49 protein-coding genes, 1 pseudogene, 1 CRISPR repeat array, 1 riboswitch and 1 other annotated feature (2 of these 53 only partly in view) are annotated in these 57,671 nt (G+C 52.4%); of the genes and pseudogenes, 19 read left to right on the forward strand and 31 right to left on the reverse strand.

The window, feature by feature from the left end; all coding sequences use genetic code 11:
• Positions 1–823, forward strand: the 3' portion of a protein-coding gene (xerS, locus tag LKE23_RS02210) for a tyrosine recombinase XerS (protein ID WP_291977879.1). The gene continues 245 nt to the left of window position 1, outside the view; only the last 823 of its 1,068 coding nucleotides appear in the window; its start codon lies off the left edge, out of view; its stop codon occupies positions 821–823.
• Between the two features lie 135 nt (positions 824–958).
• On the opposite strand, the gene LKE23_RS02215 is transcribed toward xerS, so the two are convergent.
• Positions 959–1,771, reverse strand: coding sequence for a hypothetical protein (locus tag LKE23_RS02215; RefSeq protein WP_291977880.1), 813 nt, complete (start codon positions 1,769–1,771; stop codon positions 959–961).
• 123 nt (positions 1,772–1,894) lie between these two features.
• Between LKE23_RS02215 and LKE23_RS02220 the strand changes: the two are divergent.
• From LKE23_RS02220 to LKE23_RS02240, 5 genes and pseudogenes are all read left to right on the forward strand, one after another.
• A pseudogene (locus LKE23_RS02220) lies at positions 1,895–2,756 on the forward strand (patatin-like phospholipase family protein).
• A gap of 52 nt (positions 2,757–2,808) precedes the next feature.
• Positions 2,809–2,915: riboswitch (TPP riboswitch) on the forward strand.
• Between the two features lie 95 nt (positions 2,916–3,010).
• Positions 3,011–3,808: a hydroxyethylthiazole kinase gene (gene thiM, locus LKE23_RS02225; protein ID WP_434737624.1), complete on the forward strand. Its 798-nt coding sequence runs from the start codon at positions 3,011–3,013 to the stop codon at positions 3,806–3,808.
• A complete protein-coding gene (gene thiD / locus LKE23_RS02230) occupies positions 3,801–4,610 on the forward strand; it encodes a bifunctional hydroxymethylpyrimidine kinase/phosphomethylpyrimidine kinase (protein ID WP_291977882.1) in 810 nt (269 codons plus the stop codon). The genes thiM and thiD overlap by 8 nt, the downstream gene beginning before the upstream one ends.
• Before the next feature lie 2 nt (positions 4,611–4,612).
• Positions 4,613–5,260 (forward strand): thiamine phosphate synthase, encoded by a 648-nt coding sequence (thiE, locus tag LKE23_RS02235; RefSeq protein ID WP_291977883.1) that lies wholly within the window; start codon positions 4,613–4,615, stop codon positions 5,258–5,260.
• Positions 5,261–5,598: 338 nt separating this feature from the next.
• Positions 5,599–5,952, forward strand: a complete 354-nt coding sequence (locus tag LKE23_RS02240; protein ID WP_291977884.1) for a hypothetical protein — start codon at positions 5,599–5,601, stop codon at positions 5,950–5,952.
• Positions 5,953–5,994: 42 nt separating this feature from the next.
• On the opposite strand, the gene LKE23_RS02245 is transcribed toward LKE23_RS02240, so the two are convergent.
• Positions 5,995–7,251, reverse strand: coding sequence for a chloride channel protein (locus LKE23_RS02245; protein WP_291977885.1), 1,257 nt, complete (start codon positions 7,249–7,251; stop codon positions 5,995–5,997).
• A gap of 118 nt (positions 7,252–7,369) precedes the next feature.
• Here LKE23_RS02245 and LKE23_RS02250 point away from each other — a divergent pair, with 118 nt between their 5' ends.
• The 3 genes from LKE23_RS02250 (at position 7,370) to LKE23_RS02260 (ending at position 10,518) form a co-directional block, all read left to right on the forward strand.
• Entirely contained in the window at positions 7,370–7,987 is a 618-nt protein-coding gene (locus LKE23_RS02250; protein ID WP_291977886.1) for a phosphatase PAP2 family protein, read from the forward strand.
• 64 nt (positions 7,988–8,051) lie between these two features.
• Positions 8,052–8,678: a hypothetical protein gene (locus LKE23_RS02255; RefSeq protein ID WP_291977887.1), complete on the forward strand. Its 627-nt coding sequence runs from the start codon at positions 8,052–8,054 to the stop codon at positions 8,676–8,678.
• A gap of 367 nt (positions 8,679–9,045) precedes the next feature.
• Entirely contained in the window at positions 9,046–10,518 is a 1,473-nt protein-coding gene (locus tag LKE23_RS02260) for an amino acid permease (RefSeq protein ID WP_291977888.1), read from the forward strand.
• A gap of 243 nt (positions 10,519–10,761) precedes the next feature.
• On the opposite strand, the gene LKE23_RS02265 is transcribed toward LKE23_RS02260, so the two are convergent.
• The gene (locus tag LKE23_RS02265; RefSeq protein WP_291977889.1) at positions 10,762–11,859 is read right to left on the reverse strand and encodes an NAD(P)-dependent alcohol dehydrogenase; all 1,098 of its coding nucleotides are present in this window, start codon (positions 11,857–11,859) and stop codon (positions 10,762–10,764) included.
• Positions 11,860–11,993: 134 nt separating this feature from the next.
• On the opposite strand from LKE23_RS02265, the gene LKE23_RS02270 reads away from it, so the two are divergent.
• Positions 11,994–12,902: a LysR family transcriptional regulator gene (locus LKE23_RS02270; protein ID WP_291977890.1), complete on the forward strand. Its 909-nt coding sequence runs from the start codon at positions 11,994–11,996 to the stop codon at positions 12,900–12,902.
• An 84-nt stretch (positions 12,903–12,986) separates the two neighbouring features.
• Positions 12,987–13,808: a hypothetical protein gene (locus tag LKE23_RS02275; protein ID WP_291977891.1), complete on the forward strand. Its 822-nt coding sequence runs from the start codon at positions 12,987–12,989 to the stop codon at positions 13,806–13,808.
• A 50-nt stretch (positions 13,809–13,858) separates the two neighbouring features.
• On the opposite strand, the gene LKE23_RS02280 is transcribed toward LKE23_RS02275, so the two are convergent.
• The 5 genes from LKE23_RS02280 to LKE23_RS02300 form a co-directional block, all read right to left on the reverse strand.
• Positions 13,859–15,256 (reverse strand): C69 family dipeptidase, encoded by a 1,398-nt coding sequence (locus LKE23_RS02280; protein ID WP_291977892.1) that lies wholly within the window; start codon positions 15,254–15,256, stop codon positions 13,859–13,861.
• Positions 15,257–15,426: 170 nt separating this feature from the next.
• Positions 15,427–17,436: a beta-galactosidase gene (locus tag LKE23_RS02285; protein ID WP_291977893.1), complete on the reverse strand. Its 2,010-nt coding sequence runs from the start codon at positions 17,434–17,436 to the stop codon at positions 15,427–15,429.
• 17 nt (positions 17,437–17,453) lie between these two features.
• Positions 17,454–19,403 (reverse strand): PTS sugar transporter subunit IIA, encoded by a 1,950-nt coding sequence (locus LKE23_RS02290; protein WP_291977894.1) that lies wholly within the window; start codon positions 19,401–19,403, stop codon positions 17,454–17,456.
• Positions 19,404–19,696: 293 nt separating this feature from the next.
• Positions 19,697–20,704, reverse strand: coding sequence for a LacI family DNA-binding transcriptional regulator (locus tag LKE23_RS02295; RefSeq protein WP_291978308.1), 1,008 nt, complete (start codon positions 20,702–20,704; stop codon positions 19,697–19,699).
• 140 nt (positions 20,705–20,844) lie between these two features.
• Positions 20,845–22,395 carry a YfcC family protein gene (locus tag LKE23_RS02300; protein ID WP_291977895.1) on the reverse strand — a complete coding sequence of 517 codons (1,551 nt, stop codon included), beginning with the start codon at positions 22,393–22,395 and terminating at the stop codon, positions 20,845–20,847.
• 193 nt (positions 22,396–22,588) lie between these two features.
• On the opposite strand from LKE23_RS02300, the gene LKE23_RS02305 reads away from it, so the two are divergent.
• Positions 22,589–23,899, forward strand: coding sequence for a sensor histidine kinase (locus LKE23_RS02305; RefSeq protein ID WP_291977896.1), 1,311 nt, complete (start codon positions 22,589–22,591; stop codon positions 23,897–23,899).
• Entirely contained in the window at positions 23,880–24,713 is an 834-nt protein-coding gene (locus LKE23_RS02310) for a DNA-binding domain-containing protein (RefSeq protein ID WP_291977897.1), read from the forward strand. Before LKE23_RS02305 ends, LKE23_RS02310 begins: the two co-directional genes overlap by 20 nt.
• Positions 24,714–24,821: 108 nt before the next feature.
• On the opposite strand, the gene LKE23_RS02315 is transcribed toward LKE23_RS02310, so the two are convergent.
• The 3 genes from LKE23_RS02315 to LKE23_RS02325 form a co-directional block, all read right to left on the reverse strand.
• On the reverse strand, positions 24,822–26,978 hold the full coding sequence (locus LKE23_RS02315; RefSeq protein ID WP_291977898.1) for a L,D-transpeptidase family protein: 2,157 nt from the start codon (positions 26,976–26,978) through the stop codon (positions 24,822–24,824).
• Between the two features lie 125 nt (positions 26,979–27,103).
• Positions 27,104–28,054, reverse strand: coding sequence for a ketopantoate reductase family protein (locus LKE23_RS02320; protein WP_291977899.1), 951 nt, complete (start codon positions 28,052–28,054; stop codon positions 27,104–27,106).
• Between the two features lie 75 nt (positions 28,055–28,129).
• Positions 28,130–28,367: a binding site (T-box leader), on the reverse strand.
• Positions 28,368–28,436: 69 nt separating this feature from the next.
• Entirely contained in the window at positions 28,437–29,774 is a 1,338-nt protein-coding gene (locus LKE23_RS02325; RefSeq protein WP_291977900.1) for an MFS transporter, read from the reverse strand.
• Between the two features lie 91 nt (positions 29,775–29,865).
• Here LKE23_RS02325 and LKE23_RS02330 point away from each other — a divergent pair, with 91 nt between their 5' ends.
• On the forward strand, positions 29,866–30,417 hold the full coding sequence (locus LKE23_RS02330; protein ID WP_291977901.1) for a TetR/AcrR family transcriptional regulator: 552 nt from the start codon (positions 29,866–29,868) through the stop codon (positions 30,415–30,417).
• A 69-nt stretch (positions 30,418–30,486) separates the two neighbouring features.
• Here the strand turns inward: LKE23_RS02330 and LKE23_RS02335 are convergent, their stop codons facing one another.
• The 14 genes from LKE23_RS02335 to fabZ (LKE23_RS02400) form a co-directional block, all read right to left on the reverse strand.
• Positions 30,487–31,275 (reverse strand): biotin--[acetyl-CoA-carboxylase] ligase, encoded by a 789-nt coding sequence (locus LKE23_RS02335; protein WP_291977902.1) that lies wholly within the window; start codon positions 31,273–31,275, stop codon positions 30,487–30,489.
• A complete protein-coding gene (gene fabI / locus LKE23_RS02340) occupies positions 31,275–32,039 on the reverse strand; it encodes an enoyl-ACP reductase FabI (protein ID WP_291977903.1) in 765 nt (254 codons plus the stop codon). Before fabI ends, LKE23_RS02335 begins: the two co-directional genes overlap by 1 nt.
• 11 nt (positions 32,040–32,050) lie before the next feature.
• Positions 32,051–32,836: a carboxyltransferase subunit alpha gene (gene accA / locus LKE23_RS02345; RefSeq protein ID WP_291977904.1), complete on the reverse strand. Its 786-nt coding sequence runs from the start codon at positions 32,834–32,836 to the stop codon at positions 32,051–32,053.
• Positions 32,829–33,665, reverse strand: coding sequence for an acetyl-CoA carboxylase, carboxyltransferase subunit beta (gene accD, locus LKE23_RS02350; RefSeq protein WP_291977905.1), 837 nt, complete (start codon positions 33,663–33,665; stop codon positions 32,829–32,831). The genes accA and accD overlap by 8 nt, the downstream gene beginning before the upstream one ends.
• Complete coding sequence (gene accC / locus LKE23_RS02355) at positions 33,652–35,034, reverse strand: acetyl-CoA carboxylase biotin carboxylase subunit (protein WP_291977906.1); 1,383 nt, start codon at positions 35,032–35,034, stop codon at positions 33,652–33,654. The genes accD and accC overlap by 14 nt, the downstream gene beginning before the upstream one ends.
• Positions 35,035–35,045: 11 nt before the next feature.
• Positions 35,046–35,480 (reverse strand): 3-hydroxyacyl-ACP dehydratase FabZ, encoded by a 435-nt coding sequence (fabZ, locus tag LKE23_RS02360; RefSeq protein ID WP_291977907.1) that lies wholly within the window; start codon positions 35,478–35,480, stop codon positions 35,046–35,048.
• Between the two features lies 1 nt (position 35,481).
• Positions 35,482–35,913 (reverse strand): acetyl-CoA carboxylase biotin carboxyl carrier protein, encoded by a 432-nt coding sequence (locus LKE23_RS02365; protein ID WP_291977908.1) that lies wholly within the window; start codon positions 35,911–35,913, stop codon positions 35,482–35,484.
• The gene (fabF, locus tag LKE23_RS02370; protein ID WP_291977909.1) at positions 35,914–37,149 is read right to left on the reverse strand and encodes a beta-ketoacyl-ACP synthase II; all 1,236 of its coding nucleotides are present in this window, start codon (positions 37,147–37,149) and stop codon (positions 35,914–35,916) included.
• A 15-nt stretch (positions 37,150–37,164) separates the two neighbouring features.
• Positions 37,165–37,896, reverse strand: a complete 732-nt coding sequence (locus LKE23_RS02375; RefSeq protein WP_291977910.1) for an SDR family oxidoreductase — start codon at positions 37,894–37,896, stop codon at positions 37,165–37,167.
• Positions 37,887–38,819: an ACP S-malonyltransferase gene (locus LKE23_RS02380; RefSeq protein WP_291977911.1), complete on the reverse strand. Its 933-nt coding sequence runs from the start codon at positions 38,817–38,819 to the stop codon at positions 37,887–37,889. The genes LKE23_RS02375 and LKE23_RS02380 overlap by 10 nt, the downstream gene beginning before the upstream one ends.
• Complete coding sequence (locus LKE23_RS02385) at positions 38,819–39,067, reverse strand: acyl carrier protein (protein WP_291977912.1); 249 nt, start codon at positions 39,065–39,067, stop codon at positions 38,819–38,821. Before LKE23_RS02385 ends, LKE23_RS02380 begins: the two co-directional genes overlap by 1 nt.
• Before the next feature lie 19 nt (positions 39,068–39,086).
• On the reverse strand, positions 39,087–40,058 hold the full coding sequence (locus LKE23_RS02390; protein ID WP_291977913.1) for a beta-ketoacyl-ACP synthase III: 972 nt from the start codon (positions 40,056–40,058) through the stop codon (positions 39,087–39,089).
• Positions 40,059–40,080: 22 nt separating this feature from the next.
• The gene (locus LKE23_RS02395; RefSeq protein WP_291977914.1) at positions 40,081–40,521 is read right to left on the reverse strand and encodes a MarR family winged helix-turn-helix transcriptional regulator; all 441 of its coding nucleotides are present in this window, start codon (positions 40,519–40,521) and stop codon (positions 40,081–40,083) included.
• 77 nt (positions 40,522–40,598) lie between these two features.
• A complete protein-coding gene (gene fabZ, locus LKE23_RS02400) occupies positions 40,599–41,036 on the reverse strand; it encodes a 3-hydroxyacyl-ACP dehydratase FabZ (protein WP_434737625.1) in 438 nt (145 codons plus the stop codon).
• A 319-nt stretch (positions 41,037–41,355) separates the two neighbouring features.
• On the opposite strand from fabZ (LKE23_RS02400), the gene LKE23_RS02405 reads away from it, so the two are divergent.
• On the forward strand, positions 41,356–41,934 hold the full coding sequence (locus LKE23_RS02405) for a DUF7679 family protein (RefSeq protein ID WP_291977916.1): 579 nt from the start codon (positions 41,356–41,358) through the stop codon (positions 41,932–41,934).
• Positions 41,935–41,981: 47 nt separating this feature from the next.
• Here the strand turns inward: LKE23_RS02405 and LKE23_RS02410 are convergent, their stop codons facing one another.
• Both LKE23_RS02410 and LKE23_RS02415 read right to left on the reverse strand, forming a co-directional pair.
• On the reverse strand, positions 41,982–42,482 hold the full coding sequence (locus tag LKE23_RS02410) for a GNAT family N-acetyltransferase (RefSeq protein WP_291977917.1): 501 nt from the start codon (positions 42,480–42,482) through the stop codon (positions 41,982–41,984).
• A gap of 84 nt (positions 42,483–42,566) precedes the next feature.
• Positions 42,567–44,015: a DUF4767 domain-containing protein gene (locus tag LKE23_RS02415; RefSeq protein WP_291977918.1), complete on the reverse strand. Its 1,449-nt coding sequence runs from the start codon at positions 44,013–44,015 to the stop codon at positions 42,567–42,569.
• A 196-nt stretch (positions 44,016–44,211) separates the two neighbouring features.
• Between LKE23_RS02415 and LKE23_RS02420 the strand changes: the two genes are divergently transcribed.
• The 4 genes from LKE23_RS02420 to LKE23_RS02435 all read left to right on the forward strand — a co-directional run bounded on the left by LKE23_RS02420 (position 44,212) and on the right by LKE23_RS02435 (position 48,641).
• Positions 44,212–44,892 (forward strand): response regulator transcription factor, encoded by a 681-nt coding sequence (locus LKE23_RS02420; RefSeq protein WP_291977919.1) that lies wholly within the window; start codon positions 44,212–44,214, stop codon positions 44,890–44,892.
• Entirely contained in the window at positions 44,885–45,862 is a 978-nt protein-coding gene (locus tag LKE23_RS02425) for a sensor histidine kinase (protein ID WP_291977920.1), read from the forward strand. Before LKE23_RS02420 ends, LKE23_RS02425 begins: the two co-directional genes overlap by 8 nt.
• 97 nt (positions 45,863–45,959) lie before the next feature.
• Positions 45,960–46,715 (forward strand): ABC transporter ATP-binding protein, encoded by a 756-nt coding sequence (locus LKE23_RS02430; protein WP_291977921.1) that lies wholly within the window; start codon positions 45,960–45,962, stop codon positions 46,713–46,715.
• A gap of 3 nt (positions 46,716–46,718) precedes the next feature.
• A complete protein-coding gene (locus tag LKE23_RS02435) occupies positions 46,719–48,641 on the forward strand; it encodes an FtsX-like permease family protein (RefSeq protein WP_291977922.1) in 1,923 nt (640 codons plus the stop codon).
• 64 nt (positions 48,642–48,705) lie between these two features.
• A CRISPR array of direct repeats spans positions 48,706–51,777; the repeat unit is 36 nt; unit sequence GTTCTAAACATCATTGATCTGAAGTACATCTAAAAC.
• A 31-nt stretch (positions 51,778–51,808) separates the two neighbouring features.
• Here the strand turns inward: LKE23_RS02435 and csn2 are convergent.
• The 4 genes from csn2 to cas9 all read right to left on the reverse strand — a co-directional run.
• Positions 51,809–52,480, reverse strand: coding sequence for a type II-A CRISPR-associated protein Csn2 (csn2, locus tag LKE23_RS02440; RefSeq protein ID WP_291977923.1), 672 nt, complete (start codon positions 52,478–52,480; stop codon positions 51,809–51,811).
• The gene (cas2, locus tag LKE23_RS02445) at positions 52,477–52,782 is read right to left on the reverse strand and encodes a CRISPR-associated endonuclease Cas2 (RefSeq protein WP_291977924.1); all 306 of its coding nucleotides are present in this window, start codon (positions 52,780–52,782) and stop codon (positions 52,477–52,479) included. Before cas2 ends, csn2 begins: the two co-directional genes overlap by 4 nt.
• The gene (cas1, locus tag LKE23_RS02450; RefSeq protein ID WP_291977925.1) at positions 52,760–53,668 is read right to left on the reverse strand and encodes a type II CRISPR-associated endonuclease Cas1; all 909 of its coding nucleotides are present in this window, start codon (positions 53,666–53,668) and stop codon (positions 52,760–52,762) included. Before cas1 ends, cas2 begins: the two co-directional genes overlap by 23 nt.
• A gap of 199 nt (positions 53,669–53,867) precedes the next feature.
• A protein-coding gene (gene cas9 / locus LKE23_RS02455) for a type II CRISPR RNA-guided endonuclease Cas9 (RefSeq protein ID WP_291977926.1) crosses the window boundary here: on the reverse strand, positions 53,868–57,671 show its 3' portion. It continues 315 nt past the right edge of the window; the window shows 3,804 of its 4,119 coding nt (coding positions 316–4,119); its start codon lies off the right edge, out of view; the stop codon is at positions 53,868–53,870.

Here is a 57,671-nt window from a genome sequence, read left to right on the forward strand (position 1 = left end):
CCTCAGGCACAGCACCAATGCCCAGGGGCACCTCAATTCGCCGACCTCAATCAACCGGTCAATTAACGCTCTGCGTTCGCTGTTCAAATTCTTGACGGTCACCGCCGACGTCAAGGACGGTGAGCCATACTTTTACCGCAACGTCATGTTGAAGATCGACTCGCTCAACGATACCAAGACCCTGAACTACCGGGCCCACAACCTTGCCTCCCACATGTACCGGGGACAGATGAAGTTCGACTTCATTAACTTCATCGAAAACGAATATCCTCAGAAGTGTGATAAGCGTGCCCGTCCCGCCTTCATGCGCAACAAGGAGCGTGACATCGCCATCATCACTCTGATTCTGGGCACCGGCGTTCGGGTTTCGGAGGCCGCCAACGTCAACCTGGCCGACCTCAACCTCAAGCAAAAGCTGCTCGACGTCACTCGGAAAGGTGGGCAGCGGGATGCCGTCCCAATTGCTCCCTGGGCCCTGCCCTACATCCAGGCCTACCTGGCAATTCGCGCCCAGCGTTACCACGCCTTGAAGAAGGATACGGCCTGTTTCTTAACGGTCTACCATGGTGAAACGCGCCGGATGACGGCCAACTCGATTGAGCGAATGGTTAAGAAGTATTCCACGGCCTTTGGGCATCCGCTGACCCCCCACAAGCTTCGTCACACCCTGGCCTCGGAACTCTACAACGTCACCAAGGACCAGGTGTTGGTCGCCCAGCAATTAGGACAGAAGGGCACTTCGGCAACCGACCTCTATACCCACGTCGACCAAAAGCAGCAGCGCGCTGCCCTGGAAGAAATCAGCGAACATCCAGAAAAGTAAAAAAGAGGCTGAGAATTAACTCAGCCTCTTTGCTGTTATGTAGCTATAAATGCAACAGCGCGGTAGATGCCTAGCCAGCCTCGCGGGGGTGGGAAGACGAACTCGCAAGCGAGTTCTGTCCCACCGCCTTTTTGATTATAGAAATTGTTCATCCAATTCTTGATTCAGCAATGAGCGATAGCGCTGCAGGCGCTGGACCCGATCGATCACCTGTTGATCGAGCTGGGCGCGGCGGTGCGGTCCCCAGGAATCCGCCAGCTGCAATTTGCCACGGCTATCGAAACGGTAGCCACCCCACATGTGCTGACTGATCGGTGCCATCAAAAGCGAGTCGACCACCCGCAGGAGGCCAATCGTGTGCTGGTCATCAAGGTAGCCAAGCGCCACGACGTCCCGGGGGTCAATGTAGTTAAAGATCTGACAGCGCAGGTCCAGGGCTATCTGGCGCTGAGAATCGCCAAGCAGCCAGTAGAGATTGGGGCCTTCATAGAGCCAGGCCCCCGCCACCTGGTCGGGTGCAGCACAGTTTGCCAGGGCAAATTGGCCGTTGATCGAGCCGAGGGAATGACCATAGACATAAAAGCGGCAGGTGGGGTGCTGGTGGAGCAGCTTATTAAATTGTTGGGCGGCGGTCCACATCTCCTGGGGGATGGTCGGCACCTGATTCAAAATGGCCCCGCCAATCGGCAGGTTTACCCGCAGCCATTCGTTCGTCCAGGTGGTCGGGTCACCCTTGCGAATCCCGGACGAGCCACGCAGAAGGACGGTGACTTCATGGGGACCACTAATGACCACGGTGGCGCGAAAGCCATTCTCCGTCTGTATCAGTTGGCCGACCTGGCCAATGATGAGCCCATCCACTTGGACCGTTTCTCCCACCTGCCAGTCATGGTATTCGAGCTGGGCCAGTTGAACCCGCTGCTGATCCGTCAGTTTATCATTGATCATTGGTCATCCCTCCCTTATCTCTATTATCGACGATCCACCCAACTAGTGCAATCCCGTTGACATTCCCCGCTGCGGGTGTTGTATAATTTTGGGTAACACAAAATTTAAGGGAGCGTGGAGTGAATGCTATACAATGCAGCTTTGGTCTTGGAGGGTGGCGCCTTTCGTGGTCAGTACACGGCTGGGGTCGTGGATACTTTTTTAGCCCACCACATCGAGTTTGACAACGTCATCGGCGTTTCGGCCGGATCGCTGTGCGGGGCGAACTTTGTCTCCAAGCAGTACGGCCGGGCAGCGATGATCAACATCAATCATCGCCACGATCGCGACTACATTTCATTCTCGCACCTCCTTCACCGCCAAACGATCATCAACCTCGACTACCTATTCGAGGATCATGGTTGGCGCTGGGAAAACTTTAACGAACGGGCCTACGAGCGTTCGGCTTCTAACTTTACCGCCGTTGCCACCAGCATGGTCACCGGCAAGGCCGTCAAGCTTTACCAACCCGGTCGGCGAAGACCTCACCCGGGCCCTCAAGGCTTCTTCGTCGATGCCGATCATCGCGAAGCCGCAGCGGACGAGCAAGGGCCTGTGCCTGGACGGCGGGGTGGCTGACTCCATTCCTTACGACCTGGCCCAGCAGCAGGGCTACGATAAGATCGTGGTCATCCGGACCCGGGACATCACCTACCGTAAGGAGCCAACCAGCCGCACCCTTGCCAGCCTTTACGAGCGTTACTACGGCCGGGACTACCCACTCTTCGTCCGAGCCGCCATTAATCGGCCAACCGTCTACAATCAACAGGTCGAGGAAATCAACCGACTGACCAGGGAGAAAAAGCTCTTCACCATCGCTCCCCAACAGCCAGTCAGGGTTAGCCGGATTGAGGGAAACGTTAAAAAATTACGTCAGCTGTACGAAACCGGCCAGCACGAGGCCGGCATGATCCTGCCGCAAATGATTAAATACTTGGAGCGGTAACCTTTTCCCGCGAAAAGTGCTATACTGAATGATAGTTAGAAAATAAATAAACATTTTGCATTAGGAGTGTCCGTCTGCCGGACTGAGATGCGCTCAAAAGCGTGGATCCTATGAACCTGTCAAGCCAGTACTTGCGGAGGGAAATGCGGACGAAAGAAATAATCCCCATCAGACCAACGTAAGTCTGGTGGGGATTTTCTAATAATGTGCCCAAAGTGTGCCCGGAAGGAGTGAATATTTTGAATTGTAATAATTTGCCATACGCATTAATTGATCGTTTACGGCAAGCCAATCCAGTCGTCCTGACGGTGGCCAACAGCGTCACCATTGATAAGGTGGCAGACGGGCTGAGTGCAATCGGCGCTTCACCAATCATGTCCAAGGAGCCTGCCGAGGCCGCGGCAATGGTCCAACTGGCCAACGCGATTACCATCAACCTCGGAACGATTACCGAAGCCCAGCTGAAACAAATTCGGGCGGTTCTGGACGCCAACGCCAACCGGCTGCCCGTTGTCCTCGACCCGGTCGCCGTCGGCAGCGTTCCCTATCGTCTTAAAATTGCCCACCAGCTTTTGGCGGACTACCACTTTACGGTCATCCGGGGAAACGCGGGTGAAATTGCGGCCTTGACCGGGGCCAAATGGCAAGCCCACGGCATCGACGCCGGTCAGGGCAGCATGGACCTAGCCACCATCGCCCAACAGTGTGCCCACCAGTACCACTCCCTCGTTGCGCTGTCCGGGCCCACCGACTTCGTCACCGACGGCCAGGACGTCTTTACCAACCCGCTGGGTGATCAATATTTGGCACTGAACGTTGGCAGCGGGGACATGCTGTCCAGTACCCTGGCGGCCTACCTAGCGCTAGGAGAAGCGCCGCTGCCAACGTGCAGTCTCGCCTGCCAGACCTTTGCCTTTGCTGGCGTTCAGGCGGCAAGGGATGTCCGGGGGCTCGGGCAGTGGCAAAGTCGGTTTTTCGATGAATTATGTCAGCTCACCAGCACAAGCGTGCAAGAGGGCGTCGTAGAAAGGATGAATAAAAACAATGACTAATGATTTTCCACAAGCTTTGACAATTGCCGGTACCGATAGCGGCGGTGGCGCCGGGATCGCGGCCGATTTCAAAACAATGCAGATGCGCCATGTCTTCGCAACCATGGTGGTGGTAGCCGTGACCGCGCAAAATACGCTCGGCGTCCAGGATGCCTTCCCGATGCCGCCGAAAATGATCGACGAACAGTTTGCCTCCCTGGCGGCCGACCTGAACATCCGGGCCTGCAAGACGGGAATGCTGGCCGACGTCCCGCGGGTCAAGGCGGTGGTGGCCAATCTGAAGAAGTACGATTTTGGGCCCCTGACCGTTGATCCGGTCATGATTGCCAAGGGCGGGGCTAAGCTGCTCAGCGATGACGCCATCGCGGTCGTCCGGGATGAGCTCCTGCCGCTCGCCGACCTGGTTACGCCCAACCTGCCGGAAGCCGAGGAGCTGACGGGGATGAAGATCGAGACGGAAGATGAAATGGTCACTGCCGGCAAGAAGCTCCAGTCCCTGGGCGCCAAGAACGTCCTCGTCAAGGGTGGTCACTTCCACGATGCCAACGCCGCCAACGACTTTGTTCTCCTCGAAAACGGTGAAAACTTCTGGATGACCTCGCCGCGGGTTGCCACCCATAACACTCACGGAACTGGGGACACCATTTCCGCCTGCATCACCGCCGAGCTGGCTAAGGGCCACACGATGGAGGAAGCCATTCGGACCGGAAAGGCTTATGTCGAGGCCACCATTCGCGATGGTATCAATGTCGGCCACGGTCACGGTCCGCTGAACCACTGGGCGCAGATCAAGGAGGACTAATCATGCAATTCAAGCCAACAATGCTGCGGGCCTACCTGGTCGGCGGAACCCAGGACACCCACAACGATTCACAGGAATTCCTACAGAAGGTTGAGCTGGCCATGCAGGCAGGAATTACAGCCTTCCAGTACCGCGAAAAGGGGGCTTCACGGCTTAGCAACTCGGAAAAATTACAGATGGCCCAGCAACTGCGTGAGCTGACCCGCCACTACCAAATTCCCTACTTCATCGATGACGACGAGGAGCTGGCACTGCAGGTGGGAGCGGATGGGGTCCACGTCGGTCAAAAGGACCAGCGGATTGAAACCGTCATCCAGCGAGCGGCGGGTCAGCTGATGATCGGCTACTCCTGCAACACCTTGCCCGAAATTGCCAAGGCCAACCAGCTGACCGCTGTTGATTATATCGGTGCCGGCCCGGTCTTCCCAACCAGTTCCAAGGACGATGCCGACCCGGCACTGGGCTGCAACAAACTTCGGCAACTGGTCCAGGCCAGTCACCACCCGATCGTTGCGATTGGCGGCCTGAGTGCCGCTAATCTGGCCGCCACCGCCCATACCGGTGTGGCGGGCGGTTCCGTGATTTCAATGGTCTTGCAGAGTTCTGACATTCCTGGTGCCGTTGCTCAATTGCTAAATGCATTTAAGTAAAAAGAAAAACGTCCAGCACCACTCCATGCTGAACGCTTCCCTTATCCAATTAACAGTAGGTACTAACATCATACCCACGATAAACATTATACTATACAAATCATGCACGATTGTCTAAATTTAGCAACTTTTATAATTTAGCAAGGTTCTCCGACAAGGCCAGGAGAACGAATGAAGCAACGACCAGGACCGTCAGGGCGATCACGTACTTACGCTGTGGATCCATTTTCTTCATGATTAACCCCTCCCTCACCTCTTAGTATAGCTCACTTTACAGCATAGTAGACATTTAACCGCTCGTGAGTTAAATTAGGAAGGAACAAAAGGAGTTGAAGAAGATGGCAGAGACAGACTACCAGTACGATGACCAGGGCTTTCGCGAGGATCTGAAGGACAAGCCCGATGTTCTCCACCAGCCGGATGCCGATCGTTCGGCCTGGGAGGTGCAAACGCTGGACTACGACACAACGCTTGCCCTTCTCAAGGGGGACGAGGCCGTAAAGCCGGAGTACCAATTTGACGACCAGGTCCTAGAAAAGCTCAAAAAGGACGTTCCAGAAATCGACGGAACCGCAACCCCGAAGGTCATCGAGGACAAGTATCAGCAGATCCTCCTCGCCCGCTATAATGTTGCTCAGGAGCAAAACGTCACCGTTGGCTTGGACAAAAAGTCGACCGATGATGAGAACTAAAATAAGGCTCAGTGATCAAAACGATCGCTGGGCCTTATTTTTCTAGGCAAAGAAGGCTTTCGTCTGCAGCCACTTGGAAAGGGCGATGGAGATCGCCACTCCCATTGCCAGTGGCAGGAAAGCGGAAAAGTTCAGGTGGCAGACTTCAAACAGCATGAACATCGCCATTAACGGTGCCTGCTGGGATGCAGCCAGGAAGAAGGCGGCGCCCAAGACGGCGGCCTGGGCCATCGTTACCCCCGGTACCAGGCTGACGTAAATCATGCCGGCGTAAGCTCCTAGCACGGCGCCCAGCGCGATCGATGGTGTCAGGACACCACCATAGCCCCCGCACTTCATGACGAAGAGCGTTACCAGGGCCTTGGCAACCAGGCCGAACAGCAGGGTTAAGATAACGGTCTTGCTGGCGCTAGTCGTGTTCATTGCCAGCTGTGCCAATCCCCGACCGTTCCCCATGATCTGCGGGAAGTAGGCGGCAATCGCACCAGTAATCGCCGAAATAATCGGCAGCTGGACCAAGACGTGCTTGGTAGTGGCCCGGTGTGCCTTGGCAACGGCAATGTACTTCTTAAAGAGCGTTCCAAGCAGGCCGCATACCAGTCCCAGGACCAGAGCCAGTGGCAGAATTTGCAGCTGGAAGGTCTTGGAGCCGACCAGGTAGTACGGCTTGTAGCCCTTCACGATCGAACCGATCAGGGTGGCAATCACCGACATTGTCAGGCTGACGGCGATTACCCGCGCGTTGATTTTCTTGTACAGCAGCTCCATGCAAAAAACCGCACCGGTGATCGGGGCAATGTAGACTCCGGCAAAGCCAGCACCCGCGGCCGCCGCAACGATCATCCGACGGTCTTCGGCATCCAGCCCCAGGAACTGTTTCCCGCGGGCAAAACGCTCCCAGGTCTGGGCCAGGGCAGCACCGGCTTCCCGTGGGGCCAGTTCCCGACCGATCGAGTTCCCAGTTCCCACGAAGAAGATCTGGGTGTAGACGTGAATCATCGTCTTGCCCAGAGGCATGTGGGCTCCCTTGACAGCTTTCCCCAATTTAACCGGCTTATAGTGCCGCTGCAGAAGGTACCAAACGATTGCGGCAATGATCCCACCGACCAATACCGAGAGGAAGCGGTGCAGACCGCTGTCCATCCAGTTAACCGGCACCAGGTTGGTTTCCTCAAAACTTAGGAAGTACTTTTCCGTCAGATCCAGGGCAACGCTGACCAGCAACGAGCTGAAGCCGACGACGACCCCTAGGACAACCGTAGCGATTGCCAGGGGCAGATTCTTGCTTACTTTCTTCATTATTCAACTCTCCATCTAACAATAATTGCAAATCGTTAATCATTTTAACACGAATAGCACCAACTTGGTGTCTGTCAATTGTTATAATAGAAATAATCTTGAAATTTAGGTGACAAATTTGAATAAAAGCAAAAAGATTTTACTCGGTGGAATATCCTGCTGGCTTGCCTTTGGCGTTTTCTTGTTTTCCTATTTAGCCCACGCTTCCTGGATCACCGCTCTTGATCAGTGGGGCTACCACCTTCTTCAACCAACCACCGCACTCCGGACCAGTATTTACGCTGTGATTACTCGGCTCGGCGATCCAACAACCGTTTTTACCATCACCGTCTTGATTGGCCTGCTGTGCTGGTGGCGGCATCGACTTGCAACAGGTGGGTGGTATCTTGGTATTCAGGTGATTGGCTACCTACTGGTCATTGCCGTGAAGTATAGCGTTGTTCGGCCGCGACCGACCCATCAGTTAGTTGCCGCCAGGGGGTATAGCTTCCCCAGTGGGCACACCTTTGCAACCACCCTCTTCACGCTGACGATCATCACTCTCCTGTGGCCGCATCTTCACCGCCGTTGGCAGCGAGTCCTGTTATCAGTTGTGGGAGCAGTCTGGATACTTGCCGTGATGTCTTCACGCGTCTACCTGCGAGATCATTACTCGACGGACGTCCTCGCTGGTCTCCTTTTAGCTGCCGGCTGGTGGCTGCTGACGTCCTTAATCAAGCCCCGCGTAATAAAATAGTTTTGAAAACGGGTGCTAATTCGCTATAATGGATTATTGGATAAGAAAATTGGGGGAATATGGCATGAAAAGCCACTTACATTTAAAAAATTGCCTGTTACTAGCCTTTACTGTTTTGACGCTATGCTTTTTTACTAGTAGCGTATCCGCCGATCAGGCAAATAGCAATAATTCATCACAAAGCACCAGCATCACGGGTGGCAGTTCTTCATTAACCGATAATGGTTCGAGTGCCAAATCGGCTCCCGAGCCAGGGTCTGCCCAAACACCAAAGCAGAGTACTGATGTAACGAACGGCTCAACCAATGACAGTAGTTCTACTGAAACGCCAAGCAATTCTAAAGCGGTTCAAGCAGCTTCTTCATCCAAAGCAGAAACAGCTGTCTCTGCTTCTACTAAGGATGATGACCAAGACAGCGGCCAGGTTGCGGTAGCCACAATTGCAAACGGAAACGACTCAACAGTAATCAACGGTCAGAATGCTTCTTCCAGCACCACAAAAGCAAAGGTGGGCAAGAGTGTTAAGCTTACAACACCCACAAAAGCCAAGGACATCGTGAGCGAAGGTTCGCTTGATGCCGCTCTATTGCCACAAACTGGTAATACGGCTATGGATTTTCTCTTTTATGGTGGCGTTACCTCACTCATTTTCATTCCGGCTGCAGCCATTTTCAATATTTTCTTCAAGTAAGAATAGTTGCCACTCATCTCATCGGTTGAGTGGTTTTTTGTATACAAAAAAAGAGATCATGTATTGACATGGTCTCTCCGTAAGTAGGTAGGCAATCACTACCTGCATTTTATTTTAACAGGCCGATTAGCTGACGGCAATGGTTGGTTGGAATTTTGTGGTTTGTATTTAAAGTTTTTGTTTTCAATTTAGTTAAAGTAAATATCTGCTCGATCTAAAGGCTATGAATCAAATAGCTTACAACCTTTTCTGCACAATTATCCCCTCACCCAACAACTTATTTAATTTATTTCACGAAAACCAGTCCTCCTGTTCTTAAAACTAATTATAATTAAATTATAAAGAACATTAGAAGGGAGTGCCCACCATGCAAGCGACCGAAAAAAATCAGCTCGGTTTCCTAGGCTTAGTCACCATTTGCATCAGTGCCATGATTGGCTCGGCCATTTTCGACCTACCGAAAAATATGGCCACCGTCGCTGGGGCCCAGGCCCAAATTATCGCCTGGCTAACCACCGGAATTGGGATGTGGCTGGTCGCCGAAACCTTCATCATTCTCAGTGATGTTCAACCCGACCTCAACGGCGGGCTCTATGACTATGGGATCCATGGTTTCGGTCCCCTGGTTGGTTTTTTGACCGCCTGGGGATATTTCGTCGCTAACTGTGCCACCAACGCCGCCTTTGCAGTCCTGGTGATGAACACCCTCAACTACTTTTTCCCCGGAACCTTTACTGGTGGGAACAACTGGCCCGCCGTCATCGGTGCTTCCATCCTCACCTGGGGAATGAGTGCCATCACCCTCCGCGGGACCGCCGAATCCAGTCGCTTGCAGCGCTTCGCCATTTTTCTAATGCTGATTGTCATTTCCGGCTTGGTGATCTCCCTGGCGCGGCAGTTTGACCCGGATATCTTCACGACAAACATGGCGGCCCAACTCCGCATCCCCCGCCTGCACGATCAACCACTAGGTTCAATTCCAAAACAGACTCTGGCCACCATGATGATCACCCTCTGGATGTTTAGCGGGGTTGAAGGGGCCGCCGATATGGCCAGCGAGGCCAAAAGTCATCACCTGGTTCGGCGGGCAACGGCCGTGGGCTTCTTCATCTGCCTAGCAATCGATGTCTTGGTCAGCCTCCTGCCCCTCGGTGTCTTCTCATACGGACAGCTTCAGCGCTTTGCTTCGCCCTCTACCGCCCATATCTTAAGCATTATCTGGCACAGCTCCTGGGGACGGACAACCATCGGGATCACCCTGATTTTGACGGTGCTGGCAAGCTGGATCTCCTGGCTGGAAATGATCTGCGAGCTTCCCCGCTACGCCGCCGAAAATGACGGGACCTTCCCGAACATCTTCGCCCAAACCAGTCGACACGGGGAACCACTCTTCGCCCTCCTGCTCGCCACCGTGACTATTCAGGCGATTATCCTCATCGCCCACTACGACGGACATGCCTACCAGAAGCTACTAGTGATCAGCAGTGCCATGACCATCCCACCCTACCTGATCGCCGAGGCCTACCTCTTCAAGCTCGCCTGGCGTGGTGACTACCCGAGCTTTACTCACCACCACCCACGCAATGGTCGGTGGGTCAGCGGCCTAGCCTTCTGTTACACGGCCTTGATGGGGCTGTCGGCCGGACTGAAGTACACGGTCGCCGAGTTCATTGTCTACGCCGTTGGGCTGCCAATCTACTGGCACGCGCGCCAACAACATCCCCAGCTTAAGCTTTCAAAGTGGGAGCTGGGCCTCGTCATCCTGATTATTATCGTTGCCATCTACGGAATCGACGTCTTGTTTGGTTTAATCAAGAAACCGTTCGTTCAACTCTTTTAACCGTAAAAAAAATCCCGCCGCATTCGCGACGGGGTTTTCATTTACGTAATCAAGTTTCTCATCAAATACAAGTTGGAATTTAATTGTATATTGTGATTGTGTATTATTATGCGGCATCTTCAGTAATTTTGCAAGGCTTTTTTGCATATTTAGTCAATTAAATTTTGACAATCGGTCACCCTTGCTTTGGTCGCTGATAAAAAAATAATGGTATCAAGTGCGTGGCACCTAATACCATTATTTTTATTCGTGGCCATTAACCAGCACGATCGGCTTGATGATCGCCCCGCTCTTCGAATCGGCAAAGGCCTGGTTAATGTCCTTGAAATCGTAAAAACGCACCAGCTTATCAAATGGGAACTTGCCCTCTTTGTAGTACTGAACCAGCTGGGGAATAAACTTTTGCGGTTGGCTGTCGCCCTCCACTACGCCGGAGAGCTTCTTGGACTCCAGCAGTAAATCACTCATCAGGTCTAGTTCCAGCTTGCCGCCGATTCCAACAACCACGCACTCACCCGCCGGCTGAAGCAATCCGAGCGCAGTCTTAATCAGAAGAGAGCTTCCCGTGGTGTCAATTGCGTATTTGACCCCCTCTGGAAATTCATCTTGCAGCTTCTCCAAAGGAACATCGTCCGTATTGATTACGTCCGTGGCCCCAACTTCCTTGGCGATCGCCAGCCGGTTATCGTTGCGGTCAATCACGATGATTTGCCTAACTCCGGCAACCTTGGCCCCCATCACAGCAGCCAGGCCGACACCACCGGCACCAAAGATGGCAAGTGCGTCGTCCGGTGCTGGCTTTAAGTAGTTAAGCACCGTGCCGGCACCGGTTTGAATACCACAGCCCAGTGGGCCGAGCAGGTTGAGATCAACCTCCGGATCCACCTTGACAACGCTGTGCTCATCGGCAACGGCATAGGTGGCAAAGGAGGATTGCCCGAAGAAGACGTTGACGTCCGCATTGCTTGTCGTGTGCAGACGGTAGGTGCCATCAAAGTTCTTGCCACCGAAGTTTAACTCGTTGAAGTGTTCACACATTCCCGGGTGCCCTGCCCGGCAGTTACGGCACTTGCCGCAGTAGCTAAAGGAAAGAACCACATGATCCCCCACTTGGACGCTGTTTACATCTGCCCCGGTCTTTTCGACGATACCCGAGCCCTCATGTCCGAGTACTAGCGGCAGCGGAGTCGTGCCGCCATCCCGACCAACCGCATCCGTGTGGCAAACACCGCTAGCGCTGATTTTGATCAAGACTTCATTATCCTTGATATCGTCAAGGTTTAATTCCTTAATCTCAAGTGGTTGCTTAGCTTCATTAACCATGGCAGCTTCGATCTTCATAACTAACGCCTCCGTATTTTTTGCTTTGTTAACTTTTGAACACCTATACTGTATCATGAAGGTGAAAAGTTGTAGAGTGGGCAATTCGTCTCACCTGCCGAACCTTTATATTCGCCTGTCAGGAGGAATGATGAATGAACGTTGATCAACTGCGAATGTTTCTAATGGTTGCCGAACTGGGCAGCTTTCAAAAGGCGGCCCAGCAGGGTTATATCTCCCAACGGGCGGTTTCCAAGCAAATGCAGCGGCTCGAAAATGAAGTTGGGACACCGCTCTTTGCCAGAAACAAAAATCGCATCCAATTGACCGCCGCGGGGGCGCTCTTTCAAAAGCGGTGTCGAACGATTCTCCAGCTGATTAACGAGACCAGCTCCGACCTCCACTCCCTCGCCACCAGGACGGCTCCCCAGCTGCGCATCGGCTATTTTTCGCCCTTTGATGCCGTCCTGTTGCGGGCCGGGCTCCAGAAATTATCTGCGCCCGTGACACCGCTGACGACGGAGGAAAGCGTTGAGCACCTGATTGCCGACGTCTTGATCGGCAACCTCGACTGCGCCTTCATCATGGACGACTACGGCTTCAACCAGCAGCTTGCCCAGGCTGGATTAAAAGCCGCAATCGTGGACGAGGACCAGATGCTCATCGGCGCACACAAAGACCTGTTTCCCACGGACCAGGTCACCCCTGAACTGATCAGCCACCATCCCGTGATCTACTACAGTAACGAGGAGTCCAATTATCTCCAGCGGGCGTTTGTCCAGAGCCTGGGCAAGCTCGGACGATCGATCAGCATTCACCGCGCTTTCTCCTACGAGCAAATGCAGATGCAGGTTAGCCTGGGGCAGGCACTGTCCTTTTACCCCGCCAACCTGATTTCGTACCTGGCCAATCCCAGCGAACCAATTCGCTACCTGCCGATCGCCGGTGCGAATACTCAGCGCTTTACTTTCAAGCTGATCTACCTGCCAACCAACCAGTCGCCCGGATTGAAGGAATTCGTCCAGGCAGCTCAAATGGTAATGCCCGCAAAAGAAGGTCAGTAAATTTCGCCAGTGGATACACAGGAGATAAATTAATGTTATAATTAAGATGATGAAAGCGCTTTCTAGTGGAAGGGAGTGGAAATCATGACTCATCGCTTAACAATTACTCAGCTGGCAAACACGAAGATCGGCGGCCACGATCTGCAGGTTTGGCCCAAGGGTTCCTACCCGGCACCCAAGGATTTTATGACGGTTTCCGAGGACTCGGACGACTTTGGCCTCCTCGCCGACAAGGACGAATCGGTTCCTGCTAACTTAATTGGGATTGTCCTCGACCTGCTCGCCCGTGACCTGATCGTTGGCCAGCACGAAACGGCCTTTGAAAATGCCGAAAAAGGTGCCCAACTCGTCGACCGCCTGCCCGACTTCAAACAGCAAGTGGAGGCCCTTCATCAGGCGACTGCCGGCAGCAAATTCGTTAATTCGGCGGCCGGCTGGCAGGCCGCCTTTGAGCTCGCCAAGTACGAAGCCGCCTACAGGAGCGGACATTATGACCCGGCACCGGTGACGGTCGATCCGATTACTATCCGGCACTTGCAAATTATGCTGCAGCGGATTAAAGGCTTCTTTGATCGCTACGGTACGCCAACGGTGACCGGGTTCACGGTTGAAAGTTCTTCTGGAGCCGTTTACGGCGACGGTGACTACCTCTCGCCGGATTACTTGATGGACCTGAAGATCTACCGGACGTCACCATTGAAGCGGCTGGCCAACCGGATCCAACTCGAACTCTACTACGTTTTAGGCAAGGACAACGGCCGCTACAAGGAGTTTCAAACCATCAAGGCGCTAATTCTCTTTAACCCGCGGGAAGACAACACCTATATTCTTGGTGCCGAACGGATCACCCCAGAGATGACCGAGCTGGCCTTGGAGCGGATCAACGCCGTACAAGTAGACAAATGAAACAAAAAATGCTCGCAACACTGCGGGCATTTTTTTGTTCAGCTAGGAAATTAATAGTTCAGCCGGATCCGCAGGGAACCCGTTTCGACCATCGAGCCCAGGCACTTCATCCCCAGCTCGTGAGCCTTAGCGGCCGTCTCGGCATTGGCCGCCGCCAGCTTCTTCTGCAGGTCAGTCCCAGTTAGCCCGGCCGCAGCCTGGTCGGTAGCACGCAGGACATTGCGACCCGCGGCAATCGTGTTTTGCTTCATTTCTTCAATGGCTGCCTCGTAGCGCTTCGGGTGGTCATCGCCAATCGTCGCCAGGGCGTGCGAGAGCCAGTACATGTTCTTGATATTGAAGTGCTCCGCCGTGTCGCGATACTCTGCTGGAGTGTCAAGAACGTTGGTATAGAACGGTGCCAAGGCGTTGTAGGCGTTCGGCCCCAGGGCCAGCCAGCAGATCCCGGCCAGCTTTTCGTCCACGTCGCTCCGAATCTGTAGGATGTGCATCTCCGAATTCCGCTGGAAACCGATCGGCCGAAATGCGTGGCGCTGGGCATCGGTTCCGAGATCGCTGTATGGATCGTAAGGCGTGTGCTGGTAGCGAGAGCTCAGGGCGTACTTGACGTCCTCGATCGTCAGCAGGTGTTCCGGCTGGCGGGCAAAGGGCAGGTCTGGGTTGTCCGGCTGCTCAATGTCGGTCGGGTTAAAGAGTTTTTGGATGTACCACTGCCGCGGAATGTTGTAGCGATAATCGGAGTCGTTATGACTGCCAAAGATGTGGCGCAGGTTATAGTTGGTCCCTCCATCGATGTTTAAATAGTTTTCGGTAATCATCTGTTCCAGATCCGCGGAAGCCATCGTATCAGACGACTGAAAATCGAAGGCGGTGATGGCAAACCAGTTTGGTGCCACGACATAGCAGTCATCCGGGATCCGCTGGGCAGCCCAGTGGTGGCCACCGATCGTCTCCATGTACCAAACCTCATCCCGGTCGGAAAAGGCGACCCCGTTGGATTCATAGGTGCCATACTTCTCCAGATACTGGCCCAGCAGCTGGACCCCTTCCCGGGCAGAGTGAATGTATGGCAGGACGATCGTGACGAAGTCTTCCTCGCCGATCCCCTTCTTCACCAGGGGGTCAATCCCGAGGACGCGCGGGTTGGTCGTGCTGGTCTCGGTGGCGGACATCGTGACGTTGGCGGCGTTGATGCCAGCCTCACCCCAGATTCCCATCTTTTTGGCCACCGTCGGGATTTCCGGGACCGCGGTGTAACGCTGTGGGTTGTCCGGCAGAGACAGCTTCAATTGATTGGTGACCGACTGGTACTCCCGTGGCTGCTTGTCCGGGGTCACGACGATGAAGCGCTTCGGGTTAAAGGCGTGCCCGAAGTCCTCGTTCCGGGCCACCAGGGTCGCACCGTCCGCCGTCGCCTTTTTACCAGCTAAAATTGTTGTACATGGCATGCTAAGATCTCCTCTTTATCCAAATTATTTAACATCTATCCCCATTGTAGTCGTTTAACCTGGGCTTCTCAAACTGTCATCGTAAAGAGCAGCGACAAAAAGGGCAGCGCTTGTCTGCTAATAGACGAACGCTGCCCCTTATTCTGGGAGGAGTCAATATGTAAGTTAATCTAGTTTTGCGAAAGGATCTCCACGTCCCAGCCATTTAATTGTGGTGCTGCCTGCTTGCCGGTCAGCAGATCATGGTAACCAGTCAAGCTCTTCGGCAGGTCGTGCGCTTCGTTGCCCATGTTGAGGACGAAGTAGAGCTCACGACCTTCAGCGGTGACCCGCTTGGTGATCTCTAGCGGCGTTTGTTCCGCAATCAATGGGTGAACACCGGCTGCCTTGACGATGTGGTCAATCAGCTTGCCGAGGCCAGCATGTTCGAGCCGGCTGCCGATGTACCAAGCAGTCCCCTGGCCATACTTATTCTCGGTGGCTGCCGCCGTGCCAGCGTAGAATTCACTGTCATAGCTAGCCAGAACGGTTGCGCCCTCGGGATGAATAAGGTCGCAGATCAGGTGGGCATCGTAGTCGCTGTCGCCAACCTTAACCTTAACGACTTGATCAGGCAAGACGGCGTCGCTCTCCTCGACCCAGACCCCGGTAACGTCCTTTAGCGGTCCTGGGTAGCCACCCGGATAGATGTTGTCGGACGGGCCGACCATCCCCGACATGAAGGTGGTGACAAAGTGGCCACCGTTTTTCACGTACTGGTTGATCTTCTGGTCCAGGCCCGGCTTGACCATGTAGAGAACCGGCGCCACGACCAGATCATACCGGCTGAAGTCGTCATCGACGCTGATCACGTCGGTCGGAATGTTGCGTTCATAGAACTGGCGGTAGTAGTCGAGAATCAGCGGGATGTATTCGAGGTCCTGGGTGATCCCGTCGACGTACTCGAAGGACCAGAAGTTGCTCCAGTCAAAGACCAGGGCCACCTTGGCCGGCGTCGTCGAGTGCTGGATCGTTGGACCAACCTGCTTGAAATCGCGCCCCAGCTTGGCAACTTCCTTGAAGGCCCGGGTATCGGTCCGCCCGGAGTGGGCAATCACTGCCCCGTGGAACTTCTCCGAACCGCCCAGTGCCTGCTTGAGCTGGAAGAACTGAACCGTATCGGCACCGTGCGCCACTGCCTGCAGTTCGGTTGCCCGCATCTGGCCCGGCCGCTTCAGGGGGCTGTATGGCTGCCAGTTCACCTGTGACGGGGTCGATTCCATCAGCATGAACGGCTGGTGCTTGAGCGTCCGCATCAGGTCATAGAGGAAGGCCGGGTGGTAGGTCGGCATGTTGTAGGCTGGGTAGCTATCGTAGGAAATGATATCCTGGTCCTTTGCCCACTTTTGGTAGTCGATCATCTTGTTCGGCAGGCTGTGGAAATTGGTCGTTACCGGAATGTCCGGTGAATACTGTTCGATCAGCTTCTTTTCCAGCTTGAAGAGGTCCAGCATCTGATCGGATTGGAAACGCAGGTAGTCTACCGACAGACCAGCGACAATTGTTTCCGTGCCCTCGGGTCCCCAGGCGTCGCCCAGTTCGTTTGGCACCACGATCTCGTCCCAATCATGGATGGTGTGGGACCAGACATTCATGTTCCAAGCGGCGTTCAGGGCATCCAGCGTCTGGTAGCGATCCTTGAGCCACTCCCGGAAGGCCGCTGCACAGTTGTCACAGTAGCAGTTGCCACCGTATTCGTTGTTGACGTGCCAGGCCACAATGTGCGGATTGTCGTGGTAGCGCTGTGCTAACTTCAGGACCAATTGGCGGGCCAGGCGCCGGTAGTTTTCACTGGACGGGCAGAAGTTGTGCCGGGCACCGAAGACGTGGCGCCGTCCCTGATAGTCAACCCGGGCAACGTCGGGATATTTTTTGAACATCCAGGCTGGCATTGCCGCGGTTGAGGTGGCCAGGACAATGTCAAAGTTGGCCGCCGAGAGGTTTTCAATGATCTTGTCCAGCTTAGAAAAGTCAAACTCACCCTCGCGTGGCTCCAATAGCGACCAGGAAAAGACGTTGATGGTCGCGGAGTTAATATCCGCCTGCTTGAAGACCTTAATATCGTCTTTCCAGGTGTCTTCCGGCCATTGTTCCGGATTGTAGTCACCACCGTACAGGAAATCAGGAATTTCCTTCTTCATGAAAAACACTCCTCTACTTACTTAAATTCGACGTCGACGACAGAATCACCATGGCTGACCTGCTTGCCAGGCTCGAGCCCCTTCATCGCGCTAATCCGCTTTGGCTCCGTGAAGAAGGTGACGACAACGTCCTGGTAACCAGCATTGAGAATCTGGTCACGGTCAAAGTCAAAGAGCAGTTGACCGGCCTTGACCTCTTCCCCATCGGTGTAGTGGGCGTTAAAGCCTTCGCCCCGCATGTTCACGGTGCCGACCCCGATGTGGATGACCATGCCCAAGCCCTGATCGGAAGTGATTCCGAAGGCGTGGCGGGTGCCGAAGGTAAAGTTGATCTGACCGTCAAACGGTGCATAGATCTTGCCCTCGCTCGGCTTAATGGCAAAACCAGTTCCTGGGAACGGCTGGCCATCGGCATCAATGACTTTCTTCATGGCCATTACCTTCCCGCTAACCGGAGCGGCAATGGTTTCGGTCTTAGCACCATCTTCCGTCTTTTCTGCAGGCATTTCAACCGTGGCATTAGCGGTGCTTTCGGCATTGCCGTTAGCCAGCTTATCCTTCAATTCTTCAACAATGACTGCGTGCTTCTTTTCACTCAGGGTTACCTTCCAAGCAAAGACCAGGATTGACAGCATTGCAAAGACCAACGGAATGTAAAAGGCCATGCTATCAAAGGTGTGAATGTCGTGGGCCGTCATGTCGGCAGCGGTTGCTGAACCGGTCATTCCGGCGGCGATGGCGATGTAACCAACCAGCCCGTTGGAGATGGCACCGGTCAGCTTATCGATCATTGGCCGAACGGCAAGGACAACGGCTTCGTTCCGCTGGCCGTTGTGGAGCTGACCGTATTCAATGGCATCGGTCAGGGTCAGCACAGTAACCAGCTGGGCGAAGTTGATGTTAAAGAGTACCAGACCAAGGTCCATCATGAAGACATTGCTCCGGAAGAAGATGAAGATCACGTAAGCCAGTCCCATTGAGATCTGACCACCGATGAAGAGCCACTTCCGCGGGATGAACTTGTTCAAAATTGGGAAAAGTGGGCTCGTGCAGAAGCCGATGATCGTGGCAATGACACCAACGATCCAGAATTGTCCAGGCTTACCAATGACGAACTTGTAAAGGTAGAACAGAACCCCGTTGGTGATAACGTAGGCACAGGAGTAAAGCAGGTAGGCTAAACTTGGCCACAGGATCTGATCGTTGTGGAAGATGGCGGAGAACACTTGACCGATCGTGGTCTTGTCCTGAGCCGACTTCCGAATAATGTTGTGCTTTTCCTTGGTTCCCAGGCAAACGGCGATCGCACTCAGCAGGGCAACGGCAGAAACGATGGCCGCAAAGGCAAACCAGCCGACCGGCCCTTCGTTGTGCTTCCCGGTTGCCAGGAAGGTGAAGTAGGTAACGGTTGGAACAACGATGATCGTCAGACCGTTCCAACCAATCGTTCCGGCAAAGGCACCCAGTGAGGTGTAAATCCCCCGTTCCTGAGAGTCTTCACTGATTGCTGGGACCATTCCCCAGTAGGAAACATCCGACAGGGAGTAGAAAATATCAAAGGTGATAAAGATAATAACGAATAATACCGCAAACAGTACCCAGTTAACCTTGGCCAGGCCAAAGATCCCGGTAAAGAGAATCAGGAGCAGGATGATACTGACGATGTTCCCGGCCATGATCCAGGGCTTGAACTTACCCCAGCGTGACTTGGTATTGTCAACAATGTTCCCCAGCAGTGGGTCAATCAACAGTTCCAAGATCCGGACCCCGACGATCAGGCCGGTAATCAACCCGATCAGCCGGTTGGCAACGGATTTCGGCAGGCCGTTAAACATCCCACCAGTGACAAAGATGATAAAGTAGGTACTCATTACCCCGTAAAAGGCAGAGTGACCAACGTTACCAAAACAGAATGATGCACGAGAAGCAATCTGCTTCCCGGTTAGTTTGTGGCTAGTTGCTGCCATGCTATAACCTCCTCAACGATAATTCTTGTAATCGTTTTCAAGGGTTATTATACGTCCTTTAAAACATTTAGTAAATAGTTTATGAAGAAAAATAAAATATTTACTAAATGAAATAAAAAAAGGCTGGGAATTAACCTAGCCTCTTTGCTGTTATATAGCTTATAAATGCTACGACGCGGTAGCTGGCTGGATCCTGAACGTTGATAAATCAACGCCCAGGACGCCTAGCCAGCCTCGCGGGGGTGGGAAGACGAACTCGCAAGCGAGTTCTGCCCCACCGCCTTACTAGTAGCTTAAGGAATGAAACTCTTTCGCACCACCAGATCGGTGTTGACCTGGAGGTGAACGTGCGGTCGGCCAGGATGCTTAATTAGATCCTGCAACAGGCGCAGCGCCATCCGGCTGAGTGTTTCCTGGTTAATGTTGTAAGACGACAGCGGCGGTGAAACATAGTTGGCCACCTCACTGTTATTGATACTGACCACGGCGGTATCGCGGGGAACGATTACCCCGGCCTCATTGAAGGCCTGGAGCACGCCGACGCTCAGGGTATCGGAGGCGACGATGAAGGCATCCGGCAGATGATCACCTGACTGCTCGAGGACCCGTTTACCCAATTGGTAGCCCGTCGAGACGTTGAACTGACCGCCGATAAAGACGGGCGCCTCGCGAATCCCCTGAAGACTGGTAAATTCGCGAAAGGCAATCTCCCGGGCGTCCCGCTGCTGGATGTTGTTCAGGTTGAGTCCCTGCCCACCGATGAAGCCGATGCGCTGGTGACCGGCCGTCACCAGCTTTTGAAGGGCGTCCTGGACGGTCAACTCCAGGTTTGGCTTGACCGAGTCAAACAGGCGTGGCGCCAAGTTGATGTCGATGAAGACCCCCGCCGGCAATTTTTCATGCAGGGCCGTCAGCTTATCCAGGGTCACCCGATCGGCTCCCACCCCAATAAAGCCATTGAAGGCGGATGCTTCGGCAATCAAGTCGTCAATCTTTTGGAAGCTCTGCAGGGAAATCCCCTCCAGCTTGGCCTCATGATTGATTGCCCGCCGCAGGAAGGCAAAATACTCGTCCTGGAGCTGCTCTTCGCCGCTGATCCGGTAAAGAAGGGCAAGGTTGTAATGCTCAGGGCGCGCGGCCCGGCGCTGGTGATCCTCCCAGTAGCCTAATTCATCCGCGACCGCCATGATCTTTTGACGCGTCTCGGCGGTCGTTGAGAGGTTAGGATCGTTGTTTAGTAAGCGTGAGACTGTCGCCGGCGAATATCCCGCTTTCGCCGCAATCTCCTTGATGGTTGCGATTTTCGTCACCTTCTCCGTTCTAGTAAATCATTTACTAATAATCATTATACTATCCAATTCAGGGGAAAGCGAGTGAACAATCGGCCTTCTTTGCCCAGTAAAAAAGGCCGCCTCCTAAAAAGAGACAGCCGTTGTGCCAACTAGGCAAGCAGTACTTCGGTTACCAAGATCCCGCCACCGAAGATGAGGACGAAGAGGACCACTGGCCAAACGAAACGGAACCAGTGCGAGTACTTCATGTCCAGCATCTGCAGCGTTGCCATTACCAGGCCGGTCGGGGCCAGGAAGAGCATTGCGTACTGACCGAACTGGTAGGCCGTAACCACGATGTAACGTGGAATGTGAACCGTGTCGGCCAGCGGAGCCATGATTGGCATTGCCAATACGGCCAGGCCGGATGAGGATGGCACGATGAAGCCCAGAACGAAGAAGATCAGCATCATCATGATGATGAAGACGGACCCGCTCATGTGCTTAACCAACTCGGATGACGTGTAGAGAATCGTGTCGGAGATGTAACCTTCGTTTAAGATGTTGTTGATTCCCCGGGCCAGACCGATGATCAAGGATACCCCAACCAGGCTGGCGGCACCGTTTGAGAAGGCCTCGGTGGTCTGGTATTCACCCAGGCCATCCTTCTTCCCAAAGCAGGTCAGGAACATGATGATCACGGCGATCAGCAGGAATGAAGCCGCCATGTCAGGGAAGGCCCAGTTCTTCGCCATCACACCCCAAATCATGATCGGGAATGCGCAGGCAAAGAGGACCAGGATAATCTTCTTCTTCGTGGTGAAGGAGAGGTCCTTTTCCTCCGTCGAGTCCATCGACCACATTGCGTCGAACTTGGCCTTGTCCTCGTAGGTGTAAGAGAAGGTTGGATCCTTCTGTACCTTGCGGGCGTACCAGTGCAGGTAGAAAAGCAGGCAGATCACGGCAACCGTGAAGCCGACGATCCGGCCCGTCATCCCCTGAGTGAACTGGGTTCCGGCAGCGTTCGAGGCAATTACAACTTGGAACGGGTTGATGATCGAGAAGGTCGTCCCGATGGAGGAAGCCAAAAAGATCGCCCCGACGGTCACGATCGAGTCGTAACCCATCGAGATGAATACCGGTGCCAGGATTGGGTAGAAGGCCACGGCCTCTTCCTCAATCCCACACAAGGTCCCCCCGAAGGCCAGCAAAACGGCAACCATGAAGACGAGGACGAATTCCTTCCCCTTTGAACGCTTGGTCAGCGCCTCCAGTCCGGACTCAAAGGCCCCACTCGCCTTGACGACCCCGATCAGGCCCCCTAAGACGAAGATGAAGATCATGATGTCCACGGCCTGCATTGTCCCGTTGACCATACTGGTAAAGATTGAATAAAGGCTGGCCGGGTGCTGCTTCAGGCGCTTGTAGGTTCCGGGTACCGAAACCGGCTTGGAGATCGCCCCCGAGGTAAACTGGTCAATGTCAATCTGGACATTCAGTTTCTTCAGTGATGCCTGGGTAGCTGGCATGGTGGTCTTCTTGCCGCTCGGCTGGGTCACCGTCAGCTCGTGGTGCCCATAGGAGACCTTGGAATAGGACCCCGCCGGCACGAACCAGGTCAGCATTACTGAAATCACCGTCAGGAAGAACAGGATCGTGAAGGCGCCGGGCATCTTCAATTTCCACTTTTTCTTCTGCGGCTGTTCGACAGTTGCGTCCATAATCTTAACTCCCTTACAATAGAATAATTGCTTTCACCATCAAGACGCTGTCAGATCGTCAACTAGCGTATAATGATGAATGATGGGGCAAAATGCGATCGTTTCGTCCCCAAAAACACTTTTTATTATAGAAAGCGCTTTCCGATATATTCAAAAAAAATCACAAAAATTCAAAGCAGCTTCAGAGGTAATCATGATCAAGAACCCCAGTTTTCTTAATTATCATAAGTGGCAGCGGATCATCATCGCGGCCATCTGCGTCGCCCTGGCCTCCCAGGCCGAATTCAACGCCTTCGTGCCCGGCTTTATCATTGCCCTTTCCGCCCTACTCCTGCCGGTTTTTCTCTACTTCAACCAGGACCTTAATCCCCTCCAGCTGGGCTTTGCCATCGCAATCGCCTCGCCGGTTTTTCGCGGCCTGATCCTGCTCCTCACCCACAACACCACCCACGTCCTCAGTTACACGGTGGCCGACATTCTCTATTTTAGCTGCTACGTAATTATCTACTACCTGCTCTACTGGCAGCGCCACTTCCGCAACAATTCGGCCTTCTTTCTAACGATCGTGATCTGTGATTACCTGTCGAACTTATTGGAGATCGGCTTCTTAACCCGAATGCAGGGTTTGACTCTCTACGTCGTCGAACTGGTCTTTGTCGTCGCCCTGGTCCGCACGCTGGTGGCCACCCTTATCTCCTTTCTTTTTCACTATTTTCAACTGCTAATCGTTCGCAGCGAGGAACATGAGCAACAGTACTACCACTTCATCTGGGTGGCCGCCGCCGTCAAGAGCGAGGTCTACTTCATGAAGAAGAACGTCAACGATATCGAGGCCGTCACCAAGAACGCCTACCTGCTCAACGAGCGTCTCAAGGCTGAGCAGCTGCCGGAAGAGCAAAAGATGGCCTATCAGATTGCCCAGCGGGTCCACGAAATCAAGCACTCCTACCAGGACGTCATTAAAGGACTGGGCGACTACTTCGACGACCAGAATAATGCCCCAATGAGAATGAACGACATATTAAAGATTGTCAGCTCCTATTCCCAGATGATCATTCATTCCCGGCATCTTAATATCAACCTGGTGGTCCAAAACAATCTCGACTGCACGGTCCCCGAGCACTACTACCTGGTGACGATTCTGTCCAACCTAATTCTCAACGGGATCGACGCGATCGGCAAGAAGCATAGTGGCGAAATTGTGATTGCGGTTCAGGACCAGGGTAAAGACGTCCAGATCACCGTTCGCGATAACGGCAGCGGGATCCCCGAGGCGATGCTGCCGCTGATCTTCAAGGCGGGCTTTTCAACGAAGTTCGACCAGTCCGGCGACATCTATCGGGGGATCGGTCTCTCCAACGTCCAATCAATCGTCCAGGATCAGTTTGCCGGCCGGATCACGGTCAACTCCAAGCAAGGGAGCGGCACCACCTTTCACGTTTTCCTGAATAAGAAACTACTAACTAGCAAGGGAGTTAATGAAGATGAAGTTTTACATTGTTGATGATGATCAGGCAATCCTTTACGTCCTGCAAAACATCATCGAGCAAAATTTCAACGACGAGGTGGTCGGCATGACCACTGATCCCCGCCAGGCCCAAAACGAGCTTCAGCTGCGGGACGTTGACATCGTGCTTGCCGACCTCCTGATGCCCGACCTTTCGGGGATCGACCTCGTCAAAGCGGTCAAGGCAAGCAAGCCCCAGGTGCGGTTCATCATGATCTCCAAGGTTCAGGATAGTGAGCTGCGGGCCAAGGCCTACCAGGCCGGGATTGAATTCTTCATCAATAAGCCGGTCAACCTTATCGAGGTCAAGACGGTGATTGCAAAAGTGGAGCAGAGTCTCCAGATGGCCCAGCAGCTCTCGTCGATCTCGGCGATGGTCAACCAGTTTAATGGTGCCAAGCCGGCCCCGGAACCGGTTTCCGTCAGGGAAAGGGCCAACACAATCCTCAAGACGCTCGGCATGGCTGCTGAGCTGGGCAGCGCTGACATTCTCCGGGTGATCACCCTGATGGACAACGCGAATGAGCACTACCGCGACGTCGACCTCACCGGCCAGCTCCAGATTGACGGTCACGAGAGGAAAATCATGGTTCAGCGAATGCGCCGGGCCATCAAGGTTGGACTAGTCAACCTGGCCAACCAGCTCATCGATAACCCCGATGATGAACAAATTAAGCACTACGCCAACACCCTCTTTGGCTACGAAAACGTTCACCACCAGATGCTTTTTCAGCAGCACGAACGGCCCAGCGGTGGTCGGGTGGTCATGCAGAATTTCATGGACGGGTTGCTGAGCGAGAGTCGGGATTAATAATAAAGAACCATAAAACGCGACCCGCGGTCTTTTCCGATCGCGGGTCGCGTTTTTAGTTAATTAACTTTACAGTTGCGCTTGGACTAATCAAGGCTTTGATCTTGATCAATTATTAATTACGACCTTCGTGCCAGTCGGAATATTATTCATAAACCACTTGGCGTCAGCGACCGAGAGTCGAATGCACCCGTGAGAACCGGTAGAAACGCCGAGCTTGCGGCCTTCATCCGGCTTGTAGTTACCACGAGAATCGGTTGGTACGGAGTGGAAGAGGTAAACACCATGATACAGGAAGGAAGTCCAGTAGTTTGCTCCTTCACCGAGGCTGGCATTGTAGAAGCTGTTGCCCCGCTCACTTTGGATGTAGTAGGTGCCCGTTGGCGTCGTACTCCGACCATTCTGGTAAACCCCGGCCGAGCAATACATTACGTAGGCAATATTGTCGCCATCCATGATGAAGACCCGGTTTTGACCGATCGAAACCTTGATCCACAGATGAGCTAGCTGGGAAACGTTTGGGTAGGCAATCGTTTCAGAGGATTCGTAGTAGTTAATTGGCGTCCGCATTGGGATCCAGTGGCCCGATTGATCGAAGTAGTAGGTAGTGCCGTTAATATTGTGAACGCCAACATACATCCACGCGTTTTCGGGATCAAGGTAGTACCACTGCCCATTGAGTTTTTGCCAGCCGGTTAATGCCCAGGCATTTACTGGGTCAAAGTAGTACCAATTACCGGCCGCGGATTGGTACCAGCCCTTGACCGCCCAAGCGTTTGTCGGATCAAAGTAGTACCAGTGGCCGTTGATCTTTTGCCAGCCGGTCAGCGCCCAGGCATTCGTCGGATCGAGGTAGAACCAGTTGCCGGCCGGAGATTGGTACCACCCCTGTTTGGCGGTACCATCATCATTGAAGCAGTACCAGAGACCCGCTGCAGATTGATACCAACCGGTTTGCGCGCTGCCGTTGGCATTAAAGTAGTACCAGGAATTGTTGAGCTTTTTCCAAGTATCCGTCAGCAGTGTCTCGGTGGAAGCATCATAATAATAGTGCTCACCATTGACAGTGTTGAGGCCGTCAACCAGTACCTTGGCAGTAAGTGTATCGTCCAGTGAATACTCTTTCCCGTTAATGGTCAATTTAGCCGCCTGATCACCAGTACTTTGGTAATAGGCCAGTTTGCCATTGACAATCATCAGCCCGGTGCGCTTATTCCCCGTCTGTGGGTCAAAGTAGTAGTGCCGACCATTAATAACCGTATCACCGCTGCTCCGCCGGCCCGTTTCCGGATCATAGTATTGCTGACCATCGTTTTGCCAGCCGGTCAGCGCCGCACCATTATTCTGGAAAAAGTAATGAGCACCGGCGATAACTTGCTCACCGGTCTTCATTGCGCCGTAAGTTCCGTCATGATTTTCGTTTAAGTAGTAAAGTTGACCGTTGATCTTTTGCAGGCCTACCTGCATCTGACCATGCTGATCGGGAGAAAGATAATACCAGTGGCCAGCAATTTGCTGCCAACCGGTCAGCGCCCAGGTCTGGTTTGGGTCAAAATAATACCAAGCATTATTAATTTCCTGCCAGCCACGCAAAGCCCAGGCATTCGTCGGGTCAAAGTAGTACCAGTGCTGATTGATCTGCTGCCATTTAGTCTGTGCCTGACCGCTTTGTGGATCAAAGTAATACCAGTTGCCGGCTTGCGTCTGGAACCAGCCCTTGGTTGCCCAAGCATTGGTGGGGTCGAAGTAGTACCAAGAATGGTCAAGCCGTTGCCAACCAGTCAGCGCCCAGGCGTTTTGTAAGTCAAAATAGTATCGGTTGCCAGCCGCAGACTGATACCAGCCAGTCTGGGCGTATCCGTCATTGTTAAAATAGTACCAATTATTGTTAACCTTTAACCATTGGTTAGTGACGTTCTTGCCCTGGCTATCGGTATAGGACCAACCATTGGCCGAGTTAGTCCATTGATTGGCCTGGTTGGCCTTAGCCTGCGAGGTCGACACCTGGTCTTGCTGGTCATTCAGCGTGGCTTGATTCTCCCCCGCTGCGCTATTTTGGCTAATTTGGGACTGTGCCTGAGAATCATTGGCTTGCTGGGGCGTTGACTGCTGCTGAGGCTGGACCTGTTCAACTGGTGCGGAAGCAGTCGTCGTATCCGCATTGGCAGCTTGGGCCGTCAGCCCGGCCGCAGCGGTCAGGGCCGCGACGGTGATAGTCGCCGTCAGCCACTGTTTACCGGCCTTATAGAGTTTCTTGTGGGTCATAAATTGTTCCTCCCTAAAATAAATTACAACCTTATAATAACATCCCAAAATCAGTATTTTAGATTACAAACACAAAAAAACGATGAACTGCCCGCTAATGCAGAGCAGTCCATCATTACTGTTTCTTATTTCCGGGCATCCCGCGTTGCCTCGGCCAGGTGAACCAGGTTGGTCACGAAGGCGTGGGTCTTGGCCTCGTAATGGTACTTGCGGCCGAGCTTGACAAAGTAGCCGTTGATGTAGTCGACCTCGACCGGCCGGTTATGGCTCATGTCTTGGTACATCGATGGGTAGTGGTTCGGGTTGCCGACCTTGGAAACGTAGTCGACGCTCTCCAGTTCCTCGGCCCGGGTCGAAACCAGCTGAACCCCGGCCCGTTCACAGACGTCGTAGGCCTCGTCGATCAGCTGACGGGACAGGTCATCGGCCTTTTCAAAGCTGGCGTACTGGCCCATGGTGATTTCAAACATCGTACAAAGGGTGTTGACCACGGAGTTGAAGACGACCTTGGCCATCAGGGTGCCAAGGAAGTTGGTCTTCAGCGACGGATTAAAGTTAGCCTTCTTCATTTCGGCCATCAGCTCGTGGGTCTTCTCGTCCGGCTTTTCGGTGTAGTTGGCCCAGTTAGTGGTCCCCATCCCCGGTTCACCGACGAATTCGACCTCGCCCGGGCCGGTCAGGATGGTGGCAACCAGCGCGGTCCCGGCCACCAGCTTTTCCTTTGGGAAGTACTTCAAGAGCTTTTCGACGTGGCCCATCCCGTTCATGGCGGTCAGGCAGTACTGGTCCTTGAAAAAGTGAGCGCAGCGCTTCAGCATATCGTCGAGCTGCATTTGCTTGAGCTCAAAGAAGACAAAGTCCGCGTCGGTGGCGGTGTATTCCTCCGGCGTGTAGACGTTGACCGGAACCAGGTGCTTGTTCTTGTGCTCCCGGGTCACGTAGACGCCGCCCTGCTCCTTCATCTTGTCATAGTGGGGCTGCCAGGCTTCGACAAAGTCAACCTCATTCCCCGCTTCCTGCAGCAACACCCCAAAACGTAAGCCCATCGCACCGGCTCCAACTACTGTAAACTTCATAATCAATCCATCCCTTCTCATTAAATCTTAAGAGTTGCTGATTATAAAAAAAGCGCCCCTCGACTCATTGCTGAGTCAAGGGACGCTCGCGCGTGTTACCACCCTAAATTCACTAGCAGCTCGCACCACTAGCCTCAATGTTCAGCGACCAGCGCTAAACACGGCAGCTGTAATGGGCTGCACCCACCGCGGGTTACTGATGTTCACCCGGGCACTCAAAGTGATCTTCGCCTGACCGCACCGATTTCCTCTCACCAAACGGAAACTCTCTGCGCGCTGCTGGTCGGACTACTTGTCTTTTCAACGTGTTTTTATAATCATTTTCTAATTGCATTTTAATTTACACGCACCAGGCAAAATTGTCAAGGGAATTTTGCAATTTTTATTCAGCTTCTTCTTTTCCTGCCAAGATTGCAAGCAAAAACGTCAGTGTCATCATGGCAAGCGCGACGATCATCGCCACCCGAAACTGGCCATTAACATCACCCGCACTCACAAGGCTGGTCCCAAGATTGACCATCACGGCCAGGCCGAGCACGCCGCCGAGCTGATGAGCAACGTTGACGAGCCCCGAGGCTGTGCCGCTGTGCTCCGCCGGCACCTGATAGATTCCCATGTTGGTTGTGGGAGCAAGCGCCAAGCCCTGACCGCAGCCAAGGATCAGCATTGGCAGACCGGTACCCAGCCAGTAACCGCGGCCATCCATCACGAGAGCCAGCCCAAAACCCGCCAGCATGGTCAAACTAGCCAGGATCAGCACGCCCTTGTCGTTCCACGCGTTGATCAGCCGGGGAACCACCATCGCGGCCAAGAAAAGGGTCACCGACAACGGGAGATAGGCAAAACCGACTTTGAGCGGCGAATAGTGCAGGACCTGCTGGAGGTATTCCGAAACGAAGAACCAGTAGCCAAGCACGGCCCCATTGAGGATCGCCCGGCAAAGATACCCATTTGTCCGCACCCCGTTCTTAAAGATTCGCAGTGGCAACAGCGGAGACTGACTGCGGTGTTCGATGACCACAAAGGCAATCAGGAAGATCATCGCAAGGGCCAAAACGAGCACGGGATGACTGGCACCATTCAAGCCCCAGACAAGCAGGCTGCAGGCCAGAACCGAGGTAAGCGTACCGAGCAGATCAAATCGTTCGTGCGTTTGGGAGGTGGCCGACTCCTCGAACGTCCGCCACGACAGGGCCAGCATCAGTAGGCAGACCGGGACGTTCAGGTAAAATCCCAACCGCCAGGACCACAAACTGGCAAAGAGACCGCCGAGCACCAGGCCGATGCTCGCCCCCAGTCCGGAAACCGAGCTATACCAGGCGATCGCCTTAACCAGAGCGGGGCCCTCAAAGTAGTCGATCAAAAGCGCCATGCTGGTTGGCGCCAGCAGTGCCGAACCCAGCCCCTGCAAGAAGCGGGCGGCGATCATGACACCACCGCTCGTAGCCAATCCTGACAGCAGTGAACCGAACAAAAAAATTGCCAATGCGATGTTTAAGATCCTCCGCCGGCTAAATGCATCGCTGAGTCGCCCGCTCAGCAGCAAGAAGCTGCCAAAGGCCAGGCCATAAGCGTTTTGGACCCAGGAAAGACCCACTTGATCCAGACGCAGGTCGGTTGCAATCTTCGTCAGGCCGGTGATCACCAGGCAGTTCGACATCGCCGTCAACAGGTAACTGAGCATCGCAATCGTTAAAACTATTCGTTGCCGAAAATTCATGTTTTCCTCCTTAACGGAATATATTCCGTTTATTCATAATGGTATACTATTCCTCAGAAGAAATTTTGTCAATTTTCACTGGAGGCAAACTATGCGAACGGACGCTCAACACAACCGCCAAAAAATATTTAAAGCTACCGAACAGCTCCTGGCAGAAAACGCGGCCGACCAGATTACAATGGCCCAAATTGCCCGGGCCGCCGGGGTCGGCGTGGGAACCCTCTACCGGAATTTTCCCACGCGGGGCGACCTCTTCATCTCCCTGGCTTACGCCCAGCTCGATGATTACCTCGCCCGCGAGGAGACTGTGATCCAGAATAAGGATATCAGCCGAGAAACGGTGTGCCAGGTGCTCGGCGACTACCTAAGCTTTCGGGAGCACCGTCAGCACCTCTTGCCCACCGGTAGCCTCGAATCAGCGACCCAGTATTATTCCCGGACCAACTATCAGCGACTCCACCACTTGTTCGCCAATTTGATTGGTAAGGCCAATCCGGGGCTGAGTTCCATCACAGTGGCCTTTCGCGCCGACATGCTGATCGCCTGCTTACGGGGCGATAGCTACTACCTACAGCGTACGGAACGGCAGTTGGTGCCGGAGCAAATTTTGGACCAGCTGCTGGCGCTCTTTTTCCCGGAATAATTCCAGATACTAACAAAATCCCAGAGTAATGATCGTAACTACTCTGGGATTTTTGTCTTAATCTGTCTTTTAAAAATAAACCTTGGCCACCTCGCCGCTAACCAGGCGGTGCTCACGTCCATAATCGTCCCGGACCACTAAGCGAGCCTGGTCATCGATCCCAATTGCTTGCCCCGTCAGCTCATCCTGGCCCGTGCTTAGGCGAACCCGGTGGCCCGCCAGTAATGAATACCGCCGATATTCTGGCAGCAATCCTCCCGAGCGGTACTCCACGTGAATTAGTGTTAATTGATCAAGCAGGTGAGCAATCAGTCGACTGCGGGCCACCCTTTGTCCTGGCACGACGGAACCAGCAGTGGAGCCTAAAGAATCCGGAAAGCTGACCGTCGTTAGATTAATGCCGATCCCGATGACGCACGCCGACCGGCCGTTTGAGGAATTCTCCAACCTTTCGGTAAGGATTCCGGCGACCTTTTTCCCCCGACAATAGACGTCATTGACCCACTTCAGACGCAGGTTATTCTCCGGGCAGCATTGGTGCAGGGCTCGTACCACCCCCACACCGACGCCAGTGGTCAGCAGGCCGGGCTGGCTAACCGCTTCAGCCGGCCAGAGCAGGCTGAGATAAATGCCGGTGCCACTGGGGGCATAAAAGGAACGGCCGGCCTTCCCGTATGCCGCCGTCTGCCGATCCGCGATTACGGCGACTGCTTGGTTCTGCTGGTGCGCCCGCCAGTATTGCCTGGCGAAATCCTGGGTTGACCGCAGGATCGGCTTGACAATTACGGCGCCACCAAACTTGGTTAAATGCTGCCGGATCGTCGCTGCCGACAAATCGCTACCATTGTTTACCATCATTACATCAAGTGGACGCCCTTGTCGACGTAAATGACGTCGCCGACAATGCCCGTCGAAAGATCGCTCATCAAGAATGCGCAGGTCCCGCCGATCTGCTCCAGGGTGACGCTTTCTCCGTCAACGGTCCAATCCCGTGACAGTTTCAGAAGGTCGCTGTGCCCCTTGATCCCGGTAACAGCCAGGGTCTTCATCGCCCCCGCCGAAATTGCGTTGACCCGCACCTGATCCGGCCCCATGTCACGGGCCAGGTAACGAACGCTGGCTTCCAGGGCCGCCTTGGCAATCCCCATCACGTTGTAGTTTGGGATTGCCCGTTCGGCACCGAAGTAGGTCAGGGTGACGATGCTGGCGGGGTGCTTCAGCAGTTCAAGCTGCTTTGCCCACTTGGTCACGGCGATTAGCGAGTAGGATGAAATATCCTGGGCCAGCGCGTAGCCATCGCGGCTAATGTTGACGCTTGAACCGCCCAATTCTTCCTTCTTCGCAAAGGCAATCGCGTGCACGATGCCATCCACCGCTCCGAAGCGCTCCTTGATCTGCTTAAAGGCGCTCTGAATGCTGTCGTCACTAGCAACGTCACACTCAAACAGTCGCTGGTCATCGTCCACGAGCCGGCTAATCCCCCGCTTCAGCCGTTCGTTTTGGTAAGTGTAGATAACCGTGGCCCCCTGCGCCGCCATGGCTTGGGCGCATCCCCAGGCAATGGAGCGCCGGTTGGCAACCCCCATGACAATAATCTGCTTGTTTTCAAGTATTCCTGACATATCTTCCTCCATTAGAATTTACGGTAGCGTTCGTGACGCCGTGCTATCAGCTCGTCTTCTGGCAATCTTTCAAACCTCTGCAGCGCCGGCCACAGTGTCTGGTTAATATTGGCAATTACTTCTTGATGGTCGGCGGGCTCGGCAATGATTCCGTCGATCACCTTCTGGTCCAGTAAGTCCGGCGGCGTCAGCCTCATCAACTCGGCGGCCTCGTTGGATCGCCGCTGGTCCTTCCACAGGATCGCGGCAAAGCCCTCCGGCGAAAGGATCGAATAAGTGCTGTTCTCAAGCATCCAAACGGCATCGCCACAGGCAAGGGCCAGGGCACCGCCACTGCCCCCTTCACCGAGAATGACAGTCAACACCGGCGTTTTCAGACGACTGATTTCCAGCAGGTTCTGGGCGATCGCGTCCCCCTGCCCGTTCTCTTCAGCCGACTGCCCCGGATAGGCGCCGGGCGTATTCACGAAGGTGATGACCGGGCGCCGAAACTTTGCCGCCGCCTTCATCAGACGCAACGCTTTTCGGTAGCCACTTGGCGTCGGACAACCAAAGTGCTTGGCCGCCCGCTCCTCCGCGCCGGTCCCCTTATCGGTCGTGATGACCGTCACCGGCTGGCCGTGAAAAAGGCCGATGCCGCCGATGATTGCCGGGTCGTCGCCGTGCTCACGGTCCCCATGCAGCTCCATGAAATTGTCGATCAGGGAATGGATAATCTCCAGCCCCGTCACCTTCTGCGGGTCCCGGGCCGCCGCCACTACCTGGGCGCTGGTTTTTGGTTCACTCTTCTTATCCACCATACTTTAGCAGCCACCTCAACGTTTCCTTTTCGTCCTGACGTTCGACAATCCGATCCACGAAGCCGTGCTTCAGCAAATTTTCCGCATCCTGCAGGTCCGCTGGAATCCGCCGGCCGGTCGTTTGCTCGATCACCCGTCGACCCGCAAAGCCAACCAGGGCGTGGGGTTCGGCAAGCGTGATGTCGCCCTGCATCGCAAAGCTGGCGGTGACGCCGCCCGTCGTCGGATCGGTCAGCACAACGATGTAAAGCAGACCGGCCGCGGAGTGCCGGGCAACGGCAGCGCTGACCTTGGCCATCTGCATTAGCGACAAAATCCCCTCCTGCATTCGGGCACCACCCGAGGCAGTGAAGAGGACCACCGGCTGCTTGCTAGCCGTTGCCCGTTCGAACAGCCGGGTCAGCTTTTCGCCGGTCACGGTGCCCAGCGAGCCCATGATAAAGGTCGGGTCCATGATGCCGAGGCGAAAATGAACGTCGGCGATCCGCGCTTTCCCCGTCCAAACCGAGTCGTTCAAACCAGTTCGTGCCTGAGCCACTTGCAGCTTTTCGCGATAACCGGGAAAGGTTAACGGGTCAGTCGTCTCCAGGTCGGTATCTTCCGGCACTGCCTCGTCCACCAGCCACTGCAAGCGCTGACGGGCGCTGATTCGAAAGCCATAGTGGCAGTGCGGACAGGTCTGGTAGTCGTCCAGCTGCTTGGTCACCAGCGCGGATTGGCACTTCGGGCACTTCTTCCATAAGCCCCCGGGCACCTTAGCATCCGCCTGGCGATCGGCCTTGACGTGGTTGGCACTCAAGGTGTTGTTCTGGTCAAACAGCTTCAATTTCCTTCACCCTGCCTTTCTGTCGGGGCAAGAACGATTTCTCCAGATAAGCGGTGGTGAACTTGCCCGAAACAAAGCCGGCGTCATTTAGAATTTCCTGCTGAAAATCCTGGTTGGTGTGAATGCCAGCAATTACCGTTTCCGCCATCAGGCGCTTGATCTTTTCAATGGCCTCCTGCCGGTCATGTCCTAATGCGATCACCTTGGCGATCATCGAGTCGTAGAAGGGCGTGACGGTCGCTCCCTGATAGAGGGCAGTGTCGATTCGCATCCCGAGATTGCCCACCGGCAGGTAGAGAAACTTAACCTGACCCGTCGAAGGCATGAAGTCGCGGGCCGGGTCCTCGGCGTTGATCCGACACTCGATCGCCACCCCCCGTAGTTGAATATCCGCCTGGCTAAACGGCAGCGGCTCACCAGCGGCCACTTTAACCTGGGCCTTAACGAGGTCGATCCCGGTCACCATCTCGGTCACCGTATGCTCCACCTGAATCCGGGTGTTCATCTCCATAAAGTAGAAGTGGTGGTCCGCGTCCATTAGAAACTCAATCGTCCCCGTGTTGAGGTAGTCGATCCCGTCGGCCACGCGGAGGGCCAGGCGGCCAAGCTCTGCCCGTTCGTCCTCACCAATCAGGACGCAGGGACTCTCCTCGAGCACTTTTTGCTTATTGATCTGCAGTGAGCAGTCCCGCTCTGGAAAATAGACGCTGTGCCCAAAGCCATCGCGGAAGATCTGGACCTCGATGTGCTTAACGCCTTCCATGATCTTTTCTAAATACATCCGGTCGTCGCCAAAGGCCAGCCGGGCCTCACTCTGGGCCTCGCTAAAGGCCGTACGCATCTGCTTTTTGTTTTCCACCCGGCGGATCCCTTTGCCACCGCCACCAGCGGCTGCTTTAATTAGGACCGGGTAGCCGATCTCTTCGGCAACCGCGACGGCATCGGTGACGTTATCGATATAGCCGTCGCTGCCGGGAATGACGGGAACCCCCAGCCTTTGCATCTGCTGGCGGGCGTGTTCCTTGTTCCCCATCAGGTCGATCGTCCGTGCGTGCGGCCCAATAAATGTGATCCCACAGGCCTGACACATTTCGGCAAACTCGCTATTTTCTGATAAAAAACCGAAGCCTGGGTGAATTGCCTGGGCACCGGTGCCAACCGCGGCCGCCAGAATGTTCTGCATGTTCAGGTACGAATCCTGGGCGCGTGCGCCGCCGACACAGACTGCCTCGTCGGCCAGCTGAACGTGCAGGCTCTCGCGGTCAGCGGTCGAATAGATTGCGACCGACTTAATCCCGAGCTCGCGCAGGGACCGAATGATCCGCACCGCAATTTCTCCGCGGTTGGCTACTAATACTTTTGTGAACATTGCAAAATCACCTACCCAATAAAGAATGTCAATTCGGCGCTGCAGGCACGCTCCCCGTCCACGGTGGCCTCTGCCTTGCCAACGCCAATGTTGCGGTGCATCTTCGTCAAGTGGACCTCAAGTTTCATCACGTCGCCCGGACGGACAACGCGACGAAATTCCGCCGTCTTGATCCCGCCAAAGTAGGCGGTCTTCCCCTTGAATTGCGGGGCGGTCAGCAGGGCCACCGCGCCAGTCTGCGCCAGTGACTCCACAATCAGCGCGCCGGGCAGGACCGGATTGTGGGGGAAGTGCCCGTTGAAGACTTCCTCGTGGATCGTGACGTTGCGGGTCGCGATCGCCATTTCACCGGGGACCAGTTCCTCAACCCGGTCAATCAGTAGCATCGGGTAACGGTGGGGGATGATCTGTTGAATTGCCTCACTGTCTAAGTTCACTTTTGCCATTTTATTGTTGCTCCTTTGTTAAAGTAAATAACGGCTGATCGACTTCGACGAGTTCCCCGTTTTCCACGTTAACCGCCTTGACGGTACCGCTGACCTTTGCGCGAATCTCGGTCATCATCTTCATGGCCTCGATCACGCAGACAACGTCGCCTTCCTTAACTTGGCTGCCGACGTGAACATAGGGCGGCTGTTGGGGCTTGGCCTGGAGGTAAACGGTCCCGACCAGGGGGGCCTTGATCTGGGCGTCCCCTTGAGCGGCGTTCGCTTCTGGGGACGGTTCCTCAACCGCCTGCGTTGGCATCGGCTGGGCTTCACCGGTCCCCGCCTGGTTCTTGCTCAGGTAGAGATGAAAGTCCCCGTCGTTGATCCTGAGTTCACGCATCGATGACTGATCAAAGGTCGCCATGATTTTTTCTAGCTCTGCCAGTTCCACTTAATCACCCCATTTGCGAAAGGCCAGTACCGCGTTGTGACCGCCGAAGCCAAAGGAATTGCTGATGGCGTAGCGGGCATCCGGGGCCGACTGGTTGTCATGATTGACCAGTTGCACCGGGCATTCCGGATCCTGGTTAAAACAGCCGACGTTCTCCGGCAGCTCTCCCCGGTCCAGTGCGGCCACGGTAATCACGGCCTCGATCGCCCCGGCAGCGCCCAGCAGGTGGCCGGTCATCCCCTTGGTCGAGCTGACCCGGACTTTGTTGTCCGCGCCGAAGACCTGGCGAATGGCCTTTGCCTCGCCACTGTCGTTAGCCTTGGTGGCAGTACCGTGGGCGTTGATGTAGGCAACCTCACTCGGTGCTACACCGGCCTCATCAATTGCGGCCTGCATCGCCCGGGCCGCCCCCGCACCGGACGGATCCGGGGCGGTGATGTGGAAGGCATCGCAGGTTGCACCATAGCCGACAACCTCACCGAGAATCCGGGCGCCGCGCTTGCGGGCATGCTCGAGGCTCTCAAGCACCAGGGCCCCGGCACCCTCGCCGAGGACGAAGCCGTGCCGGTCACGGTCAAAGGGCAGTGAAGCCCTTGCCGGGTCCGTGCTGGTCGAAAGCGCCTTGAGTGCGGCGAAACCGGCAATTCCAATCTCGTTGACCGACGCCTCGGCACCCCCGGCAATCATCACCTGGGCACGGCCCTCTTTGATCTGACGAAAGGCTTCCCCAATCGCGTTGGTCCCGGTTGCGCAGGCCGTCGTGACCGAGGTGCAGATGTTTTGGGCGTTGAAGCGGATGGCGATGTTGCCGGCCGCCATGTTCGAGATCGCCATCGGCACAAACATCGGCGAAACCCGCCGTGGCCCCTTCTCGTGCATCTTAATCACCTGCTCCTGGATGGTGGTCAGGCCACCGATCCCGGAGCCGTAGATGACGCCCATTTCCTCTGGCCGGGTGTTTTCCGCGTCAATCCCCGCCATCTCAATCGCCTCCGCGGCCGTCTGAACGGCGTACTGCGAATAGAGGTCCATCCGCCGGGCCGCCTTCGAACCCACGTAAGCTTGGGGATCAAAGTCATCGATCTCCCCGGCAACGGTGATCCCGGTGTCGGTGGCATCAAACTTCGTGATCGGCTTGATGCCGACCTGGCCCTTCAGCGTATTTTCGACAAAATTATTCAGGCCGTTGCCATTGGGGGCAATCGCGCCCATTCCAGTAATTACTACGGTAGTCATTTTTTCACCTCGTGCTTAAATCGTCATCCCGCCGTCAACCACGATCGTCTGACCCGTCACGTAATCGTTTTGGGCCAGGAAAATAGCGGTCTGGGCAACCTCATTGGTCATCCCCAGACGCTTGAGCGGGATCAGGGCAACCAGCTGCTTTTGGATCCGCGGACTGAGCTTGTCCGTCATCGCACTCTTGATCATCCCCGGGGCGATGGCGTTGCAGCGAATCCCGCGCAGGGCGCCTTCCCGGGCCGTGGTCTTCGTCAGGCCCACGATCCCGGCCTTGCTGGCGGCATAATTGGCCTGGCCCGCGTTTCCGTGGAGACCGACCACGCTGGCCAGGTTGATAAAGCAGCCCTGACGCCGTTTATACATCTTCTTCAGGAGGGCCGCCGTCAGCAGGAATGGCCCGCGAAGGTTGACGTCGATCACCTGATCAAAATCGGCCGGCTTCATCCCGACCAGTAGCTTGTCATCGGTGATCCCGGCGTTGTTGACTACCACGTCGACCTGGCCGAATTGATCCCAGGCGTCCACAGCGAACTGCTTGACGGTCGCCGGGTCTGCTAGATCGGCCGCCAGGAAGGCGTAGTCGGCGCCGAGCTCGTCCAGCTGTTCTTTGAGCTCCGCTGGCAAATCCGAGCGGCCGTTTAGGATCAGCCGACTGCCGGCCGCCGCAAATGCGAGGGCCGTTGCCGCCCCGATTCCCCGGGTGCTTCCCGTTACTAATACAACTTTTTCTTTTAGGTCCATTGCTGATGCTCCTCGATAAATCTGTCGTAGTCCGCCCGGCTTGCAATATTGGCGCGCTTCAAAGAACGGTCGACCTGGTGGGCAAAGCTGGTCAAGGTCCGTCCCGGCCCAATCTCCAGCGTGGCGTCAATGCCCGCGCATTCAATCAGGTATTGAAGGTCTGCTCCGAAGTGGGTTGGCACCGCCAGCTGACGTTCCATGATCGGGCCAATCGTCGCCGCTTGGAACGGCTCAACGGTCGTATTGCTGATCACCGGGAGTGCGGGCTGGTTGAACTTCACGTCCTTCAGGCGCTCGTGCATCCGATGCGCAGCCTTATTAAATAGCGGGGTGTGAAACGCCCCGCTAACCTTCAATATCACGATTTTCTTTGCAGCACCCGCATCCTTCAACGCGTTGGCCGCCGTCCTCAGTTCTTCCGTCGGGCCGCCGATAACGACCTGGCGCGGCGAATTGTAATTGGCCACCCAGACCGTTGGATAGGCGGATAGAGTCTCCTGGACACGCTCCAGATCAGGGCCAACCAGGGCCGCCATCGCGCTTGGCTGGGCATCGGCGTCGGCCTGCATGTAGCGGCCCCGGTCGGCCAGGAGTGCAATCCCGGCGTCAAAGTCGATCGCCCCGGACGCAATCAGACCCGCGTACTCGCCCAGGGAGAGGCCGACCATCCCGCCGACCGGCAGCTTGGGCAGGTCCCGCTGCAGGAGCCGGTAGATTCCGGCGCTGACGGTCACCAGGGCGGGTTGGACGTTGGCTGTTTTTGACAGCTCGCCGTGCTCACTCTTCATGATCTTGCGCAGGTCGAGCTGGGCAGCCGCGCTGGCTTCCTCAACGGTCTGGGCGAAGAGCGGGTCGGAATAAAAGTCAAGCCCCATCCCCGCCTTCTGGGCCCCCTGACCGCTGAATAAGATCGCGAACTTCATTATTCTTTTGCTGCCAGCTGGGAAGCCACGAAGTCAACCACGTCGGCAATGGTGTGGAGCTGGACATCATCGTCGTCCAGTTCGATGTCGAACTTGTCTTCCAGTTCGTTCATGATTTCAAAGACGTCCAGGCTGTCGGCATTCAGATCGTTTTGGATATTGGTGTCCATCGTGATCTTTTCGGCTGGAATGTCCAGTTCGTCTGCTGAAATGCTCTTAACGGTGTTGAAAATTTCTTCTTTAGTCATTGTTAAATTCCTCTTTCTTTTAATATTTAATAATCATTGTTCCACTTGTCAGGCCACCGCCAAAGCCGCTCAGGGCAAGCACGTCCCCGCGGCGGACCAGTCCCTTTTCAACGCACTCGTTCAAAAGAACCGGCTCGCTGGCCGCGGCGGTGTTGCCGAAGTCTGCGATGTTGGTCGGAAACTTCGCCAGCGGCTGCTCCAAGCGGCGGGCAACCTGTTGAATTATTCGAATATTGGCCTGGTGCAGGATGAAGTGATCGACGGCCTCAAGTGAAAGGCCAGCCGTGGTCAGGGCACCCTCAATTGAGCGCGGCACCTCGTGGGTTGCGAAGCGGTAAACCGCCCGGCCATTCATCCGAAACGGCTGCAGCTTGGCAACCGGGCCGGGAAAGACCGGGCTGGGCGCGGTGCCCCCGGCCGATAGGCTTGCAGCCTGGTCGCCAAAGGTCGCTAGCGACTCACCCAGTAGGTGCGGGGCCGACGTGGATTCAACCAGGACACCCCCGGCCGCATCGCCAAACAGGACGGCGGTGGAGCGGTCGTGCCAGTCGATCAGCTTCGAGAGAACCTCGCTGCCGATGACCATCGCCCGCGAAAAGCGCTTGCCATCCAGAAAACGGGCAACCGTGCTCAGGGCGTAGACGAATCCTGAGCAGGCCGCCGAAAGGTCAAAGGCCACTGCCCGACCGGCACCAAGCCGCCCCTGAACAATTGCCGCGGTCGAGGGCGTGCAGGCGTTGGACGACATCGTGGCAATCACAATCAGATCCAACGACTGGGCAGGCCAGCCAGCGCGCTTCAGGAGGCGATCGGCAACTTGTGTGGCCAGGTCAGCGGTATTTTCGCCAGCACTGATGTGGCGCCGCCTGATGCCGGTCCGCTCCCGAATCCACTGGTCGGACGTGTCCATGATCGCGGCCAGGTCGTCGTTGGTGACGATTCTGGCCGGTGCATAGCTGGCGGTCGTTACGATTCTCCACTTGTTGCTCATCTTGCTTCACAGTCCTCGCTTTTTAAGAATGCTCCTCCAGAAAGTCCTCCAGGTTGTGCAGGGCCTTGTGAACGGTCTTTAATTCCGTCTCGTCCATATCCTTCAGGAAGCTCTTCACCATCATGTTATGAAAGGCACGGTGGGCCCGGTACAGGACCCGGCCCTTGTGCGTCAAGCCCAAGCGAATCATCCGCCGGTCTTCCTGGTCCCGGAAGCGCTCGGCGTAGCCCTTGGCAATCAGGCGATCCACCATTGCCGTCATCGTGCCGGGCGTCAGGTGGAGCTTCTTAGCCACCTCGGAGACCGTCTGGTGATCGTACATGGTAATCGCGTCAATGGCGTGCATTTCCTTGATCGTCAGGTCCCTGAAGGTACTCTCGCGCAATTCCTTTTCCTCGATCCAGACGATCCCGTTGTAAACCCGGATCAGGGCCCGGTTAATTTCTTGGTAATCATCAGCCATAATAATCGCTCCTTATTTAGTTTGTAGTATCAAATAATTTAACTATCAAAGTATATTATAGCTGAAATCACCGGCAATTAAATTTTGGCATCACGGTCCGCAACGATAAAGACGAGCTGGGCACTGCAGGCCCGCTTTCCGTCAACGGTTGCCAGGGCGTCGACAATCCCCATCCGGGAACGCTTCTTCACCATCTTGATCTTCAGCTTCAAGACGTCCCCCGGGCGCACCACTTGGCGAAACTTGGCCTGGTGGATGGCACCGAGGTAGGCAGTCTTTTTATAAAATTCTGGCGACTTCAGGATCAAAACAGAAGCGGCCTGGGCGAGAGTCTCAATGATCAGTACCCCCGGCATTACCGGATTCCCAGGAAAATGCCCACGGAAGAATGATTCGTTGATGGTCACGTTCTTCGTTGCCACGATCTCCGAACCGGGGAGCAGCGAATCGACGTAATCGATGTAGCAGATCGGATAGCGGTTCGGGATCAGGTCCATGATTTCCTGAGCTGTCATTACAGGCAATTTGGTCACCTGCCTCCAAAAGTATTTCGAATATCAAATCATTCGATGGTCAAATTATATTCAGAACTATTTTGATTGTCAAACTACTTTTTCGATTAACGGCATTGAGCCGATGATTTGAAATTATTTTGACTGTTCAAAGGACCGTTCTTCAATATTGTTGTTTTGCCAAGCAGTTAATAAATTCATTTGTGCTTAATTTTTAAAAGAATTTTCGAAAATTGTTTGATTGTCAAAATAGATTGCCACAATTTCAGCTAGTCGTCACTATTCTGGTATACTGAAATTGTTACTAGAGGAGGAGATTTTGATGGACACTCGGGATTGGTCATTTGCACGGCGGGCACTAGCAGAAAAGAAGCAAGAGAAAACCAGGCAGCACCACAAACATAGATCAAGGGAGGTCTACTGGGTCCAGGTCCGCTTCACCGACGGCCGGATCGCCAACTATCAGTTGCCCCGCGACCTGCAGCAGGCACTGCACCAGCATATTCAAGAACATCCCCACCACTGGCAGGAGATCCTCCTGGGTGCTCTGATCAACGTCCCGGTGAGCGCATATCATAATGGCAAGGCTAAGATTAAGCCGGCCGTGATCCTGCGCATCCTGATCCTGCCAGTTGCGGCCCACAATCCCCGCTGGACCGCCCGCAGCCAGTTCGTCCTTCCCGACTGTTCCTGGTGGCGCTGGCTCTTTTACCCGCCCCGTTTGGAGCACGAGAAGAATTTTCTGACTCATGACTTTTCAACGACCAACCAGCAGCGCATCAAGGCCACCATCGACGACTACCGGCGCCAGCAAATCCGCTGGCACTGGCGGCGGGCAGGCAAATACATTAGCCTGGCGGTGTTCTGCCTGCTCATCGCTGGAATTTTAGTGGCAATTTAAAAACTCGGTGAATCATCCCGCCTGAAGGTCGGAAGATTCACCGAGTTCTATTTTTTAAGAGATTTTTCATACTGAAGCAACCGGACGGGGCGACCAAAGATCACCTGGTTAATCATTTCACCGGTTGCTCTCCAACCGTGACGCTGATAAAAGGAACAGGCCGCACTATTTCCCTCGAGAACCAGCAAACCGGCCCGCGAAAACTGCATCGCTAGCGCGGCCTCCGCCTGGGCGAGCAGCCGGGCACCGATCCCCCTCCCCTCATATTCGGGGAGGACGTAGAGCGCCATCAGTTCCCCAGTATCGGGCCAAAACCGTTGCGGGTTGCGCGGCGATCCGTAACTGACAACGCCCACCAGCTGGCCGTCGACCTGGGCAACCAGATTATGACGCCCCGGTTGCACCAGTCCCGCTTCCCAATCGCCCGGTTGCAGCGCCTGCAGGCCCGCCGCGGGCAGCAGTTCTCGATAGGCCGCCTGCCATGTTCGTTGGAAGATGGCACTGGTCTGGCCGAGTTCTTGCTGATTTATAATTGGTCGAATTTGCATAAGCACTACCCCTAGCTGTTTTTCATCATTATACAGCTAAAAGGCGCCCCGGATTGGTTTCCGAAGCGCCTTAACTATTAATGATTAGGAGTTTGCAATTGATGTAAAGGCATTGTTGAAGTCCGTGATGGCAGTCGCACGTTTTGCCATATAACTGGTCAGATGCTGCTGATCGGATGGAACCGGCCAGCCATTGGTCGTGCAATCAAAAAGAACGACCGGTTGTCCGTTGTGGTAAGCAAAGTAGTAAGTGTTGTGGAATTCGCCAATGGTCGCGTTATGGCTGCCACGTTCGTTTTGGTTATAGATTGCAACAATGTTGTAGGCATGGCTGCCTTGACCATCGGAGCTAAGGCCAACGGATTGGGTACCGCCTGACGGCATCCCCTCATCGTTATAGTGTTCGGCATCGCCATTGACTACTAAGCTGCCGGCTGAATTCGAATTTACCTTAGTAAAGGCCGTACCGTGCGATGAGTTGTAGGATTGGATGTACTGATCCAATTTTGCCTGCTTAGTAGAGTTCCAGTAAGCCGAGCTTGGATCGCTCCAGGCACCCGAATTATTGAAGTAGTAGCTCTTGCCATTGATGTTTTGCCAGCCGGTCTTCATCCAAGCGTTCACGGGGTCAAAGTAATACCAAACGTTATTAATCTTTTGCCAACCGGTTAGGGCATTGGCATTCTGGTTGTCAAAGTAGTACCAGCTGCCGTTGATCTTCTGCCAGCCAGTCTCAGCCCAGGCATTGGTTGAGTCAAAGTAATACCAGTTGCCGGCGCCCGACTTGAACCAGCCAGTTTGGGCCCAGGCATTTGCCGGATCGAAATAATACCAGTGGTTATTAAGCCGTTGCCAACCGGTCAGGGCGTTGGCGTTTTGGTTGTCAAAGTAGTACCAGCTGCCGTTGATCTTTTGCCAGCCTGTGTCTGCCCAGGCATTAGTCGGGTCAAAGTAATACCAGTTGCCGGCACCCGACTTGAACCAGCCGGTCTGGGCATTAGCGTTGACCGGATCAAAGTAGTACCAATGGTTGTTGATCCGTTGCCAGCTGGTAAGCGCATTGGCATTCTGGTTGTCAAAATAGTACCAGTTGCCAGCACCCGACTTGAACCAACCGGTTTGAGCGTAGCCTGCATCGTTGAAGTAGTACCAGTTGTTGTTAATTCGCTGCCACTGATTGTAGACCCAGTTACCCTGACCATCGGTGTATGACCAGCCTTGATCATAGTGGGCCCACTGGTTAGCCGCGTTGGCCTTTGCCTGGGAAACAGTCACGGCAGTGGTGGAGTCGTCGGTCGCTGCTGATTGAGTCGTCGCAGTCGTCTGATCCGCACTGCTCAACGCCTGACTCTGCTGTTCTGCCGTGGTCCCCGTGGCCGTTTGCTGAACCGTTGTTGTCTGCGCCGTTGCAGGCGTCGAATCGGCAGATACTTTCTGGGTTGCAATTCCGCCCAGCAGTGCAACCGCAGCAATTGTCAGCGTTGCCGTCAGCCAATTTTTGCCAGCTTTGTATAATTTTTTATGTTCCTTCATCATTACGTTCCCCCTCGAATAGTATTACAAATTCATCGTATCACTATTTTTTTAGAAAATGGCGAGGCGCTTCAGTCAAGTGATTTCGGGTTCAGTCGGCGTTAAAATAATTTTGCTGGCAACTAATCTCACTAAAACCAGCATTGGGCATTTGGCCTGCGATCGGTTATCATAGTACGAAAAGGGGGAACACAGGATGGCAAGCATTTTCATCGTCGAGGACAACCAGGCGATCATCAGCGAGATTAAGACCGAACTGAGCAAGTGGCAGTACCAGGTCAAGACGGTCACCGACTGGCAAAACGTCGCGGGTGAGATTCAGGAAAGCGGGGCCGACCTGGTACTCTTCGACATCACCCTGCCGAGCTTTGACGGCTTCTACTGGATCCAGGAGGTCCGCAAGCAATCCCAGGTGCCGATCATTGTCATTTCGGCGGCCGACATCGATTCTAACGTCATGCACGCGGTGGCCGCCGGGGCCGACGACTACCTGATGAAGCCCTTCTCGATGACCGTCCTGGTCGCTAAGGTCCAGGCCCTGCTGCGGCGCAACCAGCAGACCGGCGACAGCGACCAGCTGGAATGGGCCGGCAACCGGTTAAACGTCCTGACCAATGAGCTGACTAACGACCGCGGAACCGCCCAGCTGACCCCGACCGAGGGTGCAATGCTGGCGGTCCTGATCCACAATTGCGACCGCACCGTCTCCAAGGAAAAGCTGCTGGAGTGGCTCTGGCAGGGCGGCAAGTATCTGAACGAAAACACCTTAAACGTCAACATCAGCCGGCTACGGGCCAAGCTGGACACGATTGGCCTAAAAGCGGCACTGCGGACGGAGCGCGGCGTCGGCTACCGCCTGGTGACCGACTATGACTAGCAAGTTTTGGACCACCTACCTGAAGTCGATCCGCGCCGGCCTTCTGATTTACCTCGGGATGCTGGCGCTGGTTTGGCTATTGACGATCCTCTACCGAGTCCCAAAGGCTTTTCTCCTCGACACCGTCCGCTTCAGCCTGCCGCTAATCATCGTCTGGCTAGTCTACCGCCTGGTCCGCGCCGCCCAGCGGGTCAAGAAAATCGGTCGCCAGTCCCCCGCCCCCAAGATTAGTCCGGCGACGCCAACCGAGGACGCGCTCCTGACGAGCCTGGAAAAGCAACGAACGGCCAGCACGCAAACGATCAGCGACCTCCGTCAACGTCAGCGCAAACAGCTCGACCACCTCGATCTTTACGCCCACGAGATCAAAAACGACCTGCTGACGCTGAAGGCGGCAGCCGAAAATCGTGCGGCCGTGTCAAGCGCGGCGGTCCAGGCGGCAACGCGGCAGGCCAACTACTACCTCGACCTCCTGCTGAACGACGAGCGGCTAAACATGGACAAGCACGACTTCGACTTCCACTGGGTCAGTCTGGAGAAACTGGTTAACGAATTGCTGCAGCAAAATTCGGTCCTCTTCATCCACCACCAGCTGGTTCCCAATCTCGGCGACCTAAATGTCAAAGTGCTGACCGACCAGAAGTGGCTGCGTTTCTGCATCAACCAGCTGCTTTCCAACGCCATCAAGTATTCCCCTGCCGGCGCCAGCATTGACATCGCCTGGCAAGACGACCGGTTGGTGATTGCCGACCACGGGACGGGGATTTCTAGCAGCGACCTGCCGCGAATCTACGAGGACGGCTTTACGGGGCAGAATGGCCACCGGACCAGCAAGTCGACCGGGATGGGACTTTACCTGGTTAAAAAGATCAGCGACCAGCTGAACTTCCGGGTTGAGATTGTCTCCAAGGAAGGTCAGGGCACCACTGCCGCCCTGGCCTTTGATCCGCAAAACGTCCGCCAACATTAACATTACAAAATCGTAAGGTTCTGTACGCTTCCGTAAGTAGGAATGCGGGCGGAACCTTTTTATAATTAAGACAAGAAATCAGGAAAGGATGTTTCACATGCCATTATTAAAACTCGACCACGTCCAACGGGTCTTCAACGAAAACACCGCCAACCCGGTGACCGCCTTGAAGGACATCAACTTCACCGTCAACGCCGGTGAGTACGTCGCCATCATGGGGGAATCGGGGGCCGGGAAGAGTACCCTGCTCAACATCATCGCCACCCTCGACCGCGCCACCGCCGGCCAGGCCATCCTGAACGGCCAGGACCTTGGCGCAATCACCAAGGACGAGGCCGCCCGCTACCGGCGTGAGCACCTCGGCTTCGTCTTCCAGCACTTCAACCTCCTGGACAGCCTGTCGAACCGCGACAACATCTACCTGCCGCTGGTCCTGGCCAAGGTCCCGGTGGCCGAAATGGAAAAGCGGATCAAGCCATTGATCAAGCACCTGCACATCGAAAAGATCATCGACCGCTACCCGAGCGAAATCTCCGGTGGGCAGCAGCAGCGGATCGCGATCGCCCGGGCACTGATCACCCAGCCCGACCTCCTGCTGGCCGACGAACCGACCGGGGCCTTGGACTCCAACACCAGCCAGGAGATCCTCGACCTGTTCGAAACGGTCAACGCCAACGGGCAGACGATCATCATGGTGACCCACAGTGCCGCCGCGGCCAGCCACGCCAAGCGGACCCTCTTCATCAAGGACGGGCGGATCTATCACGAGATCTACCGCGGCGACCTGGTGATGAAGGACTACCAAGAGCAGATCGGTGCGACGATGATGACCCTCACGAATGGTGGTGAATAAGGAATGCTCTTCTTCAAACTCGTCAACTCCAGCTTCCGGCGCAACGGCCGCGTCTACGGACCATATCTACTGGCGACCGGAATGCTGGTGGCAATCAACTACATCTTCCAGGCGATCGACGCCAACCAGAGCCTGAAGCAGCTCGACGCCGGTGCCGCAATTCGGGCGCTGAGCTCACTCGGGGCCAACTTCATCCTGCTGGTTACCTTCGCCTTCTTGCTCTACGTCAACCACTTTCTCTGGCAGCAACGCAGCAGTGAGCTCGGCCTCTACAGCATTCTCGGGATGACCAGTCGCAACCTGGCCGCCCTGACGATCATCGAAAAGTGCTACCTGCTGGCCATCAGCCTGGTCAGCGGCCTGGTCTTCGGGGTGATCTTCGAAAAGCTGGCCTTCCTCGGCTTTGGTCGCCTCCTGCAAATCCGGCACCTGCACCAGCCGTGGATCTCGCCGACTGCCTTGGGTAAGACGGCGCTTTACACCACAGGCTTCTTCCTCGTCTTAATGCTCGTCGACCTGGTCAAGCTCCACCGGCTGAACCCGAACCAGCTCTGGCACGCGACTGCCAAGCCGATCGCCCGCCACGGTTGGCTCTTCAAGCTTGCCGGGGTGCTGGGAATCGCCCTCTTGGCCTGGGCCTACTACATCGCCCTGACCACCAAGCCGCGGGTTTCAGCCTTCACCAACTTCATGGCGGCGGTAATCCTGGTCGTCGCCGGCACCTACCTGCTCTTCATTGCCGGGAGCGTGCTGATCCTGCGTTTCCTGCAACGGCGGCGGAATTTCTACTACCGGCCGCGCCACTTCATCGCGGTCTCGGGGATGTTGCAGCGGATGGAGCAGAACGGCGCCAGCCTGGCAACAATCTGCTTGCTGTGCAGCGCGGTCCTGGTCGCCCTCTTCAGTTCGATCACCCTTTACGCCGGGATCAACGACGCGGTTCATTCCTACACGCCGAAAAACGTCACCCTGGTGGCCGCCCAGCCGTACAGCCGGGCCCAGGAAAAGACGATCGAGAAAGTGGCGGATCAGCACCACGCGACGATTAAGGACCGGGCCAGCTACCGGCCGACCACGGTTCAGAACGGCTATTGGCAGGGATCCCGCTTCGTCAACCAGGGCTCGGTTAACAACATGACCAAGAAGACGACCAGCTCGGTGATCTTCGTGACCGCCAAGGACTACAACCGTCTGACCGGCAAGCACGTGCGGCTGGGACAAAACCAGGCCCTGGTTTACTCGCCGGCCAAGGAGCACAGTGGGCAGCTGACAATCGCGGGACAGCGGTACGCGGCCAAGAAGCTGGACAAGCTCGACTTCGCCTTTAACCCGGAGCGGTCGATCTTCAGCCGGTCTTTCGTGATCGTGCGCGACCTGCCGAAGGGGATGCCAACTATGAACGTCGTCAGTTTCAACTACGGGCTGAATGGTTCGGAGAAGGCCCACGTCAACTTTGAAAACGACCTGACGCAGGCACTAGGCCCCAACGTTTCGGTGATGGGCCAGCACTACTTCCGCTACATGTTCACCGGCCTGTACGGTGGCCTGGTCTTCGTCGGGATCATGGTCAGCCTGGCGCTGGGCATCACCACGACGATCGTGATCTACTTCAAGCAGATTTCGGAGGGGTACGCCGACCGTGAGCGGTTCCGCACCATGCAGCAAGTCGGGCTGAGCGAACGCGAAACGACCAAGAGCATCCACAGCCAGGTGCTGATGGTCTTCATGCTGCCGGTCGCCGGGGCGGTGATCAACCTCTGCTTCGCGGCGCCGCTGATCAAGCAGATCATGACCCAGCTGAGTTTCTACAATGACCGGCTGATGATTACCGTCGCCGTTGCAATCACGGTGGCCCTGCTGGTGGTCTACCTACTGATCTACGGGCTGACGACCCATACCTACCGGCGAATTGTGGATGAGAAATAGGAAAAGCCGTCGATCCTGGCCTGAATGGCTGGATCGGCGGCTTTGTTGTGTTGCCCAAAAATAATTTATAAACCTCGTTGATCTGAAGTACATCTAAAACAAAATACGTAAAGCGTCGACAAATTTACTTGTTCTAGACATCATTGATCTGAAGTACACCTAAAACTGAAAAAGCGCAGTGGATCACGAATGACTCGTTCTAAACATCATTGATCTGAAGTACACCTAAAACTGACAGGTCAACAAATGTATTTGGAGCCTGGTTCTAAACATCATTGATCTGAAGTACATCTAAAACCGAAGGCACGCTCAACTACATGAAGCACGAGTTCTAAACATCATTGATCTGAAGTACATCTAAAACTAACGGGATAGTGGATGCCGTGTTGCATCCGTTCTAAACATCATTGATCTGAAGTACATCTAAAACGGGCGCGTCGGGCTTGGTCTAGTACCTGTTGTTCTAAACATCATTGATCTGAAGTACATCTAAAACTAGTGCTGTCCACCAAGTACGATTCCGAATGTTCTAAACATCATTGATCTGAAGTACATCTAAAACCGACCCGCGCGGTCGCGAACTCAAGCACGAGTTCTAAACATCATTGATCTGAAGTACATCTAAAACTTCGATAATGGTAGTGTCGAAAAATGACGTGTTCTAAACATCATTGATCTGAAGTACATCTAAAACAGGAAAGAAGCTGCTAATCAGTTTCGACCTGTTCTAAACATCATTGATCTGAAGTACATCTAAAACCAACAGCGAACCCGGTGTAGGTGTCGACTAGTTCTAAACATCATTGATCTGAAGTACATCTAAAACTAGCCTTCATCTGTGCTACGTTATCTGGCAGTTCTAAACATCATTGATCTGAAGTACATCTAAAACTAAAAAACATCTTCAGGATAGTACTTCTTGGTTCTAAACATCATTGATCTGAAGTACATCTAAAACGAAGCCTAGATTAGAAGCGCTAGAACAGCGGTTCTAAACATCATTGATCTGAAGTACATCTAAAACCAAAATCGTCATAAATACACCAATATATTTGTTCTAAACATCATTGATCTGAAGTACATCTAAAACCTAAATGCAATTCATCTAACGGCGTTTGTTGTTCTAAACATCATTGATCTGAAGTACATCTAAAACTTATGAAACAGCAAAAATACATTAATGTTAGTTCTAAACATCATTGATCTGAAGTACATCTAAAACAGAGTAAAGACAACTAAAGAAGGTGACTAGGTTCTAAACATCATTGATCTGAAGTACATCTAAAACTGCCAATAACCCGTTTGAAAATTAAATCAAGTTCTCAACATCATTGATCTGAAGTACATCTAAAACGAATGAAAATGCATTTTTAACTGTATAAAGGTTCTAAACATCATTGATCTGAAGTACATCTAAAACGGTAGAATTAACGGGCTTTACCCTCAAGGGGTTCTAAACATCATTGATCTGAAGTACATCTAAAACAAGCACCAAAGCCAGACGTCGACATGTTGAGTTCTAAACATCATTGATCTGAAGTACATCTAAAACTAAATTTAGGTTTCATCAGGAGAACAGTCTGTTCTAAACATCATTGATCTGAAGTACATCTAAAACTACCGTGTGATCGGCGGTGTATTCCCAAACGTTCTAAACATCATTGATCTGAAGTACATCTAAAACTCAATGAGCAATTTGATCGTCAGAGTAAGAGTTCTAAACATCATTGATCTGAAGTACATCTAAAACTTAACTTGAGGAGTTCCAATTCCTCGATTTGTTCTAAACATCATTGATCTGAAGTACATCTAAAACTGCTATCATCAACGTCATCAAGTGGATTGTGTTCTAAACATCATTGATCTGAAGTACATCTAAAACGGGTTGAGATCATCATCGTCAAATACCTTGGTTCTAAACATCATTGATCTGAAGTACATCTAAAACCAATCAGAACATGATAAGTACAATAATACTGTTCTAAACATCATTGATCTGAAGTACATCTAAAACAAGTGTGTTCACGTGCATTTCGTTGCTTGTGTTCTAAACATCATTGATCTGAAGTACATCTAAAACCAACATTGAATCCTTTACCGGCTGGGCCTTGTTCTAAACATCATTGATCTGAAGTACATCTAAAACGTATTCTTGAACTCGTTCCCACCGAGCATAGTTCTAAACATCATTGATCTGAAGTACATCTAAAACAAATTACTTTGAGTTCGTGGAGCTTCTTGTGTTCTAAACATCATTGATCTGAAGTACATCTAAAACTAAAATTAGTTCTCGTTGGAGGAACCTAAGGTTCTAAACATCATTGATCTGAAGTACATCTAAAACATCTGGCTGAACTACTAGATCATTAACAGCGTTCTAAACATCATTGATCTGAAGTACATCTAAAACGTGTTACCCCATCCTTACCGGCTGCCCCTTGTTCTAAACATCATTGATCTGAAGTACATCTAAAACTTTCAAAACCGATTGTCACTATCTGACACAGTTCTAAACATCATTGATCTGAAGTACATCTAAAACCAAGTTACGTTCGACCATGACATGCATCATGTTCTAAACATCATTGATCTGAAGTACATCTAAAACTAGGCATTGCTATTACAGGAGCCGTTGGTTGTTCTAAACATCATTGATCTGAAGTACATCTAAAACCGAGCCAACGCGATGTTTTGCTGGATGGTCGTTCTAAACATCATTGATCTGAAGTACATCTAAAACGATTGGCTAGGATACGATTATGTAAGCCCAGTTCTAAACATCATTGATCTGAAGTACATCTAAAACGAATTACTTGAGGATTATATAGAAAAATATGTTCTAAACATCATTGATCTGAAGTACATCTAAAACTATGGGATGGGCTCATTTCCCAGAAAAGTCGTTCTAAACATCATTGATCTGAAGTACATCTAAAACACATTGTCATCAAAGGTGAAAAGCTCTTCTGTTCTAAACATCATTGATCTGAAGTACATCTAAAACAGCATTTAATTGGTGTTGATATTTATCTTAGTTCTAAACATCATTGATCTGAAGTACATCTAAAACCACCAACCATAGTAAAATTAATTTAAAACCGTTCTAAACATCATTGATCTGAAGTACATCTAAAACACCATTAATTTCTCATAATCCAAAAATGGCCTTATAGTTTCCAATCAACAAAGTCCTGATCTATAAACAATCCTTCGGCATTTTGATAAAAATCGCACTGCTTTAATTCTGTGAATTCTACTAATAAAAGTGGGAGATTCATAGCCTGAACTTCTACTAGCAAATCCCCAAATTCAGCCTTGCTTAAATAATTAGCGACGTTATTTAAGCAAACAACGCTTTTTAGATCACATTCTAAATGTATCTTTAGGTCATTAATAATTATATCATATGGTTTCATTGAGTTGTTAAATGCTAGCTTCATATGACAATAGCTCAAGAGCCTTTTTAATTCTCCATCGTACTGGATTTCGAGCGGAAGATCAGTCATAAACAGGGCTTCTTGCAGAACGGAGTATAGTTGCCTGATCTCATCATTTACTCGGTTCTGACTTTCCTCAGTCATACTCTTTACTACCGCATTAATCACATCTTTACTATATTTTTCCAGTAATTTGTGAGTTAACAGCGCTACTGAATCAAAGTCAATAAACTTTTTAATCTCCAGGCTTTGATACACATCATCCGTCAGTGTTAGCTCATCGTTAAAATCCTGCAAACCGTTTATCAGTTCCGTATAGATTTCTGGACTATTGGTCCCGATCACACTTATTTTTCCCGATTTAATTTCTATTGGTTGATGACTTTTATAGGAAAGAATCATAAGATCACCGTTCTTCCAGAATAGTTTCTGACATCTTCTTTTTCCTTTCCAAGGAGAAAATGCATATCGTTATACTGTTTTTCAGTAAGCATTAATGATTGAATGACTCCTGCTTCGGGCAAAAAATTGCTTACTTTTTTCTCAATAAACTCCGCCGATTTACGATTTACGCATACCCTCACGTACACAGAATATTGAATCATTGTAAAGCCCTGGTTGATTAAGTCCTTGCGGAAATGACGATAGGCTTTTCGCTGCTTACTTGTTTCTACTGGTAAATCAAACATGATTAATAAGCGCATTATTTGGTACCTCATGATTTAGCTCCATTTTTAGTTCAAGTTCCTTGCTCTGACCGCTTAAGTATTTTAAGCAGTCTCCGACATACTTGCTTATCGCATTTCTTAACAGCATATGATGCTCGCAATATGTGATTTCAATATTCAAAGCATCGATCAATCCGTACTTAACATCAGGGGTCAGCTCGGTAAAGTCCTGGTTTGCCACCCAATAATCAACTACCGGACGAAATGGTTCCATCAAGTCCGATCCCAGATTAAACTGGTTCTCATTGTTTCGGTGATGAATCCCTAAGTATGTAAGATAACCACGCTCAACAATTTCACGATCAAACATCGAAAGAAGAATTGAATAGCCATAGTTAAGTGCCGCATTGACCGCTGACCCACTTCGCCGCGAAAATTTTTCCTGTTCAAACAGTAATGGGAAATATTTTCGTGCGACCACGGCTTCTCGGTTGGTAAGATCATTAACCTCCAGCTTTTCCAGTTCGCCACTTAATTCTTCCGTTTCATGTTTGTAGATTTGCAAAACCTGAATCTGGTTCTTAATTTTCTCATGAACAATCTTTGTCCATAAAAGTTCCTTCCGCTTTTGCGACCAGTTGAACTGGTCAATAAGTAGGTCCACCGATCGATTATTAGGATAATTATTGACCAACTCACAGTTTGGTTGCATATTCCGGTCGACAAAAACCACCTTTGCATTTTGCTTTGCTAGCTCACTCAGCAGTGCCGTGGTGATCACGGCCTGAGTTGTTGAGACAAGTAGCAATTGAACATCCTCTATCGGCACCTGGTTAATGCCATCCCTTGTTTGGACAACCATTAAGTGTGATGCATACGATAGCTTGGCATGTTGACTGATAATGACTGAGCGCCACCCCATATTGTCATCCCCCTTTATTTTTGTTATAATTTAGTCGTTGGTTAGCTACCAACGCTTTAAACATCATTGATCTGAAGTACAGAGTTAAAATCAAACAGTACTTTTTAGTACATAAGTTTCTACTTTTGAGTCAGTTATCTGACCAAATACATAACAAAGGGAATCGTTCATTTGAGCGGTTCCCTTTCTCTTTAGCTTGTTATTTCATTAGCTTGCTTAAGCGAATTCTCCGTTCGAACAAACCGGTTGGTGATTGATAGATTATATCAGCTGTTTTCCCTATCAAAACACCTAAACCACCTGATTTCGTTTGCATCATACCGAAACGTGTTTTTATACCTATTGACTTCAAATCTCCCATTGAGGGGTCACAGTGAAGACCAAGAAGCATATTGTTAATAATGTCAACCTTTCCATCAGGCTTTTTAGAACTTCCATTATAAATAGGCAGTATCGGGAGTTCCTTAAATTTATCTCTTCCTTCGTTCAGCCCCTTTCTAAATTTGTTTTTATCATACAGCGGCAGATACCTATTCACCTTATCGAGAATATCGTCATAGACGAACATCAATTGCTCATTCTGTACATCCACGGAAGATGAATCTTTTGAAAAATCAGTGCTTAGAATTTTCATCGACTTTTCTGAAAGCACCAGCTGACGAGCATTGTACTGGTATGTTGAACTGCCTAATGTGTATTTGAGATCACCATCAATAATTAATTGTCGGTACATTACCTTTGGCACGACAATGTCGAAATCAATATATACCTTAGTCTTTTCTCCAGTCTTTCTGTTTGTTTTTTCTCTTGCTGTGCGTTCGGCAATCACCCGATGCAGTTCGCTGAGGTAAGCCGCATTGTCAGTTTTCTTTAGCCGCTCAAGCTTTGAAAGGCTACGGACCGGTATGCCAACAACCCTCAATTTGTCTTCTTTCCTGCTCGGAATACGAATGATCGCCATGTATGCATCCTTGTTTCCGCTGTAACCTCCATAAATGTTGGTAGGACGTCCCTGCTTAGTTTGAATCAGTTTCTTATCTGATTTAGCCGGATAGATAGTTTGGTTAAACATCGCACCAGAATTTGTATAGGTCTCTTGTGAAATCAGCATGTACTTAAAACCATAGACACGTTTAATCTGGCGGATTAAATCAGACTTCTTCCCAACAATTTCACCGGAGCTTTTGTCAACAATTCGCTCTTCATCGTTAGAAGTTAAATCATACAAGAAATTGAATCGGTTGAACTTAAACCGCTGTTTTGTGTCCTTTTTAAAGAACCGTTGATATTTCCCATAAATAAAGTAAGACTGCAAACCTGAGTAACGGTGATACAGATATTGACCGACAAATGCACTCAAGTATCCATCTACCGCATGGTGATAATCATTTACATCACGGTTCTTATATAACTTAAGTGCCTCACGCAACTGGTGGTTAAGTTCAGCCTTAACTTCAATAATCTGCGTATCGTCCTGCTCATAGCGACTCGCAAGAATATTGGCCGCTAATTTAATTACCTGACGTGTCTCAACCAGCTGCCGATTAATGAATCCATTAGCTTTATACTTATCGATTGAATCGGGATCAGTCATCAAATTGTTATACTTTTTCTTACTGATCAGCCGATGGTCGGCAAGTTTCTTCCAAAGAGGCTTCATTTTTGAGCCGAACATCCTTAATGGAACGTTATTCGATTTACCATTATTAACTGCCCGACTAACCAAGACTTTGTTATCTAAGGAGTCGTCTTTGAGGAACGCCTGCGGAAGAATATGATCCATATCGTATTTAGTTGAGATTTCGTCAATGTTGATTGGTTCTCCGGTGTACATATCACGACCTAACTGCGTAAAGTACAGGAAGAGACGATCATTCAGATCTTTAACATCCCCCAATTCTTGGCGAACCTTTTCATTAGCAACTAACTCTTTAGCGGTTGTTTCGTAAATGTCTTTTAGCTTTGCTAACCGCGATTGAGTACGGTGAGAACGCTGATCCTCCCGGGCAAACTCCAACGAGATGAACTTTGGTGCTTTGCCCGCAGCCCTGACAATGTCATCGACAACCTTAACCACTTGTCGAATTGCTTTCTTATTCTGCGGCGAAGTGTATGCATCAGCCAAAATCGACTCATAGTCTTCATCATTGATCTGATCCTGGTTGGCATTCTTAATTTGTTCAGCAAAGACGGGCTCGTTAACAATCTCCATAAAGGTGCGCTGCGTATTCCACATCAAATCCAGAATGGACTCGCCCTTCTCATTTTTCAGCCCACAAAGAAGCTTCTCGGAGAGTCGTCCCCATCCCTGATATCTTTTTGCAATTAAATCAGTGATCTGTTCTTTAGTTAGCCAATTTATCCCCTGGAGTTTGGTTTTTAAGATGTTTCTATCCTCAAAAACGGTAATCCATTCAATAATTTGTTCGAAATCATTCTGCAAATTTGGATCATCGATCTTTGCACCAAAAATCTTTTTAAAATCAATATAGGTACCAAAGGAGTTATTGAACTTCACCGGGTCAGATAACCCCGTTATTATTGGTCGATTTGCCATCCCTTTTGAAAGCAGGTTGGCCAATTGCGAAGCCTTCACGGTCTTTTTAGCCTTAAAGAGCTTTTCAAATGTCTCCTGTTTTTCGCCTACTTCTAGCTTACTGCCATTTACACGCACCATATTCAGCTCATTTAGCACTTTAAAACGCTCGTATAGAAGACTGTGGTCAGGTAAAACGTCCTCCCCAGTTAGGTAAGTATCCTTGGTCGTCATCCGCTTTATGAACTGGTTAGCCGATTCAGTGCGATCAACTTTTTCGTCAAAGTTCCATGGCGTAATCTTACCCGGCGCTTTTCTAATCATCCAGGCGAAGCTTTTGCCTGAAGACTTCTCCTGATCTTCTTTGGTAATTAATGGACCAACATAGTATGGAATGCGGAAGGCAACCAGTTCACTTAACTTGTACTTAGCCCTTGTACGACGCTTTTCATTTGGATTCGGTTCAGTAAGCCAAGGATAATATTTGCTTTGATTTTCAATGATTCTCTCTAACTCTTTTAAATGCAGCTGGTAAGGGATGACACCATTCTGATTGGTCCGTTGCTTGGGCATAAACTGATTTTGATCAATCAGTATCTTAATCTCCTCAGCCAGTTGAGTATTATTTAAGGAGCGCTTTACAACTTTATAGAAGTCCTCTTGACTGGCTGTCCCTGATTTCTTCGTTGAATTGCCAATGTACTCTGCATATGCTTCCATCACTTCAGAATACGTTTTCCTATCTAAGGACTTGGCATACTTTTTGAGCATCTCCAAGTGCTTCTTGTGAGCATCATATTTTTTAATCATTGACTCACTGAGGATTTGCCCACTTGGCACGATATCGTTAAGAGTAATTTGAGAATATAATTTCGATAAGATCTTTAGTATGGTCAATTGTGGTTCGTTCAACTCACCAGTCAATTCTGCTAAAGTGTCGTCAATATTTTCATCGCTGAGCTGAATTTTCCACTTATTTTTATCTTCAGTAGTTATTTTTAAGACTTCAGCTAAGTCAAATTTGTAGCCTAAAATGGCCTTGCTTATTTGCTTGGCGATGCTTGAATTTAACTTGTCCAGTGCTTTATCACCCGAAACGATATAGAGAATCTTGGCAACCTCCTTTTGCTTATCTAAGGTAGCCACACTATTATCTAGCAACTTCTGGGCAATCACATCCGTCTTCTCAATATTAATTTGGAAGCGAGTTTCCGGGTCAATCTCATCAAAAGAATCGTTAATTGCCTTAAAATCTTCCTCAAAATTAATCTTATCAGTACTAAAATTAGAAACTGGCAAATTGTTTAAGAAGTTACCCCGATATTTCACAATATGGTGAATTGCCAGAAAAATCTCTCGAAGGTCAAACTGCCGATCGTCATTCATTAAATGATACCGCAAGTGGTAAATAGTTGGGTATTTATCATAAAATGCGCTGTCGGTTTCATCTGGGAATAACAGAGAACT

It is taken from the genome of Limosilactobacillus sp. (assembly GCF_022482365.1).
GTDB lineage: Bacteria > Bacillota > Bacilli > Lactobacillales > Lactobacillaceae > Limosilactobacillus.

Coding starts and splice junctions, on each gene's coding strand:
- LKE23_RS02215 (WP_291977880.1), bottom strand. CDS start 1,771: ATGATCAATGATAAACTGACGGATCAGCAGCGGGTTCAACTGGCCCAG.
- thiD (WP_291977882.1), top strand. CDS start 3,801: ATGACTAATGATTTTCCACAAGCTTTGACAATTGCCGGTACCGATAGC.
- thiE (WP_291977883.1), top strand. CDS start 4,613: ATGCAATTCAAGCCAACAATGCTGCGGGCCTACCTGGTCGGCGGAACC.
- LKE23_RS02240 (WP_291977884.1), top strand. CDS start 5,599: ATGGCAGAGACAGACTACCAGTACGATGACCAGGGCTTTCGCGAGGAT.
- LKE23_RS02245 (WP_291977885.1), bottom strand. CDS start 7,251: ATGAAGAAAGTAAGCAAGAATCTGCCCCTGGCAATCGCTACGGTTGTC.
- LKE23_RS02255 (WP_291977887.1), top strand. CDS start 8,052: ATGAAAAGCCACTTACATTTAAAAAATTGCCTGTTACTAGCCTTTACT.
- LKE23_RS02260 (WP_291977888.1), top strand. CDS start 9,046: ATGCAAGCGACCGAAAAAAATCAGCTCGGTTTCCTAGGCTTAGTCACC.
- LKE23_RS02265 (WP_291977889.1), bottom strand. CDS start 11,859: ATGAAGATCGAAGCTGCCATGGTTAATGAAGCTAAGCAACCACTTGAG.
- LKE23_RS02270 (WP_291977890.1), top strand. CDS start 11,994: ATGAACGTTGATCAACTGCGAATGTTTCTAATGGTTGCCGAACTGGGC.
- LKE23_RS02275 (WP_291977891.1), top strand. CDS start 12,987: ATGACTCATCGCTTAACAATTACTCAGCTGGCAAACACGAAGATCGGC.
- LKE23_RS02280 (WP_291977892.1), bottom strand. CDS start 15,256: ATGCCATGTACAACAATTTTAGCTGGTAAAAAGGCGACGGCGGACGGT.
- LKE23_RS02285 (WP_291977893.1), bottom strand. CDS start 17,436: ATGAAGAAGGAAATTCCTGATTTCCTGTACGGTGGTGACTACAATCCG.
- LKE23_RS02290 (WP_291977894.1), bottom strand. CDS start 19,403: ATGGCAGCAACTAGCCACAAACTAACCGGGAAGCAGATTGCTTCTCGT.
- LKE23_RS02300 (WP_291977895.1), bottom strand. CDS start 22,395: ATGGACGCAACTGTCGAACAGCCGCAGAAGAAAAAGTGGAAATTGAAG.
- LKE23_RS02305 (WP_291977896.1), top strand. CDS start 22,589: ATGATCAAGAACCCCAGTTTTCTTAATTATCATAAGTGGCAGCGGATC.
- LKE23_RS02310 (WP_291977897.1), top strand. CDS start 23,880: ATGAAGTTTTACATTGTTGATGATGATCAGGCAATCCTTTACGTCCTG.
- LKE23_RS02315 (WP_291977898.1), bottom strand. CDS start 26,978: ATGACCCACAAGAAACTCTATAAGGCCGGTAAACAGTGGCTGACGGCG.
- LKE23_RS02320 (WP_291977899.1), bottom strand. CDS start 28,054: ATGAAGTTTACAGTAGTTGGAGCCGGTGCGATGGGCTTACGTTTTGGG.
- LKE23_RS02325 (WP_291977900.1), bottom strand. CDS start 29,774: ATGAATTTTCGGCAACGAATAGTTTTAACGATTGCGATGCTCAGTTAC.
- LKE23_RS02330 (WP_291977901.1), top strand. CDS start 29,866: ATGCGAACGGACGCTCAACACAACCGCCAAAAAATATTTAAAGCTACC.
- LKE23_RS02335 (WP_291977902.1), bottom strand. CDS start 31,275: ATGATGGTAAACAATGGTAGCGATTTGTCGGCAGCGACGATCCGGCAG.
- fabI (WP_291977903.1), bottom strand. CDS start 32,039: ATGTCAGGAATACTTGAAAACAAGCAGATTATTGTCATGGGGGTTGCC.
- accC (WP_291977906.1), bottom strand. CDS start 35,034: ATGTTCACAAAAGTATTAGTAGCCAACCGCGGAGAAATTGCGGTGCGG.
- fabZ (WP_291977907.1), bottom strand. CDS start 35,480: ATGGCAAAAGTGAACTTAGACAGTGAGGCAATTCAACAGATCATCCCC.
- fabF (WP_291977909.1), bottom strand. CDS start 37,149: ATGACTACCGTAGTAATTACTGGAATGGGCGCGATTGCCCCCAATGGC.
- LKE23_RS02375 (WP_291977910.1), bottom strand. CDS start 37,896: ATGGACCTAAAAGAAAAAGTTGTATTAGTAACGGGAAGCACCCGGGGA.
- LKE23_RS02380 (WP_291977911.1), bottom strand. CDS start 38,819: ATGAAGTTCGCGATCTTATTCAGCGGTCAGGGGGCCCAGAAGGCGGGG.
- LKE23_RS02385 (WP_291977912.1), bottom strand. CDS start 39,067: ATGACTAAAGAAGAAATTTTCAACACCGTTAAGAGCATTTCAGCAGAC.
- LKE23_RS02390 (WP_291977913.1), bottom strand. CDS start 40,058: ATGAGCAACAAGTGGAGAATCGTAACGACCGCCAGCTATGCACCGGCC.
- LKE23_RS02395 (WP_291977914.1), bottom strand. CDS start 40,521: ATGGCTGATGATTACCAAGAAATTAACCGGGCCCTGATCCGGGTTTAC.
- fabZ (WP_434737625.1), bottom strand. CDS start 41,036: ATGACAGCTCAGGAAATCATGGACCTGATCCCGAACCGCTATCCGATC.
- LKE23_RS02405 (WP_291977916.1), top strand. CDS start 41,356: ATGGACACTCGGGATTGGTCATTTGCACGGCGGGCACTAGCAGAAAAG.
- LKE23_RS02410 (WP_291977917.1), bottom strand. CDS start 42,482: ATGCAAATTCGACCAATTATAAATCAGCAAGAACTCGGCCAGACCAGT.
- LKE23_RS02415 (WP_291977918.1), bottom strand. CDS start 44,015: ATGAAGGAACATAAAAAATTATACAAAGCTGGCAAAAATTGGCTGACG.
- LKE23_RS02420 (WP_291977919.1), top strand. CDS start 44,212: ATGGCAAGCATTTTCATCGTCGAGGACAACCAGGCGATCATCAGCGAG.
- LKE23_RS02425 (WP_291977920.1), top strand. CDS start 44,885: ATGACTAGCAAGTTTTGGACCACCTACCTGAAGTCGATCCGCGCCGGC.
- LKE23_RS02430 (WP_291977921.1), top strand. CDS start 45,960: ATGCCATTATTAAAACTCGACCACGTCCAACGGGTCTTCAACGAAAAC.
- LKE23_RS02435 (WP_291977922.1), top strand. CDS start 46,719: ATGCTCTTCTTCAAACTCGTCAACTCCAGCTTCCGGCGCAACGGCCGC.
- csn2 (WP_291977923.1), bottom strand. CDS start 52,480: ATGATTCTTTCCTATAAAAGTCATCAACCAATAGAAATTAAATCGGGA.
- cas2 (WP_291977924.1), bottom strand. CDS start 52,782: ATGCGCTTATTAATCATGTTTGATTTACCAGTAGAAACAAGTAAGCAG.
- cas1 (WP_291977925.1), bottom strand. CDS start 53,668: ATGGGGTGGCGCTCAGTCATTATCAGTCAACATGCCAAGCTATCGTAT.